Consider the following 54,625-nt stretch of genomic DNA (forward strand, 5'->3'; position numbering starts at 1 on the left):
CTCACCGCCGGGTCCCCAACCCCCGAACTGCTCCCGTGTTGAGGCACCCGATCACGGCGGTGATCCAGGTCCGATCACGGGAGCAATCCGGGTGACCGGTCGCCGCGGTAGTCGTGGACCCGATCACGGCCCTGGTCAGGTGACCGATCACGGGAGCAATCCGGGTCCGGGAGCACCGGAGTGCTCGGGATGCCCGGCCGCGCCGCGCTGGCGCCGACACCACGCCGGTGGCGGCCGCGGTGACGGTCACCGCGCCTGCGCCGGTGACAGTGGCGGGGCGGCGCGAGGTTCGGTCTCTAGTGGAGGGTGAGGTCCTCTCTGAGGTGGACGTCGTTGCGGTCCGACTCCGGGAGGGCGGCGAGGAGGTCGGATACGCGGCCGCGGCCTGGCAGGTGGGCTTCGGGGTCCAGCGCGAGCCAGGGGATGAGGACCGTGGCTCGGGTGGGAGTTCCCGGGTGCGGGAGCAGTAGGTCCGGGTGGTCGCTGCGGACCTCGTCCACCGCGACCACGTCGACGTCGAGGGTGCGCGGACCCCAGCGCTGCTCCCGGACGCGTTCGGCTTGCTGTTCCAGGGCCTTGGCCCGGCGCAGCCAGCCCCACTCGTCGACGTCCCGGGACTCGACGATGAGGACCGCGTTGAGGAAGTCCGGCTGATCGGTGACGCCCCACGGCGCGGTCTCGTACACCGGTGAGGCCGCCACGAGCTCGTCAGCGAATCCCCCGACGGCCAGCCGCAGGTAGCGCAGCCGGTCACCGAGGTTCGAACCGAGGGACAGGACCGCTCGGCTCACGCCGGCACCACGTTGCCGCGGCCGCCGCGGCGCGAGCGGCGGATCGTGACCGCGACGTCGGCGAAGGCCAGCGGGATCGGCGCGTGCGGTTTGTGCAGCGTGACTTCGGCGGCGTAGGCGCGCCCGTCCTTCATCACCTCGTCTGCGATCTCGGCGGCCACCGTTTCGATGAGGTCGCGAGGTTCGCCCCCGACGATCCCGGCGGCCATCTCGGCGAGCTCGCCGTAGTGCAGCGTCTTGGTGAGGTCGTCTGTCGCCGCGGCGTCGCCCAGGTCGAGCCAGACGGTGATGTCGACCAGGAAGTCCTGGCCGTCCCGCTTCTCGTGGTCGAACACACCGTGGTTGCCGCGGACCTGCAGGCCGGTCAACGTGATCCGGTCAGCCAACGCACTCACCTCCGCTGCGCCAGGTGGCGGCCACCGCCACCGCGTCCAGCGAGCGCCGCACGTCGTGCACCCGCACACCCCACGCTCCCCTGTCGGCGGACAGCGCCGAGACCACGGCCGTGGCCGTCTCGCGACCTTCCGGTGGGCGCGGTGTGCCGTCGTCGTCGGCCAGCAGCGCGCCCAGGAACCGCTTGCGGGAGGCGCCCACCAGAACCGGGAAGCCCACGTCGACGAGGCCGTCGAGGTTCTGCAGCAGCTGCCAGTCGTGCCTGCCGGTCTTGGCGAAGCCCAAACCCGGGTCCAGCACGATCGCCTCCTCGGCGACACCCGCGCGCACCGCCACGTCGACCTGCCGCAGCAGCTCCTCGCGCACGTCGGCGACCACGTCGCCGTACTCGGCGAGGGAGTTCATGTCCTTGCTGTGACCACGCCAGTGCATCAGCACCCACGGCAGCCCGGTGTCGGCGGCGACGTGCGCCATCCCCGGATCGGCGAGCCCCCCGGAGACGTCGTTGATCACCGCGGCACCCGCTCCCGCGGTCGCCTCGGCGACCTTGGCGCGCGTGGTGTCCACGCTGACCGGGACGCCCGCCGCGACCAGCTCGCGCACGACCGGCAGCACCCGGTCGATCTCGGTGGCCGCGTCCACCCGCTCCGAACCGGGCCGGGTCGACTCACCGCCCACGTCGATGATGTCCGCACCCAGCCGGTGCATCTCGACGCCGTGCGCCACCGCCGCCGCGCGGTCCAGGTAGCGCCCGCCGTCGGAGAACGAGTCCGGCGTGACGTTGAGGATTCCCATCACCGCGCAGCGCGCCGGGTTCGGCAGCTTCGGGTGCATCAGCGCCCCCTGATCAGCGACAACGCCTCGGAGCGGGAGGAAGCCGAACTGCGGAAGATGCCGCGCACCGCCGACGTCGTGGTCGTCGAACCGGCCTTGCGCACCCCGCGCATGCCCATGCACAGGTGCTCGGCGTCGATCACCACGATCACGCCGCGCGGCTCCAGCCTGCGCACCAGGGCGTCGGCGACCTGCGAGGTCAGCCGCTCCTGCACCTGCGGGCGCTTGGCGTAGAGGTCGACCAGGCGGGCCAGCTTGGACAGCCCGGTCACCCGTCCCTGCGAGTTGGGGATGTAGCCGATGTGCGCGGTGCCGTGGAACGGCAGCAGGTGGTGCTCGCACTGCGAGTAGACCGGGATGTCGCGCACCAGGACGAGCTCTTCGTGGGCCTCGTCGAAGGTCTTGTCCAAGACCTCGTCCGGATCGGTGTAGAGCCCCGCGAACAGTTCCTGGTACGCGCGGGCGACGCGCTGCGGCGTCTCCCTCAACCCCTCGCGCTCGGGGTCCTCACCGGCCGCGATGAGCAGTTCCCGGATCGCGGCCTCGGCACGCGCCTGGTCGAACTGTGGAAGGTGGGAAGAGCCGTCGGGGCGGGAGTCCCCCGCCCCGAACGGCTCGTCGACCGCACTGGTCACTGTTGCTTTCCTCCACTGGCTTGGCAGCGCCCTGGCGGGCGCTGCGCCCGCCAGTATCAGCGGCCGTTGTTGCCGCTGCCGTTCTCCCTGCCCGAGTCCTGGCCCTCGGGCCGCTCGGACTGCGATTCACCCTGCTCGGACGACTGCTGACCGCGCTCCCAAGAAGGCGTCCAGTTGTAGTTCGAACCGGACGGGTTGGTCGCCGGGGTCCATCCCGGTGGTGCACCGTAGTTCGGCGGCCCCGCGGAGGGAACCTGCTGGCCCGACTGCGGCTGCTGGATCTGCACCGTGCCCTGGTTGGCGCCCGCGCTGGCCGGGGCCTGCTCCTGGGCCGGAGCAGGGGTCCCGTTCTGGACGTCCTCGTTCTGCGATGGCGCCGGGGTCGGCTCCTCGACGACCGGGGGCCACGGCTCGCCGCGCTCCTTGGCCAGCTCACCCGGGGTCTTGACCGGCGGCTTCTCCGACGGGGTGCGCCCGCCGAAGTCGTTGAACGCGGTGATGCGCGGCCGCTTCTCGACATGCGAGAAGACCCGCTCCAGGTCCTTGCGGTTCAGGGTCTCCTTCTCGATGAGCTCCAGCACGAGGTCGTCGAGCACGTCGCGGTAGGTGTTGAGCACCTCCCACGCCTCGGTGTGCGCGGCCTCGATCAGCCGACGCACCTCCTCGTCGATCTCGTGGGCGACCTCCAACGAGTAGTTCGGCTGCTGGCCGGCGGTGCGACCCAGGAAGGGGTCGCCCTCCTCCTTGCCGTACTTGACCGCGCCCAACCGGGCGGTCATGCCGTACTCGGTGACCATCGAGCGAGCGATCTTGGTCGCCTGCTCGATGTCGCTGGACGCGCCGGTGGTCGGCTCGTGGAACACGAGCTCCTCCGCGGAGCGGCCACCGAGCGCGAACACCAGGCGACCGATCATCTCCGAGCGGGTCATCATGTCCTTGTCGTCCTCGGGGACGACGAGAGCGTGACCGCCGGTGCGGCCGCGCGGCAGGATCGTGAGCTTGTAGACCGGCTCCAGGTCGGGCATCGCCCACGCCGCCAGGGCGTGGCCGCCCTCGTGGTAGGCGGTGATCTTCTTGTCCCGCTCCGAGATGATCTTGCTCTTGCGGCGCGGGCCCCCGACGACGCGGTCCACCGCCTCTTCCATCGCGGCGGCGTTGATCAGCTGGCCGTTCTCGCGGGCGGTGAGCAGCGCGGCCTCGTTGACCACGTTCTCCAGGTCGGCACCGGAGAAGCCGACCGTGCGCTTGGCGAGTCCTTCCATGTCGACGTCCTGGGCCAGCGGCTTGCCCTTGGAGTGCACTCCCAGGATCGCCTTGCGACCCCGCAGGTCCGGCGCCGAGACCGGGATCTGCCGGTCGAAGCGACCGGGACGCAGCAGCGCCGGGTCCAGGATGTCCGGGCGGTTGGTGGCGGCGATCAGGATGATGCCGCCGCGCGAGTCGAAGCCGTCCATCTCGACGAGCAGCTGGTTCAGCGTCTGCTCGCGCTCGTCGTGACCGCCGCCGAGACCGGCGCCGCGCTGGCGTCCGACCGCGTCGATCTCGTCGACGAAGATGATGCACGGCGCGTTCTGCTTGGCCTGCTCGAACAGGTCGCGGACGCGGGAGGCACCGACACCGACGAACATCTCGACGAAGTCCGAACCGGAGATCGAGTAGAACGGCACCCCGGCCTCACCAGCGACCGCGCGGGCCAGCAGCGTCTTACCGGTACCGGGCGGGCCGTAGAGCAGCACGCCCTTGGGGATCTTCGCGCCCAAGGCCTGGTAGCGGCCCGGGTTCTGCAGGAAGTCCTTGATCTCGTGCAGTTCTTCGACGGCCTCATCGGCGCCGGCGACATCGCCGAACAGCGTCTTGGGCATGTCCTTGGTGAGCTGCTTGGCCTTGGACTTGCCGAAGTTCAGGACGCGGTTCCCGCCGCCCTGCACGTTGTTCATCATCCACATCAGCAGCAGCACGAGCAGGCCGATGGGGACGAGGTAGAAGAGCATCTGCACCCAGAACGAGTCCTGGGTGACCTTGGTGTTCCAGGTGGGCACCTGGGAGTTGCGGATCTCGCCGACCACCTGCTCGGTGGCGCCGGCGGGGTAGTTCGCGATCAGCTGGTTGCTGCCCTGGAAGTTCTGGCCGTCGTTGAGGGTCAGCCGGACCCGCTGCTCCTTGTCCTCGATGGTCGCTTCTTTGACCTTGCCCTGGGCGATCTGTTCCAGGGCCTGCGAGGTGGAGACTTCGCGGTAGGCACGAGTCTCGTCGAAGAGCACGCTGAACGCGTAGATCAACAGAAACGCTGTCAGGATCCACAGCAGCGGGTTGCGGAGCAGGCGCTTTCGGTCCATTCACTTGCGGCCGACGGGCGGCCTCGACCCTCCCTGACTGTTACTTCGGGTGACGGCGCCCGATGCGGACACCCGCCGTCAACCCCTTCAGACCAGCGTACCGGCCGACGCGCGGGCACAACCATGCCGCGCCCAGCACAGGGCGCCCAGCCTACTAGGATCGTCCCACCCCGAGCGGGCGGGACGATTGAATCCTCCGCATCACGCGCCTGAGGTGTAGACCTTGGGGTCGAGCGTGCCGATATGGGGCAGATCACGGTAGCGCTCTGCGTAGTCGAGACCGTAGCCCACGACGAACTCGTTCGGGATGTCGAAACCGACGTAGCGCACGGGCACGTCCACCCGCACGGCGTCGGGCTTGCGCAGCAGCGTGCAGACCTCCAGCGACGCGGGGTTGCGCGACCGCAGGTTCTTGAGCAGCCACGACAGCGTCAGGCCCGAGTCGATGATGTCCTCGACGATCAGCACGTGCTTGCCCGCGATGTCGCGGTCGAGGTCCTTGAGGATGCGCACCACGCCGGACGAGGACGTCGACGAGCCGTACGAGCTGACCGCCATGAACTCCAGCTGCGCGGGAAGCGGCAGCGCGCGGGCGAAGTCGGTCATGAACATCACCGCGCCCTTGAGCACGCCGACCAGCAGCAGATCACCGCCCTGCTGGTAGTCCTCGTCGACCTGCTTGGCCAGCTCCGCGACCTTGTCCTTGATCTGCTGCTCGGTGATGAGCACAGAAGCGATATCGCCGTCGTACACGGCTCGGCTTCCCCTCTTGTCGGATCAACAATTCCCCAAGCCGGAGATCCGCCCCGACGATCGTGCCGGTGCACCCTCAGCCATTCGGCGGCTTGCGGTCCGCCGCCTCCACCCGCAGCCTGCCATGCGCCCGGCGCAGCACAAAGTCACCCGGCAGGGCAGGACCGCCTTGACCCCGCCACTCGGCGATGAGCGCGTCGGCGGAGCGCAGGTGCGCATCAGTCATTTCAGGCACCCCCTCGGATCGGAGCCAGTCCCGCAGCACCCGCCTCCGGACCGCCGCCGGGAGCAGCCTCAACCTCTCGCAATCCAGGCCGTGATCGGCGCGGACGCGGGAGAGCTCGGCCGCCGCGACGGCTTCCAACGCGTCGGAGTCCTCGCGCAGCTGGCGGGCGGTGCGGGCCAGCGCCTCCGCGACCCCGCCCTGCATCGCGTCTTCCAGCAGCGGGAGCACCTCTGTGCGCAACCGCACACGGGTGAAGCGGGGATCGGCGTTGTGCGGGTCGTGCCAGGGTTCGAGGCCTTGGGCCCGGCAGGCGGCCTCGGTGCTCGTCCGGCGGACGTTCAGGAACGGGCGGGCCCACGGTGGGTCGAGCGGACGCATCCCCGCGATCGAGCGCGGTCCGGAGCCGCGGCCGAGCCCCAGCAGCACAGTTTCCGCCTGGTCGTCGAGGGTGTGGCCGAGCAGCACCAGCGCATCGCTCGGGCGCTCGGCCCGCAGCGCCGCGTAGCGCGCCTTGCGCGCCGCCGCCTCCAGGCCGCCCACACCGTCCACATCGACCTCCACGACCTGCGCGGGAAGGTCGAGTCCGGCCAGCTGCTCCACGACCCGCTCGGCAACCGCGTCGGAGCCCACTTGCAAGCCGTGGTTCACCACGATCGCCTGCGCGCTCGCCCCGGTCCTGCGCGACACGTGCGCCACCGCGGCCGCCAACGCCAGCGAATCCGCTCCCCCGGAGCAGGCCACCACCAGCGGCGCGCCCTTGAACGGAGCCGCCTCCGCGGATTCCAGCAGCCGCCGCACGGCGGTCCGGGTTTCGCTCACAACGGGCTCAGGCGGCATCCTCCGATTCTCCCCACCCGGCCCGGGTCCGCGCGGGAGGCCCGTCAGCCGTGGACCCGGCGGATCCAGGTGTCCGGGGCGGTGATCTCCGCCCTGGTGGGGAGGTTGTCCGGATGCGCCCAGACGGCGTTGAAGTCGGCCATGCCGACCCGGCCGACGACGTGGTCGGTGAACGCCGCGCCCTGGGCGTACTGGCGGATCTTGGCGTCCACGCCGAGCAGGCTGCGCAGGATGCGGTCGAGCAGACCACCACCGTTGCGGCGGTCGGTGAAGCGCTGGCGGATGGTGCCGACGCTGGGCACGACCTGCGGGCCGACGGCATCCATGACGTGGTCGGCGTGGCCCTCCAGCAGCGTGGAGATCGCGATGATCCGGTCCAGCGCGGCGCGCTGCTCCGGGGACTGCAAGAGTTCCAGGACGCCGAGCATCCCGGGGCTGGATTCGGCGCGGCGGGCGGAGCGGGCCTCGCGCACCACGTGAGGCAGCCTGGTCAGCAGCTCGGCGGAACCGCCCTCCATCCGCGAGAGGAGCTGTCCGAGGCTCGCCGCGAAGTGCTCGCGCAGCCACGGCACGGCGTTGAACTGCAACCGGTGCGTCGACTCGTGCAGGCACACCCACATCAGGAAGTCGTCCGCGGGCACGCCCAGCGACTGCTGCGCGGCCACGATGTTGGGCGCCACCAGCAGCAACCGCCCGCGCTGGCCCTCGACGCGGGACTCCCCGTAGGGGTCGAACTGGCCGAGGACCTTGCCACCCAGGTAGGCCAGCACCACCCCGGCCTGCACGCCCGCGCTGCGCGCGCTGAACTCGCCCAGCAGTTCGCCACCGCGCGGCGGCAGCGAGTCCGCGGCCGACAGCGCGGCCCCGGTCAGCTCGGCCAGGCCGAAGGCCGCACCGCGCACCCAGTCCGGCCGGTCCACCACGTCACCTTCGGCGATCGGCAGGTCCAGCCCCAGGCCGGTCGTCTCGCGGACGTGCGTCTCGGCGTCGACGCTGAAGCGCCGCAGTGAGCGAACTGCCCGTCCGGCCTCGGCTCGCGGGACTTCCGGCCCCGGCTTCATCAACCGGACGGCGGTGCCCACGGCGACGTTCCAGTCCAGCGCCCGAGGCGCCTCGGCAAACGACGGCAGGGTGGCGGGTCGGGCGTTCACAACACCGACCGTACTTCCAAAATGGCCGGTGGTCACCTTGCGGAACTGGTCAGGTACCGGAAGGCGAGCGAGCTCTTCCCTGAACAGGCGCGGGCCACCCGTCGGCGACCTAGCGGCAGCCGCAGTCGCGCAGGGTGTCCACGAGCTCGTCGAGAGCCGGGCGGGCGACCGTCGACGGGGTGCCGTTGGACATCATCGCGAAGACCAGGAGTCGACCGTCCTGGGTGACCACGGATCCGGCCAGGCTGTTCGCCCCGTCGAGCGTGCCGGTCTTTGCCCGCACCCATCCTTGGCCGGAAGTGCCCTGGTAGCGGTCGGCGAGGCTGCCGCTGCCGCCCGCGATGGGCATGCCGGGGAGCAGGTCGCGCAGCTTCGCCGAGGACTCCGGCAGCACGCCGTCCGGCCCGGCCGGTGCGGTCGCCCTGTGCATCAACTGCCCGAGCAGCCGCGGGGGAACCCGGTCGTCCAGGGACAGGCCGCTGGCGTCGGCCATCGAGGTTCCGGTGATGTCGAAGCCGTTGCGCTGCAACACCTCGAAGACCGCCTTCGTCCCACCGGCGAACGAGGGCTCCTTGCCGGTGGCGATGGCGACCTCGCGGGTCAGCGCCTCGGCGAGGAGGTTGTCGGAGTGCAGCAGGACGTTCTCGACCAGCTCGCTCACCGGCGCCGACTGGACCTGACCGAGCACCTGCGCGTTGGCCGGGGCGTTGCCCTGCGCTGCGGTCGCGCCTCCCAGCCGCTTCGCCAGCTCCTGAGCGGCCTGCAGCGCGGGCGTGGAGGTGCGCGGGCTGTAGTCCTTCGTCGGATCCGCCCGGCCGCCGTCGAGCATCACCGGCTCCATCGGCGCGTGGAACCCGGCGGCCACGTCCTGCGGCAGCCACCCGGAGGCCGCAGCCGGTCCCCGGTAGCGGCTCGTGTCCACCAGCACCGTGTTCACGTTCCCGCCGGAAGCGGCCTTGACCTGCGAAACCAGGTCGTCTAGCTTCGCCGCGCCCGGGTACACCGACTCCTCGTCGCCGGACAGCGAGGACAGCGTCAGGTCGCCGCCGCCGACGAGCACAACCGTGCCCGGCTGGTTGCCGCGCACGACCTTGGTCGTCAGGCGGGCGTCGTGGTCGAGCGTCAGCAGGGCCGCGCTCATCGCCAGCAGCTTTCCGGTCGAGGCCGGCGTCAGCGGCTGACCGGGGTTCTGCTGCCACAGCACGTCGCCGGTGCGCGCGTCCATGACGACACCACCGAGCGTGCCCAGCGCCGGGTTGGCCGCCGGGGCGGCCAGCGCCGCGCTGATCCCTGACTGCGACGGTGTGGGTGCGTTCTGCCCCAGCGGCTTGATCTCGGGGTCGAGCCGGACCGCCGCGGGCGGGTCGGCGATCTGCGCCTTGCTCAGCGCGTCGACCAGCGACGGGCCGAACACGACACCGGCCCCCAGCAGCACCACCAGGGCGATCGCGATGCCGACCAGCGGACCGCGTCCCTTGCGGGCGGTCTTCGTCCCGACCGGCTGCTCCCGCGACGGGATGTGCTGCGGCACGGCGCGCGAGGCGAACGGGTCGGTGGAGTCCTCGGGCTGGTACGGCGCCTGCGGAGTCGCGATCCCGGCGAAGTGCTCCGGTCCCGCGTGGGACTGCTGTCCCGCGTGGGACTGCTGGACCTGCGGCCGCTGCTGGGCCTGCGGGCCCGGCGCGGGCGGCGCGATGCCGACCGCCGGATCGGTCTGCGGGACGGCGAGACCCGCGAAGTCCGAGGCGGAAGCGGTGCGCGCGGCGTCGACGTCGATCCGGTCGATCCACTGCGTCCGCTCGGCCGGGGACTCCGGCGGTGCCGGTGTCCGCAAGTCCTCGAGGTCGATGCGGCTGGTCTGCTCGGCCGCGGATTCCGGCGGCTCCTGCTTGCCACCTGGCTCGGCCAGCGCCTCGTCGAGCGCGGCCCGCGAGATCTGCTGCGTCTTCTCCGCCGGGCGCTCCTCCGGCTCGACCGCCGACTCGACCTTGGCCTCGGGTGCCTCGGCGGGAACCACGGCGAACACCTGCGTCTGCTCAGCGGGCCATTCGAGCTCCACTCCGGACGGCGCAGGCTCAGGCGCTGCCTCGGGCGTCTCGTCCTCGGCAGCGTCCGGGGAGGTTCCTCCCCCTTCCTCCGCCGAGGCGTCGGCGGAGGGCGCGACCTCGTCGTCAGCAGGTTCGGGCTCGTCCTCGGCCTGGGAGCCGGAGGTTCCGGTCGACGCTTCCGGCTCCGCCTCGTGCTCGGCGGGCTCGACCTCCTGAGCCGACTCCGGCTCGGTCGGCTCTTCGGAGGTCTCGTCCTGCGAGGTCTCGTCCTGCGCGCCTCTGTCCTGCGAAGTCTCGTCCCGCGAGCCCTCGTCCCGCGAGCCCTCGTCCCGCGAGCCCTCGTCCCGCGAGCCCTCGTCCCGCGAGCCCTCGTCCTCGGCGGCCATCTCCGGGGACTGGTCCTCGGCGGCCTCGTCCGACGGCTGGTCCTGAGCGGTCGCGTCCGACGGCTGGTCTCGGGCGGTCGGCTCCTCGGAGGCCGCCGACTCGTCCGCCGACTCGTCCTCGGAGGCGTCAGCCTCGTCCGCCGAGGCCTCCTCTGCGGGAGCCCCTCCAGGGCCTTCCTGATCAGCGGTTCCGCCCTCGGAATCCGCTGCGGTCTCGGCTTCCTCGTCGGTTCCGGCATCGGCGGCCGCGGGCTTGGTGAGCTCCTGCGTCTCGGCTACGGAGCTGTCCACGGCGGCCTTGGCGAGCTTCACGGTGCTGCCGGCGCCGTTGCCCTCGCAGTCGTCACCGAAGAGGCTTCCCGCGACCCGGACGGTGGCGGTGGGCGCGTCGGCGGTTGTGGTCTTGGTCCCAGAATCGGGCGCGCTCGAACCGGTCTTCACCGCATCGGGTTCAGCTGCGTCGGTTCCGGCGGCGTCGCCGACTTCGGTGTCCACCTGGCGCTCCGCCGGGTTGCTCGCGGGCGGGGTGTTCCCCGACGTCTCAGCAGCTCGATCCGGGGACGGCGCAGCGGTGCGCGGCCGGTCATCCTCGCCCGGCGAGGCCGCTTGGACGTCGGTTTCGGACACCTCACCCCGGGTGTTCTGGGGTTCGGGCACGTGCTCCTCCTCGACTGGAGGTCAGACTGCCAGATTGCGAGCTCTCGCACTGCGGTGGGGCCAGGGCGCCGAGCGTGGTCCACACTAGACGTGGTCGCGCGCGCGAGCGTGCGGACTGCATCCGACGCAAGACGAGTGAGGAACCGCGTGGACTTCGACGTCACGATCGAGATCCCCAAGGGGAACCGGAACAAGTACGAGGTGGACCACGAGACGGGCCGTATCCGTCTCGACCGGACGTTGTTCACCGCCACGCAGTACCCGGCCGACTACGGGTTCGTCGACGACACCCTGGGTGAGGACGGCGACCCGTTGGACGCGCTGGTGCTGGTCCAGGAGCCGACCTTCCCGGGTTGCCTGATCAAGTCGCGCGCCATCGGCATGTTCCGCATGCGCGACGAGAAGGGCGGCGACGACAAAGTCATCTGCGTTCCTTCGGACGACCCGCGCCAGGAGCACCTGCGGGACATCCACCACCTCTCCGAGTTCTACAGGCTGGAGATCCAGCACTTCTTCGAGGTGTACAAGGACCTGGAGCCGGGCAAGAGCGTGGAGGGCGCCACGTGGGTCGGCCGTTCGGAGGCGGAGGCCGAGATCAAGAAGTCCTACGAGCGCGCCAAGGAAGCGGGCCACTGACGCCGCTCCCGGGCGACACCGGAAGACCCTCCTCGCGGACGCGTGGGGGGTCTTTTCGTGTCAGAGCAGTTCTCCACAGCCTGTGGACAGTTTTCCCCACCCCTGTGGACACCTGGGGACAACCTGTGGAAAGTCGCTCATCGACGCCGCGTTCTCGCAGGTCGGGGCACACTTCCCAGCGGTGAGCCGTCGATCCGCCGCAACAACACCACGGGGTCGGCCGCCGCGTGTTTTCCACAGCCCCGGACGTGGGGCCGCCGCTCCTGCGGTCGGTAGAACCAGTCCATCTCGACCTTCGCGCGCGCCACAGCGCGCCTGCGCGCCCGGTGCCGCCGCAGCCAACGCGCCACTCCCACGGCCGCGACTCCCGCCACGGCCACCACCAGCCACGTCATCGCACTCCTTCCTCCGAGCAAGGAGTGCCCGTCCGGCGAGATCATGATGACGTCGCAGCCGAAGATCACCCTGATGGCCCAGATCGAACGATCGTCGATCCGTGGTGCGCTGCGGAGGCCCCTTCGAGCTGACGGATCCGCGAGCGGATCACCACCGCCCACCGGGGCTGACCACCGCGATCACCGACGCCTACGCCGACCCCGTCACCGGACCGTGCGGAGTGCGTCATCGTCGCCGCCAACACCGGGCTCGGCGATCCAGTTGTCCTCGACGGGGTCACCCGGACCACTTCGTGCTGTCCGGCGACCGGGTGACGAAACGACATGGCGACAAACCCACCAGCGTGCGCGCGGTCGTGAGCGGTGGAGGTGACCGTCGCCAGGACTCCTGGCCCGCGTCGATCAGCGCGGGCGTCGTGGAGCCGTGAGGAACCCCGTTGCCCGGTGGCTACCTGCGCGAAAAAGGGCGGTGCGCGCCGGGAAGCGCGCACCGCCCCTGGTCACGCCCTCGCCGGGAGGGGTGTGGCGAGGCATGAACCGGTTGCGTCTAGGGCCTTCGCCCGGTTCGGCCGGCGGGTTGAGGTCGTGCCGGCGCGTCAACGGGCGGGCAGGGCGTTCGGGGTGTTTAGTTGCCGAGCTGCGTGGCGGAGCCGAGCGGGCCGTGGGAGACGACGTCGTTGACCTTGTCCAGCGGGGAACCGGTCTTCCCCGTCAGCCCCTGGACGTCGCTGACGACGGGAAGTCCGCCGGCCAGGCCGCTGATCGGGTCGCCGCTCTTACCGGTCGGCAGCGGGGCGCCGCCGAGCTCGGTGTTGCTCTGCGTCACGTTGCTGACCGTGTCGCCGACGACGTTGGCGGGGAGCTGGCCGGGCTTGGTCTGCGGGGCCTGGGTGACCTGGTGCAGGGTGCCGGTCAGGCTGGTGGGCAGGGCGTCGGTAGCACCGCTCTTGCCGACGGGCAGCGCCCCGGCGACCGGCAGGCCGCTGACGACGTCGCTCACCGGGCCGAGGGCGTCGAGACCGGGCAGGCCCGGGAGTCCGCTCTTGCCTGCGGGCAGCGTGGAGCCGACCGGAAGCGGGACCTCGTCGAGCGCGGAGGCCGGGTTGAGGTTGTGGGTGTGACCCGTGCTGGCGTTCTGCGCCGCCTGGACGACCGGCTTGAGCAGGCCCGCGGCTGGGGTGCCGCCGACGACCTGGCTGACCGGGTCGCCGGAGCGGCCGGTGAGTTGCTCTTCGAGCGGAACCACGTCACCGACGGTCTTCTGCACCGAGGCGAGGGTTCCGGCGGCGTGGAACGCGGTGTTCGCCACGCCGTTGTTGGTGGGCAGCGATGCCGGCAGCTGCGGGCTCTCGGCAGCTGTGGCCGTGGCCGCGAAGCCGACGGCGCCGGCGCCACCGACCAGTACGGCGGCCGCCGCGGTAAAGGTGCGCTTCATCGCAATGCTCCTCTCTGCACAGGCCGAGTCCTGTGCGCCCGGCGGAGATTACGGAAGGAACACCTGACACTATTCAGCGATCACGCCAGTAGGAAATATTCACGACCAGTGATCGACATGCGCGGCAATCTTTTCACGATCGAGGGATGGACTACCGATCTTGATTACTGCATGAGCGCGTCGTTGACTCCCGACGGCAACCGCCGGGCCCGTTCGGCGCGCAAAGCCTCGACGGCTTCGGCGAATTCGGCGTACGCCTCGCGCTCGGAACCGAATCGGCGGTAGCGCCCGACTCGCAGTTCCACGGACTCGTACTCGCGCTCCAGCGCGTCGGCGGTCTCCTGCCAGGAGGCTGCGCGGTCGCGGTGCTTGGTGTAGCCCGCGTACGCCGCGGAGACCGCCACCAGCAGGCTCAATCCGATGGCGAGCCAGCGAATTTCCGGAACCGCGGCAGCGGTCGCGGTCGCCGTGGCAGCGATGATCGAAACGCCGATGACGACGGCCTGCAGAGCGCTGTCCTTCCAGCGATCACTGCGCGCCTCGTGCCGGTAGCGCTCGATCAGCTCCGGCAGCTGCGCCCGGTAGCGCCGGTGCGCGTCGAGCAGGTCGCCGGTCCCCAGCTCGTCCAACAGCATTTCGCGGTGCGCGCCTTCGAGCGCGCGCAGGTCGGTGTCCACCGCGCGAACCTTAAAGTGCTGCCGGTAGACGTAGACCGCCGCCACGCCCGCGGACGCGGCGAGGACCACGAACGTCACCGCGGCGGGCACCACCGAGGTCGATAACGCCAGCAGCGTGACCCCCACTGCCGCGAGCAGCAGGTTTCCCGGGACAGCCCACGCGAGCAGCAGCCGCTGCACGATGCGCTCCCGGTAGAGCTCCTCGGAGCGCTGGGCGATTCGACGCTCCCAGTCCCCCTGCTGGCGATCGTCGGCGGCGAGCACCCCACCGCCGACGATCCCGGCCGTATCCACTCGCTCCATCACATGTCCTTCCAGCGCGTTAGTGCGATCGAAGTAGCTCCCGGAGTTCCACGACAATCGGCCAGGAGGGTGACTCTCGACTGGTCCTTTAGGTCCATCATCGACTGCGCCGAGTGATCACCGCTGGCCTCGAACGCCGCGAACCTCGCATTACCCGGCAGTGATAACAGTGAGTGGCGCGATGCCGGAGAGTGCTGGGCGGTTCCGGGTCAGGACACTGTGGCAGCGCCGCCGGACCACCGTTCAACCGGGTGGCAGAACGGTGGTCCGGCGGCGCGCCGATGCGCTGGAGCTACGTCAACAGGGTTAACGCGCTGGCCGCTCGCGCTCTTGTTCCGCGGGCAAATCGGTCAGCAACCGCGGCTCTCCGTAGAACGAGACCGGGTCGACCGCTTGCCCTTTGACCTCGATCTGGAAGTGCAGGTGCGGTCCGGTGGATTGGCCGCGGTTGCCCATCGCGGCGATGAGATCACCGGATTGAACCGTTTGGCCCACCGGCACGTAGGCCGAATCGATGTGGCCGTAGGTGGAAACCGTGTCGTTGAGATGCGCGATCCTGATCCACAGCCCGTACCCGCTGGCAGGCCCGGAATCGATGACCGTTCCCGCGGAGGCAGCCCTGATGGGCGTGCCTACGTCGTTGGCGATGTCGACGCCCTTGTGCATCTCGCCCCACCGCATCCCGAAGCCGCTGCTGACCACGCCGTGCGTCGGGGCCAGCCAGGGGGCAGGCCGGGGAGCTGGTGGTCCGTATTCGATCGGGGGTATGGCCGCGGTGTGCGCGACCTCGCGCACGGCCGGAATATTCCGCTCGGGGTGGGCATCCTGCACAGCGACCGTCGCTGCGGTCATCCCACCGGCGCAGAGTCCGGCGGTGAGCAGGAAACCGAGAACAGTTTTGATGACGGGTCTTTTTCGCAATGCCATTGTGTTTTCACTCCTGGCACCGTCGGCGCTCTGCGCCGTCGGCTCGGTGAATCCTGGTGGCATACGCCGAACATATTTGTCCGACGTCGGGCAGCCCGAAGAAGATTGGAGCTGAACGCGCCATTCAGCGCATTTCGAATAGTCGATCTCCGACTCTCGACTTGTGTTCATCGGCAATGACTGGACCGGTTCGGGCATCCACCACAAGAATCGATTCGAGCACCCAGGGTCCACTGTGGTCGCGATTTTCGGTGAACGGTGCGACGCACGCCCCGCTCGGTCCGGGTAGGAGCAACGGAGGGTGCACGGCGATGAAGGATTTTCTGGTTCGGGACCCAGAACGCCTTACCACCCGACAGAGAGTCACCCGATCAGGTCAAAACCGATGGGCTTTCCGGCGCGTCGACGCGTTCCTAGGCTGACGAGCAGGTCGAGCGCAGGAGGGGTCGAGCATGGACGAGGACCGGATCGAGACGCTGGCGGTGCACGGCGGCGAACGCCGTCCCGGTCCCGAAGGATCGGTGGTGTACCCGATATACCAGGGCACGGTGTACTCGGTGCCGACCGGAACCGAGTACCACGACCTGCGCTACATCCGGTTGAACTCGACCCCGTCGCAGGCCTACCTGCACGACAAGCTCGCCGCCCTGGAGGGCGCCGAAGCCGGCCTGGCCACCGCGTCCGGGATGGCCGCGATCTCCACCGCGCTGCACAGCGTCCTGCGCAGTGGTGACCACCTGCTGGTCGGCGACTGCCTCTACGGCGGCACGCACGACTTCCTCACCCACCACGCCGCCGACTTCGGCTGGAGCTACACCTTCATCGACCCGCACCGCCCCGACACCTGGGATGCCGCGCGGACCCCGCGGACCAAGGCGGTGCTGGTCGAGAGCATCACGAACCCGCTGGTCAGGGTCGGCAGGTTGCCCGAGGTCGCGGAGTTCGCACGGGCGAACGGGTTGGTGAGCCTGATCGACAACACCTTCGCCACACCGGTGAACTTCCGCCCCCTGAGCGTCGGTTTCGACCTGGTGCTGCACAGCGCGACGAAGTACCTCAACGGGCACTCCGACATCGTGGCCGGCGCGATCGTCGGGGGCGCCGAGCACGTCGAGCGGACCCGCACCACCGCCAACCACTTCGGCGGCAGCCTCGACCCGCACGCCGGTTTCCTGCTGGCCAGGGGCTTGAAGACGCTCGCACTGCGAGTGCGCGCGCAGAACGAGAACGCGCTGCGGCTCGCCGAGTTCCTCGCAGCGCGGCCCGAGATCGAGCAGGTCAACCACCCCGGTCTGAACTCCCACCCCGATCACGCCCGCGCTTCGGAGCTGTTCGACGGCTTCGGCGGGATGCTCAGCATCCGCCCGGCGGGCGGTGTGGCGGCGGCGCAGGAGCTCATCGACGCGCTGCGCCTGCCGCTCGACGCCCCCAGCCTCGGCGGCGTGGAAACGCTGATCACGAGACCGGCCGTCACCTCCCACGCGGGCATGAGCCCGCAGGACCGCCTCGCCCTGGGAATCACCGACGACCTGGTCCGCATCAGCGTCGGCGTGGAAGCCCCCGAAGACCTCATCGACGACTTCGAACGAGCACTCGCGGCGTCGTAGGAGAGCGCTTGATCAGCCCCGTTGGCAAGTTGTCGCAGATGGCGGCTTCGCCCGATGGCGCTGGGTAAGTTCGTCCGCGTGACTCCTGCGCTCGGCGGGGCCTCTGGCCCGTACTACACCGTGGGTGAGGTCGACGATCACGACGAGATCGTCCCGATCATCCCCGGGGACCAACCGTTCGTCCCGCCGACCGCAGTCGAAAGAGAGCTCTGCTCAGCCATCGTCGACGAAGATCCCTGGGCCTACCTGCGCGTGGTGGCCGCGACCGGCGTGTACCACCCGGTGGCGCTGGTGCACGCGCACAGCGACCCGGCGAAGCGGCAGATGGTGACCTCGACGCTGGGCGACGGTCGCGTCGCGACCTTCGTCTACACCCGGGACGTGCTGCCGCGCCCGCACCCCTACCTGGTGTACGAATTCGTCTCGCTGCGCGCGCTGTCGGAGATCATCCCGAACGAGGTCGAGGTGCTGGCGGTCAACGCGAACACGCCGTGCGAGATGTACCTGGAGGTCACCGACGAGGAGCGGGAGCGCTGGCAGACCGCCCACGTGCGCTTCGGCGCACCGGGTTCCAACGGCAACCGGCTGGTGACCCGGTTGAGCGGGGGCGCGGAGCCGACCGAGCTGCTGCACGGGCTGGCCTGCGGTGCGCACCTGTGCTTCCTCACCGGCGAGGCGTGGAACAACCTGGACTGGCACGGGTTCGGTTACAGCGGCGAGGTGGAGCGGCTGTCGGAGGGCTGGGGCGTGGAGGTCCGCCAGGACTGGATCAACCTGCAGAACCGGCTGCTCAACTGCGATGTCAGCACCTCGGACTGGGATTTCGTGCTGGGCGCGCGGAACTTCCTGGTCAGCACCGAGGGCCCGCAGGTGGATCCGCAGCGGTGGCGGGAGTGCGTGGACGCCACGATCCGCAACAACATCGCGGCGAACGTCCCGGGCGCGTCGGCCGAGCGCGGCGGGAGCCCGGAGGTGGACTCCTACGCGGACTTCCTGTGCGGGCTGGTCGGCAAGATCATCCGGTACGAGGCGCGGTTCCGCGCCGACGAGCTGCTGCCGCCGACCGGATACGTGCGCGTGGTCGCCGCCTGGGACTTGGGCCGGGCGTCGAAGATGGCCCGCTGGGGGCGCGGTGCCCGGTACGCCACGCAGGCGGAGATGTACGAGGCGTTGGACCTGGTCGGGCAAGAGGTGCGGTCCCGCTACTCGTCGTGGGCGGAGTTCTCGGTCGGTTACATCCTGGGCCGCTGCCTGGACTTCGACGACGAGGCGTTCGGCGCCACTTACACCGACGTGCTGGAGGCGCACCGCGCGCTGCTGGCCGAGCACGGCAGCCCGTGGCTCACGGTCCCGTTCCGGACGGGGAGGTGAGCTCCGAATCACTCCGCCTCCTCAGGCCTTCGCCTGTTCGCTCTGAGCTGGAGCGTTCGTGATCTTGGCGAGAAGTCGCCAGTGGCAATGCATCCCGAGCGCGCTCGTGTTGTCACCTGATCGAGTAATGTTTGTTTACCATCAGCGGGTCCCGCGATGACCCGGCTGCATTGGACCGACGTTGAGCGAGCAACCGAGTACGAGAACCGGCCACGGGCTCTGGCTTTCCCGCGCCGCGCTGGGGTTCGTCGCCCTCGCCGCGCTCATGGGCTGGGGTGCGAGCTTCGTCGGCCTGCACGCCTACGGCCAAGACCAGATGGTCGGCTTCAGCTACTGGACCGCCTGGCTGATCCCGGCGACCTTCGACGGCGCCGCCTTCGGCGCCACGCTGATCACCTACCGCGCCTCGATCTACGGCCGCAGCGCCGTGCGCGGCCGGTTTCTGATGTGGACCTTCACGGCGATCTCGTCGTGGATCAACTGGATCCACCAGCTCACCCCGGAAGCGCGCATCGTCGCAGCCGGCCTGCCGGTCGCCGCCGTCGCCGTCTTCGACGTCGTGCTCGCCGAGCTGCGCGCGGACTTCGAGGAGCGCCACGGCAAGCGCCGCCTGCGGCTGCGCCCGGGACTGCTCGCGCTGCGCTGGCTTGTCGACCGCGACGGCACCTCCGGCGCCTTCCGCCGCCAGATCACCGACATCCCGGTCTCGGAGATCGCCGGTCTCGGCAAGCAGGAGGAGGTCATCCGGCCTGCGGCGATCGCCTCGACTTCCCCGGAACGCGAGGCGGTCCCAACCGAGCGCACGCCCGCTCCTCCACGACCGACGCAGGAACTCCGGCCGCAGCCCGGAAGTCGCCCGGGAACCGAACCCGCCGTGCGCGAACCCGTCGTGGGCGTCCGCGATGACGTCGAGGCGCGGACCGAGGAGCGCGAAACCACCGCAGCGGCAGCGGGGACGACCGAGCGCGGCGAAGCGGTCGAGGGGAACCGCTCGAACGACGCGTTCTCCACCGAGGAGCACGACGAGGGCCCGCACCCCGCGGAGCAGACGCTCACGCTGCCACCTGTTCCCGCGGAACCGCTCAGCGACGAGGACAAGCGGACCTTCGCCCGCCGCGACTACCGGCTCTCGCTGGAGATCGGCGAGCCGATCACCGGCGCCCAGCTCGGCAACCGCTACGGCTTCTCCGAACGCTGGGGACGCCGTCAGATCGCCGCGGTCCGGGTCGAGATCGAGCAGGACGAGGACGCCCGAGACCTCGTCGCGACCCACTGAGCGTGGCGCTCACGCCCCGGCGGTGAGCGCCGCCACCAGTGCCTTGCGGTGCTGCCGGGTCTGCTTGGGCATGTTCCAACCCAGAACGCCGACGGCCCGGCCGTCGCGGTGGTGCAGCTCGACGAAACGCCGTTCCGCACGGTCTCCCTCCACCACGGTCACCTCGTCGTCGGGCGAGAGCACCCCGTAGACGTGGATCTTCGCGTCGAACTGGTCGGTCCAGAAGTACGGGACCGGCCGGTACGCGCGGTCCTCGCCGAGGATGTTGTCGGCGACGGCCATCGCCTGCTCGCTGGCGTTGGTCCGGTTCTCCAACCGGAGGACCCCGAACTCCGGGTGCTCCCACCGGGCCACGTCACCAACGGCGTAGATGCCATCAGCAGCCCGGCACCGGGAATCGCAGACCACTCCTCGGTCGAGGCGCAGCCCGCTGCCTTCCAGCCAGCCGGTCACCGGATCAGCGCCGATGGCCACGACCACGACGTCCGCGGGCAGCACCTCGCCGCGGGCCAGCCGGACCCCGCTGACCTGACCGCCATCACCGACCACGCCCTCGACGGCGGCGCCCAGCCGCAGCCGAACGCCCTGATCGGTGTGCAGTTCTCCCAGCGCGGCAGCGGCTTCCGGACCGAGCTGGGAGGCCATCGGCGCGGCGAGTGGGCCGGTGAGCGTCACGTCCAGCCCCATCCCGCTCGCGGTCGCGGCGATCTCGCTGCCGAGCACGCCCTCTCCGACCACGACCAGCCGCTTCGATGCCAGCAGGTCGGCGCGCAACGCGACGCTGTCGTCCAGCGTGCGCAGCACGTGCACCCCGGCGAGCCCGTCCTGACCTGGCAGCCTGCGCGGGCGGACTCCGGTGGCCACCACGACCGAATCGGCTCGCAGCTCGCGCCCGGACTCGGTGCGCACGGTGCGCGTGGCGACGTCCAGCGCCACGGCGGGATCGCCCAGCACGAACTCCGCGCCGAGCTCGTCCAGCGCCTCGGGGCTGCGCAGGCTGGTCCGCTCGGCCTCCCACTGCCCTGCCAGCACCTGCTTGGACAGCGGCGGCCGGTCGTAGGGCGGGTGGGGTTCGGCGCCCAGCACCGTCACCGATCCGTCGAAACCCTTGCGCCGCAAGGCGTCCGCTGTGGTCAAACCGGCTGCCGCGGCACCCACGACCAGAACTCCGCTCACGTTCCCGTCCTCTTCCGGCTCAGTCGGTGACGGGCGCCAGCCAGAGGCCGGTGAGCGCGTCGATCAGGTTCTGGGCGGTTTCTTCCCAGGTCAGTCGGGCTTCACCCTCGGCGAGGGCGCGTTCCTGCTCGGCCATCATGTGCACCAGCACGTGCCGGGTCATGTCGTTGCGCACGATCTTGGCGCGCAGCGGGAGGTCGGGCTGGCAGTTGTTGAGGCCGTCCATGACGCGCATGAGCGTCGGCCCCGACAGCGTCTCGGCAACGACGAGTTCGCGCAGGGCCGGATCGCTCATCAGCTGTGCGGTGAAGCGCGCGAGCGTCGAGCCGCGCAGGGAGGCGTGGTGCTCGACCGACGGCAGCACCAGGCAGGTCAGCCAGTCACGCACGTCGCGGGAGTCGCCGATCTCGCCGAGCAGCCGCTCGCGGTTGGCCTCGACGGGTTCGGCGTGCCTGCGCACGATGGCGCGCAACAAGTCGGCCTTGGTCCCGAAGTGGTAGCCCACGGCTGCGTTGTTACCCTGACCTGCGGCTTCGCTGATCTGCCTGTTGGACACGGCGAAGACGCCCTGCTCGGCGAAGAGCCGTTCAGCGACGTCGAGGATGCGCTCCTTGGTGGCACTTGCCCGTGAGGTCGCGGCACTCATGCGCGCCAGCCTAAGTCACGTGACTTATCCTTAGCTACCCAGCAGACTCGCATAGCGCTCCAGGTCGACGTTGCCGCCACTGATGATCACACCGATCCGCTTGCCCTGGAAGTCCGGCGCTGCCGCTCGGGCAGCGGCGAACCCGAGGCACCCGGTGGGTTCGACGACGATCTTCAGGTAGGTCGCGAACAGCCTCATCGCCTCGACGAGCTGGGCATCGCTCGCGGTGCGGATGTCGTCGACGTCCCGCCGGATGATCTCGAAGGTGTGCGTGCCGAGGTGCTGCGTCTGCGCTCCGTCGGCGATGGTCCGGGGCGTGTCGATGTGCACGATCTCCCCGCACCGCAACGACCGGAGCCCGTCGTCGCCAGCCTCCGGCTCGACCCCGTTCAGCAGGCAACCGGGAGACGAAGCCCTGGTGGCCACGGCTGTCCCGGACAGCAGCCCACCCCCGCCCAGCGGCACGAACAAGGCGTCGAGCTCGCCGACGTCCTCGAAGAGCTCCTTGGCCGCGGTCCCCTGCCCGGCGATCACGTCCGGGTGGTCGTAGGGCGGGATGAGCGTCAGCCCCTCCTCCCGGGCCAAGGCGTGCCCGATCTCCTCGCGGTCCTCGGAGTAGCGGTCGTACCGCACGATCTTTCCGCCATAACCGCTGGTGGCGGACACCTTCGACGCCGGGGCGTCATGCGGCATCACGATCGTCGCGGGCACCCCCAGCAGCTGAGCGGCCAACGAGATCGCCTGAGCGTGGTTCCCGGACGAGTAGGTCACCACTCCGGCCCGCCGCTGCTCCTCCGACAGCTTCGACACGGCGTTGAAGGCCCCGCGGAACTTGAAAGCCCCCATCCGCTGGAAGTTCTCGGCCTTGAACACGACCTCGATCCCGAGCTGCTCGTCGATCAACCGAGACCGCAGCACGGGAGTCCGGTGGGCGACCCCCTCCAACCGCTCCGCTGCGGCGAAGACGTCCTCGAACCCCACAACCATCCCGACCTCCACGGATGCCGCCCCGAGCCCTCCCGGACACCGGGCAGTTGGGTCCGAGCTGACCAGGCATTCAGACCGGAACCGCCCCCGCATGGAACGCAACGCGCGCCGCGCGGTTCTCAGCACGCAGGCCCCTTCCAGCCCGGGTGCAACACGATAGCCGTTCAACCACCAGGTGCCGATCCGCTCGGCAGCACCGCACCCGCGATGCGCTTCCGCTGGAGGAATCTCGGGGCGTGCGAACCACCTTCGGCGTGGTCATCGCGTCGTGCGGACGATGAACTTCGCGGACGCCGGTTCTCACCGGTGACTTGGCTTCGACGGCACCAGGCACGAGCACGCCGTCACGGTGCGGCTGAAGATCGCGATGAAGGAGCCGCAGGCGAGGAAGACCGCAGGAACCCGGGGGCGACCTGCGGTCTTCGCCGTTTCAGGATCACGGATCCGGCCGTAGACCGCGGCCACGTCGCCGAGCTCCCCGGTCCGGGTGGACGAGCTCCCATGGAGGCCTTCCCGCGATTCCCACCCGGGCGGCAGGAGGTCCACCCGCCGGACCTCTCGGTGGTGCGAAACGAAACCGGCCACCTTCCGAAATTCGGAAAGTGGCCGGTTGCGGTGGAGCCGCCTGGGGGAATCGAACCCCCGACCTACGCATTACGAGTGCGTCGCTCTGGCCGACTGAGCTAAGGCGGCAGTGCGCGGACAAGTGTAGCTGGCCTGATCCGGAGCCCATCGAGACCCCCGGACTTGCCACTGCCATCGATGTCCTACCTGCATCGAACAAGCTCCGACATCGATGTCCACCACCCTGTTCAGTGGCTCCGAGAGCAGATGAGCGGCCGCGACCAGCGAGCGAGATCCCACTCATCAGCCGGATGTGACCGAGGCGTCACCGGACGGCGCTGTGATCGTTGGTACATCCACCGAGGCAGTGACGCCTACCACGGAGGATGTCGGATGCGCGTTTTCCGTCGGCTGTCCGCCTGCGCGGCAGTCACCCTGGCGATCACCGGGATGTCGATGCCCGCAGCGATGGCGCAGAGCACGTACCCCACAACACCGACGCCTCAGCCGCAGGATCCGAACCAGCCTCCCGGGCGAGTTCTGGAGGACATCCCGCGGCCGGTCATCGGCGAGGCCGGGACGATGCTCGGGATCGTGCGCCTGCTTCCCGCGACCGCACCCGGCGACGCGTTCTTCAACGACCCCGAGTTCGAGGGCCAGCTCCCCAAGCAGGCCGTGCTCGAAGCCGGCATGGGCCGTGCCGTTGCGCAGGTGAACTCCGAGGCCTACCTCGCCCACGAGCACTCCGTCGCCGAAGCATCGCCGTTCGGCATCGGCATCACGGGCCACGTTCCGCAGGTCCCCGGCGGTCTCTCGCAGAACGCGCTGTCCGACCACGAATCGCCCACCACCAGCGCCCTCGCACCGTCCCCCGCCGACCAGCTGGTCAGGCTCAGCGGGCTGAACGGCACCGTGCACGCGCGGTGGGACCAGGAGACCGGGCCGTGCGGGGTGGCTCCGCTTTCTGAGGCGCGCTACTCGATGGCCTCCGGCTCGGCGCTCAACCAGGTCCCCGGGCTGGGCGGTTCCGTGCTGGAGGTCCCGTCGATCGCCGAGGCGCGCTCCAGCGTGCGGCTCACCGACGTTCCCGGGCAGACCGGCAAGGCCGTGACCTCGACGTCGGAGCTGCAGATCTCGCAGGTGAAGCTGTTCAGCGGTTCACCGCAGGAGATCTCGGTCGACGTCGTGGGGCGGCCGGTGGTGGTCGCCACCGCGACCGGCGATCCCGCCACCGCCCGCGTCGACCACACCGCCCCGGTGCTGCGCATCAGCCAAGGCAGCCATGAGATCGCCGTGCTCGACGCGGGGAACCCGACCGAGGACGTGCCGATCCCCGCGATTCCCGGCCTGGACCAGCGAGGTCTGGACCTCGGCGTGCTGCGGTTGAGCCTCGGCGAGCTCGAGCGGGAAGCGATGGGCAACGAGATCCGCGGTACCACCAGGCTCTTCGACCTGGAGCTGCTCGACGGCACCGAGCTGGGACTGCCCACCGCACTGGCCCAGGTCTCCTTCGGCGAGCAGGTCGCGCGGGCCGCGGCTCCCGCGGGCGGGGTCAACTGCGATCCCCCGGTCGCCGGCGCCGCGGGCGGATCACAGGCCACGCCGGCCGCACACCACCAAGCGCGCACCGAACCGCTCGCGCTCACCAGCGGCAGCTACTTCCCGATCTTCTGGACCGGCGCGGGACTGCTGCTCCTCGGCTCCATCCTCGTCGCGGCGATGCCCCGCACGAACGTGAAGCCTGATCAGCTGATCAACCGGTGAACAGCGTGGCGAGCATGGCCTCGACCGCGATCAGCGGTTTGACGTTCTGGGACAGGGCCGTGCGGCATTCCAGGACCGCCTCCAGGCGGCGCAAGGTGGACTCCGACGTCCACTCCGCAGCCGCCTTGGCTGAAGCGCGGGCGAAGTCCGGGTGGTTGAGGACCGCCTGCGAACCGGTGCGGGTCACCAGGACGTCCCGGTAGAAACCGGCCAAGTCCACCAGGGCCAGGTCCAAGGCGTCTCGCTGGGAGCGGGTGGCGCGGGACTTCTGGCGCTTCTCCAGCTCCTTCAACGCCGCGTTGGCGCCCCGGGTGGCCGACGCCGTGCCCTTGCCGGTCCCGCCCGCGCCCATCGCGGTCTTGAGCTCCTCGCGCTCGGACTCGTTGCGGTCCTCGTTCGCCGTGACCGCCTCGGTCTCGGCCAGCTTGACCAGCCCGGACGCGGCGGTGAACACGTCGGCGAAGCGCTGCAGGCCGAGCGGGATGCGCAGCACCGACTCGCGGCGCTCGCGGGCCAGCTCGTCAGTGGCCAGCCGCCGGGCGCGGCCGATGTGCCCGCCGCAGACCTCCGCCGCCCACTCCGCCAGCTGCGGTTCGATGTCGTCGCGCTCGCGCAGCACCTCCGCGATCGCGCCGGGCAGGGGCGTGCGCAACTGCAGCACGCGACACCGCGAACGGATCGTCACCGAGACGTCCTCGGGGTGGTCCGACGGCGCGCACAGCAGGAACACCGTGCGCGGCGGCGGTTCCTCGACCGCCTTGAGCAGCGCGTTCGCCGCGCCCTCGGTGAGCCGGTCGGAGTCCTCGATCAGCACCACGCGCCATTGCCCGGTGCTCGGGCGCCGCGCGGCGGCCTGCACCAGGGCGCGCATCTCCGCCACCGAGATCGACAAACCCTCGGGCACCACCAGCTTCACGTCAGCGTGCGTGCCGTGCAGGACAGTGCGGCAGGCGGTGCACTTCCCGCAGCCGGGAGTCGCGTGATCCTCGCACTCCAGGGCGGCGGCGAAGGCACGAGCCGCGATCGAACGACCGGAACCCGGCGGCCCGGTGAACAACCACGCATGCGTCATCGCGCCTGGCGGTACCTGCTCACCCCGGACCTGCCGACGCGCCGCGTCGGCCGCCGCGTGCAGGGTGCCGACGGCGTCGGGCTGGCCGACGACCTCCGCCCACACCCCGGTCGCGGGTACCTCCGGAGCGCCGGTGCGCATCGCGTCAACTCCCTCGTGCCGAGCTATCGGGTCACGACTCTACGATGCCGCACCGACCCCGCGGTCAGGACTTCGAGGTGGTCGATGTCGACGACGTCGACTTCTTCGCCGCCGTCTTGGTGCCCGTCGACTTCGACGCCGCGGTCTTGGTGCCGGTGGACTTCGACGAGGTGGTCTTCTTCGCCGCCGTGCTCTTGGACGCGGTCGACTTGGACGCCGTCGACTTCTTCGCCGGTGCCTTCTTCTTCGCCGGCGCCTTGGCCCGCCGCTCCGCCAGCAGCTCCACGGCGCGGTCCATCGACAGCTCCTCCACCGCGTCGCCCTTGCGCAGCGACGCGTTGGTCTCGCCGTCGGTGACGTACGGGCCGAAGCGACCGTCCTTGATCACCAGGGCTTTGCCGGTGTCCGGAGCCTCACCCAGCTCGCGCAGCGGTGCGGCGGCGGCACGGCGGCCCCGCTGCTTGGGCTGCGCGTAGATCTTGAGCGCCTCGTCGAGGGTGATCGAGAAGATCTGGTCCTCGGTCTCCAGCGACCGCGAGTCCGTGCCCTTCTTCAGGTACGGGCCGTAGCGGCCGTTCTGCGCCGTGATCTCGTTGCCCGACTCGGGGTCGGTGCCCACCACGCGCGGCAGCGACAGCAGCTTCAGCGCGTCGTCGAGCGTCACGGTGTCCAGCGACATCGACTTGAGCAAGCTTCCCGTGCGCGGCTTGGACTTGTCGCCCTCCGGCAGCACCTCGGTCACGTACGGACCGAAACGCCCTTCCTTGGCGACGACCTCGTGACCGCTCTCCGGGTCGGTGCCCAAGCTGCGGCCCTCCATCGGAGTGGCGAAGAGCTTCTCGGCGATCTGCACCGTCAGCTCGTCCGGCGGCAGGTCGTCGGGCAGGTTCGCCCGCTGCGCCGTCTCGTCCTCCAGCGTCCGCTCCAGGTAGGGACCGTAGCGGCCGACGCGGACGTAGATGGTGCGCCCGTCCTCGTCGTCGAACATCGGGATCGAGTTGATCGCGCGCGGGTCGATCTCCTCCACCGACGAACCGACCAGCTTCTTGAGCCCTCCGGCGCGGCCGATCGAGTCCTCCGGACCCACTTCGCCGCCGAAGTAGAAGCCGGCCAGCCAGCGGGTGCGCTCCTCGCGCCCCTCCGCGATGCCGTCCAGCTCGTCCTCCAGCGCGGCGGTGAAGTCGTAGTCCACCAGCCTGCCGAAGTGCTGCTCCATCAGCCCCACCACGGCGAACGCGATCCACGAGGGAACCAGGGCCGAGCCCTTCTTCCACACGTAGCCGCGCTCCTGCACGGTGCTGATGATCGACGCGTACGTCGACGGGCGGCCGATGCCCAGCTCTTCGAGCGTCTTGACCAGGCTCGCTTCGGTGAAGCGCGGCGGCGGGTTGGTGGTGTGCCCGTCGGGCTCCAGCTCCGGCGCCGTGATCGGCTGGTCCTGGGCCAGCTGCGGCAGCCGCGACTCGGCGTCGTCGGCGACACCGCCCGCCTCGGAGTCCACGGCCTCGACGTAGGCCTTGAGGAAGCCGGGGAAGGTGATGGTGCGACCGGAGGCGGCGAAGGTGCACTCCTCACCGCTGGAGGCGGTGCCGCTGATGCGCACCGACAGCGTCGTGCCCTTCGCGTCGGCCATCTGGGAGGCGATCGTGCGCTGCCAGATCAGCTCGTAGAGCTTGAAGCCGTCGACGTCGTTGGACAGCTCGTTGGCGACCTCACCGGGCGTGCGGAAGCTCTCACCCGCGGGGCGGATCGCCTCGTGCGCCTCCTGCGCGTTCTTGACCTTGCGGTTGTACTGCCTGGGCTGCGGCGAGAGGTACTGCTCGCCGTAGAGGTCGCGCGCCTGGTTGCGCGACGCCGCGATCGCCGTCTCCGACAGCGTCGTGGAGTCGGTGCGCATGTAGGTGATGTAACCGTTCTCGTACAGCCGCTGCGCCGTGCGCATCGTGCGGTCCGCCGAGTAGCGCAGCTTGCGGCTGGCTTCCTGCTGGAGCGTGGAGGTCATGAACGGGGCGTACGGCTTACGGGTGTAGGGCTTCTCCTCGACGCTGGAGACGCGCAGCTGGGAGTCGGTCAGCGCCCCGGCGAGCTGCCGGGCCTCGGCCTCGGTGAGGACCTTGGTGTCGGAGTTCTTCAGCCGCCCGTCCGGACCGAAGTCGCGGCCGGTGGCGAGCTTGGATCCGTCCACCGAGACCAGGCGGGCCCCGAAGCGGCGCGGCGAGGCGTCCGGGCCCGCGTCCATGGTCGCGGCGATGTCCCAGTACTCGGCGGAGACGAAGCGGATGCGCTCCCGCTCGCGCTCGACGACCACGCGGGTCGCCACGGACTGCACGCGGCCCGCCGAGAGCTTCGGCATGACCTTCTTCCACAGCACCGGGCTGACCTCGTAGCCGTAGAGGCGGTCCAGGATGCGGCGGGTCTCCTGGGCGTCGACGAGGTCGTGGTCGAGGTCGCGCGGGTTGGCGGCGGCGGCCTGGATGGCGGACTCGGTGATCTCGTGGAAGACCATCCGCCGGACCGGGACCTTCGGCTTGAGGGTTTCCAGCAGGTGCCAGGCGATGGCCTCGCCCTCGCGGTCACCATCCGTCGCGAGGTAGAGCTCGTCGACCTGCTTGAGGGCGTCCTTGAGCTCGGTGACCGTCGACTTCTTGTCGGCGCTCACCAGGTACAGCGGCTCGAAGTCGTTCTCGACGTCGACGCCCAATCGCGCCCACGCCTGGCCCTTGTACTTCTCGGGCACGTCCTTGGCGTTGCGCGGCAGATCGCGGATGTGCCCACGCGAGGACTCCACGATGAAGTCAGAGCCGAGGTAGGAGGCGATCTTCTTGGCCTTCGCCGGCGACTCGACGATCACCAAGCGCCGGGTAGCGGAGCCGTTCCCGTTGGGAGACCCCGAAGCCCGACCGGCCCCGCCGCCGGCCTTCTTCGTTCGTGTCGACCCAGCCAACGCTTACCTGCTCTCTTGTTCCGGAAGCATCCCTTGCACCCGGCGCCCATCCGTTCGTGTCCCTGGATTGTGCGCGCCGCACGGTTGGCCGTGCCGCACCGGGAAGGCACAGGGTTGCATATAACACGTCGATATTCGTCGACGTCTTGTTGTACGAACGTATCGGGTTACCCAGGTGTTCCGTTTCGTGACCTGGCGTGATGTGCGTCAACCCGCTCAGGAGACGAGCGGAATCATTCCCTCGATCGCACCATCGGGCAGCGGCCCTACCAGCTCGGCGAGCCTGGCCAGGCGCTTGCGGCCGCTCACCCGCAGGGCCGGTCCGCCCGCCCTGACGCCGACCGCCTTGGTCAGGAGCCCGCAGCCGCGGAGCGCCTCGGCGAGCGGCTCGTGCGTGTCTGGGGCGTGCGGGTCGAGCCCGAGGCGGTAGCCGTTGTGGTCCGCCGAGCCCGCCGCGAGCGCCCAGATCCGCAGCGCCCAGCCGTCCGGCACGAATCCCGGCGGTACCGACTTCACGGCGCCGCGCAGCCAATGCGCGGCCAAGCCGGTGAGGTCGGAGCGGAACGCGGTGCGGACCAGCGGCCGCCCTTCGTCAGAGCGGCCGAGCTCAGCCTGCACTCCCCGCTCGGAGCAGGCGGCGAGCAGGCAGCGGGCGCGCCACTCGGCGTCGACGACCACCGACAGCCGCGCCGCGGTCCCGCGGCCGAACCCCACGGCCTGACCGGGTCCGCACAGCATGCCCGCGAGGTCGGCGACGTCCGCCCGCCGAGCCTCTGCCGAGTAGAAGGACAGCTGGTCCACGATCGGGATGCTAGAACAGCAGTTCGAGATTATCCACCAACGTAACCCGATCGATTGAACCCGGCGCCAACCCGGGCACGAATACCGCAGTAATCAGGAATCGACCACAGCAGTGTTCCTGGCCCCAACCACAGACGTCACCCCAGGCTCCCGGAATACCGCCGCAATCAGGGACCCGAATACGCCCCGGAATTCATTGGGACCTGATTCACCGCCGCGATCGGGAGCCGATTGCGGCGGTGTTCAGGGTGTCGTGTCGGGGAGGGTTACTGGGGTTGGCCTGGCTGGGCCGGGGCTGGAGCGGGCTGGCCTGGGGCCGGTTGGGCTGGGGCCGGGTTGAAGAACGGTTGGCAGCCTGGGGCCTGCTTGGCCGCGCCGGCGAGCTGCTGGTTCTTCTCCAAGGCGCCGAACTTGCTGTTGAGGTCCACTTGGGAGCTCTTCTGGAGCTCCGCCTGCAGGGCGGTCATGCCCTCGGTGAACTTCTGCTTGTCGTTCGGGTCGACCTGGTCGGCCTTGGCGCGGGCGCCCACCAGGACGTCGCGGATCTGGACGAAGCCGTCGCGGATGCCCTGGTTGACCTGGTCACCGCCCTCGATCGGGGACGGCGGCAGCTCCTGCAGCCCGCGAACCGTGTCATCAGCGGTCTTGCTCGCAGTGTCGAGCCGGGCGACCACCGAGTTCTTCATCGCCTGGGTGTTGCTCTTGTCCACGGCGGGCAAGTTCTTCTGGGACGCGGAGAAGTCGTTGACCAGCCCGCACAACCGGCCTGCCCACTCGACGCCTTCCGGGCCTGCCGCCTTCGGCGGAGCGGGGGCGGGCTCGGGCGTCGGTGCTGGTGCCGCACCGCAGGCGCTCAGGGCCAGCGCGATGGCCGCGAGCGCCGCGAGGGGCGTCGCACGGAACCTCATTGCGAACTCCTCACATGGATCGGAGTAGCTCTCGCTGTGCGCTCGGACTCTCTCGTACCACCACACCTCCTGGTGAACCCGGGGTCATCCGTTGCAGCGATGGTCCTGCTCATAGCGATGGGCGCCACCCGAACCGGGTGGCGCCCATCGTCGAGGCCGATCTAGGCGGGAGCGCCGTTGATCGTCTTGTCGTCCGCTGGCTCGTCCGCGATCGCGGTCGAACGCCGCTTGGAGATCACCACAGCAGCGACGACCACCGCTAGCGCCACCACCGCGATGCCGATCCGCACCGCCGGGTTGGCCGCCTCACCGACGGTGAAGTAGACAACGGCCGGCGCGATCAGCACCGACACCAAGTTCATCACCTTCAGCAGCGGGTTGATCGCCGGACCGGCGGTGTCCTTGAACGGGTCACCGACGGTGTCACCGATGACCGTGGCCGCGTGCGCCTCGGACCCCTTGCCGCCGTGGTAGCCGTCCTCCACCAGCTTCTTGGAGTTGTCCCAGGCACCACCCGAGTTGGCCAGGAAGATGGCCATCAGGGTGCCGGTGGCGATGGCACCGGCCAGGTAACCGGCCAGCGGACCGACTCCCAGGCCGAACCCGACCGCGATCGGGGCCAGCACCGCCAGCAGCCCCGGGGTGGCCAGCTCGCGCAGCGAGTCGCGGGTGCAGATGTCGACCACCCGGCCGTACTCCGGGCGCTCCGAGCCATCCATGATCCCCGGCTTGGCCTTGAACTGGCGCCGCACCTCGTAGACCACGGCCCCGGCCGCGCGGGACACGGCGTTGATCGCCAGGCCGGAGAAGAAGAACACGACAGCCGCACCGATGATCACTCCCACCAGGACGTTCGGCGCGTAGACGAAGAACTCCGAGGCGGACAGCTCGCCCGCCACGTCGGACAGCGCGGCGCCGATCGCATCGGTGTAGGAACCGAACAGCGCCGTCGCCGCCAGCACCGCCGTGGCGATGGCGATGCCCTTGGTGATCGCCTTGGTCGTGTTGCCCACCGCGTCCAGCTCGGTGAGGATCTGCGATCCCTCGCCCTCGACGTCACCGGACATCTCCGCGATGCCCTGCGCGTTGTCGCTGACCGGACCGAAGGTGTCCATCGCGACGATGACGCCGACGGTGGTCAGCAGACCACAACCGGCCAGCGCGATCGCGAACAGCGCCACCGGCAGCGAACCGGACAGCAGGAACGCGCCGAACACGGCCGCCGCGATGACCGCGGCGGTGTAGACGGCGGACTCGAAACCGACCGACAGACCGGTCAGGATCACCGTGGCCGCACCGGTCAGCGAGGACTTGCCGACGTCCTGGACCGGGCGGTGCTCGGTGGCGGTGAAGTAGCCGGTCAGCTTCAGGATGACCACGGCGAGCAGGATGCCGATGACCACAGCCATCAGCGCGACCAGCGCGGGGCTGCCCGGGGTGGCGCGCACCTCCTCCGACACGCCGGTGAGCTCGGCGAAGGTGCTGGGCAGGTACAGCATCGCGGCGATCGCGCACAGCACCGCCGAAATCCCCGCCGAGATGTAGAACGAGCGGTTGATCGCGGTCAGCGCGCTCTCACCCGTGCGGGCCTTGGTGATGTAGACGCCGACGACCGCGGTGAGCACACCGATCGCAGGCACGATCAGCGGGAACAGCAGCCCGTGCCCGCCGAACGCAGCGGTGCCCAGGATCAGCGAGGCGACCAGCGTCACCGCGTAGGACTCGAACAGGTCCGCCGCCATGCCGGCGCAGTCACCCACGTTGTCACCGACGTTGTCGGCGATGGTGGCGGCGTTGCGCGGGTCGTCCTCGGGGATGTTCTGCTCGACCTTGCCGACCAGGTCGGCGCCGACGTCGGCGGCCTTGGTGAAGATGCCGCCGCCGACTCGCATGAACATCGCCAGCAGCGCGGCGCCGAAGCCGAAGCCCTCGAGCACGCGCGGAGCGCCGCCCGCGTAGACCAGCACCACCAGCGCGGCGCCGAACAGGCCGAGGCCGACGGTCATCATGCCGACCACGCCACCGGTGCGGAACGCCACGCGCATCGCCTTCTCGCGGCCCTCACCGGGCTCGCGGGCGGCGGCGGCCACGCGCACGTTCGCGCGGGTGGACAGCCACATGCCGAGGTAACCGATGGCGGCTGAGAACGCGGCTCCGAACAGGAAGAACACAGATCGGCCGATGCGCTCGCCGATGGTCTCGGCGGGCAGCGCGAACAGCACCAGGAACACCAGGACCGCGAAGATCGCCAAGGTGCGGAACTGCCGGTTCAGGTACGCCGACGCGCCTTCCTGCACGGCCTTGGCGATGTCCTGCATCTTCGCGGTGCCCTGCCCGGCGGCGAGGACCTCCTTGATCAGGACGTAGCCGAAGGCCAGCGCGGCCAGGGCGATGACCATCACGGCACCGACCACTGCGTAGTCGATGCCTGCGAGCTCGATTCCGGTGGCTTGCTGGGCGAGGTCCATCCGGGTCTGCGAGCTCGGTGGTGCAGCGCCCTGGGCCCAGCCATGCTGGACCGGGGTGAGCAGGGACATCCGTCCTCCTGGGTTGTGCTCGGTTCTCACACCGGCGGCCCCGCACGCTCTTACCGGGCCCCGATGCGCGGTAGACGACCCCGCCCCGCACAGCCTGTGATCGTTCGCTGGCCGTCCGTGGCGACGCCGTGGATCGGGAGTCTATTCAGACCCCGAGTGGCTTACTTCACGGTGTGATGCGCAACTCGTCCCGACGTGCGGATCTGTTATCGAATGATCGATCAAGTGAGGTACTTGATCCCCTGTTCGGACATATTTCGATTTGGACCGATCGGGTGACATGAGGTAGGGCGTGTCGCGCCTGGGTCCGCAACGACTCGTCCGCTCCGGGAACACGCCCGAAGTCGGCCCGGAGGGGGTTGTGCCGACTCGCGGAGGGGAACACCTGTGCGGGCGCCGATCAGAGCTGTGCAAGGCTGAACGACGTGCGCGAGGAGGACAAGGGACAGCGGCTGCTCAGCCGCGTCCTCGCTGGGATCCCGGCCGACGAGTCGCCCGTGACGCACGTCGAGCAGCGCCCGGCCCGGCCCGCCCAGACCGCCGACTGGCCGAAGTGGGCACCGCCCCAGCTCGTCGAGGCGTTCCGGGCGCGCGGCGCGGACGAACCGTGGATCCACCAGGTCGAGGGCGCCGAAGCGGTGCACGAAGGCGAGAACGTCGTCGTCGCCACCGGCACCGCGTCCGGGAAGTCGCTGGTCTACCAGCTGCCGGTGATCTCACAGCTGCTCGCCGACCCCAAGTCCACCGCGCTGTACCTCTCGCCCACCAAGGCACTGGCCGCCGACCAGCTGCGCAGCATCTCCGAACTGGAGCTGCCCGAGCTCCGCGCGGTGAGCTACGACGGCGACACCCCGCAGGCCGAGCGGGACTGGGTGCGCCAGCACGGGCGGTGGATCTTCACCAACCCCGACATGCTGCACTTCGGCGTGCTGCCGTCGCACGGGCGATGGGCGCACTTCTTCCGCAGGCTCACGCACGTCGTGATCGACGAGTGCCACACCTACCGGGGCGTGTTCGGCTCGCACGTCGCGCTGCTGCTGCGCAGGCTGCGGCGGATCGCCAACCGCTACGGCTCGGACCCCGTGTTCGTGCTGGCCTCGGCCACCGTGTCGGACCCCGCCGAGCTCGCCGAGAGGTTGACCGGCGCGTCCTGCCGGGCGATCACCGAGGACGGTTCGCCGCGCGGGGCGCGCACCGTCGCGCTCTGGGAACCGCCGCTGCTGGACGACCTCGTCGGCGAGAACGGCGCCCCGGTCCGCCGCAACGCCGGCTCCGAGGCCGCGCGCATCCTGACCGAGCTGGTCATCGAGGACGCCCGCACCCTGGCCTTCATCCGCTCCCGGCGCGGTGTCGAACTCGCCGCGCTCGCCGCGCGACGCGCTTTGTCCGAAGTGGACTCATCGTTGCCGGAGCGGGTCTCCGCCTACCGCGGCGGGTACCTGCCCGAGGACCGCCGCGAACTGGAACGTTCCCTGCTGACCGGGGAACTGCGAGCCGTGGCCACCACCAACGCGCTGGAGCTCGGGGTCGACATCTCCGGACTCGACGCCGTGGTGGTCGCCGGGTACCCGGGCACCCTCGCCTCGTTCTGGCAGCAGGCCGGACGCGCCGGCCGCGACGGGGACGGAGCGCTGGTGGTCTTCGTGGCGCGCGACGACCCGCTGGACACCTACCTCGTGCACCACCCGCCCGCCGTGCTGTCCCGGCCGGTCGAGGCGACAGTGCTCGACCCCGCCAACCCGTACGTGTTGGAACCGCACCTGGCCTGCGCCGCAGCCGAGCTGCCGCTGACCGAGGAATCTTTCGAGATCTTCGGTGACGAACCCGCGCGACGGGCGGTCGAGGCGCTGACCGCCGACGGCGTGCTGCGACGACGCCCCCACGGCTGGTTCTGGACCGCGCGGGACCGCCCGCACCGCAACGTCGAGCTGCGCGGCTCCGGCGGTCCGCCGATCGCCGTCGTCGAAGGCGAATCCGGGCGCATGCTCGGGACGGTGGATCCCGATTCCGCCTGCTCGACGGTGCATCCGGGAGCGGTGTACCTGCATCGCGGCGAGTCCTTCGTCGTCGACGAGCTCGACCTCGACGCGGCGATCACGCTGGTCCACGAGGAGAGCCCGGACTGGACGACGTCGCCGCGCAACGACGTGGACATCTCCGTGCTGCGCACGGTCGAGAGCCACGACACCGGCGCCGGGGTCACGGTGCACCTGGGTGAGGTGGAGGTGACCTCGCAAGTCATCGGTTACCTGCGGAAGCGACCGACCGGCGAGGTGCTGGACCAGGTTCCGCTGGACCTGCCCGCGCAGACGCTGCGCACGCGCGCCGTTTGGTACACGGTCGGTCAGGAGCTGTTGATGGGCAGCGCGCCGGGGGGCGCCGGGCTGGAACCGGCGCGCATCCCCGGCGCGCTGCATGCCGCCGAGCACGCGGCGATCGGCCTGCTACCGCTGTTCGCGACCTGCGATCGATGGGACATCGGCGGGGTCTCAACCGCGCTGCACGCCGACACCGGGGAGGCAACGGTGTTCGTGCACGACGGTCATCCGGGTGGAGCCGGATTCGCCGACCGCGGTTTCGCCGCATTGGTCCCATGGCTGGCCGCGACGCGGGAAGCGATCGCTTCCTGCGACTGCCCGGCCGGATGCCCGTCCTGCGTTCAGTCGCCGAAGTGCGGGAATGGCAACGAGCCGCTGGACAAGGCAGGGGCGGTGGCTGTTCTCGATGCGGTTTCGGCCGTGCTTCGGGGGTAGCACCGGCGGTCCGGGTGGGCCGCCCGACCGGGCACGATGAGCACTTGGGCTGGCTGGTGCGTGCTCGCGGGAATGTCGTGACCGGTCGGGCCGGGGAGCCCTGGGCGCGGAAACCGGACGTTCGGTGCGTCACGGCCGCAGGATCACCTGCTCGCTGCGAGAACCTCCGCCACGTTCTCCGGTTGGTCGTCGATCTCCAGTGCGGTCCGGAGCGCGTCCTGGACGAACTCCGGGCTGGGCAGCTGCCAGGCGCACACCTCGGGCTTGACCCTCCAGTGCACCGCACCGCCGGGGTAGACCGACGGCGGCAGCGGAACCCAACTCCCCTCGCCGTGCAAGCGGATTCCGCTCTGCTCGGCCAGCTCGCCGTTGAGCCGACCCCCAGGGGACATCAGGAAGAACCAGCTGCCGGTCGGCGTCGCCACGATCGGCACCGGGAAACCACCGGCCCGCAGCACCTTCGCCGCCCGCCATCCGATCGCGATGTCGACCTCGATGGCGTCGGCCTGGAAACCGGTGGCGAGCAGCAGGTTGAAGGGCTGCTCGTCCCACCAGGCCATGACCTCGTGCAGGTCCACCCCCAGGCCGTCCTGCCAGTCGGCCCGCACGGGCGTCGGGCCGTGCAGCTGCCGGCCTCGGCGACCGAGCCACTCACCATCTCGGGGGAAGGTTCCGGGCAACACCGACCAACCACGCGACGCGAAGTCGATCGCCTGCACTCGCAGGTCGATCCGGCTGCTGGTCAGCCCGGCCGGGTGGGCCGGGACGCCGCGGAAGGCGCTCTGCCACCTCTCCGCAGACCATTGCATGTGTCTCCGCCTCCTCGTTCAGCGGTGAGCGGCCTCTTGCGCCCTATGAGGTCGACCGGCCGGGCTTTCGGGGTTCCCGGCCGATCCCCCGACCTCCTTGTCGGGTGGACCTCGGTTCGTGGCGAACCTGGGCTCGCCGCTCACACATTCAAAGAAACGTCATCCAACCCCGGGGCGTACAGCCCCGGTGCGACGACCGGTCGTTCGGCGACGACGAACGTGAAAGATCCAACACGCGCGCTGAAAGATCGGTTGCAGCTGCGGTGGCGCTTCGCCTAGGCTCCGCTGCCTGCCGGACCGCTCGCCGACCGCTCGTCGTACTGCCCGCGTAATACGCGCGGCTCAACCGGGACCGGTCCGGCGCGAGCCCGTGCCCTCCCGCGTAATACGCGCGGCTCAACCGGGACCGGTCCGACGCGAGCCCGTGCCCTCCCGCGTAATACGCGCGGCTCAACCGGGACCGGTCCGACGCGAGCCCGTGCCCTCCCGCGTAATACGCGCGGCTCAACCGGGACCGGTCCGGCGCGAGCTCGTGCCCTCGGAGGTTGCAGTCCGGCCAGCGGTCCGGGCAGCTCCCCCGCCACCTCGACGCGGACCTCTCGACCGGTCGGGGTGCAGGTGAGCAGGCGCGTCCGCATACCGCCGGTCACCCGTCCGGCCTGCGCGCAGGCTAGTTCGGGTCCACCGGTCACGTGAGCCGCAGCGGCCAGCGCCGCGAGGTCGGCGGCGCCTTCGGCCCGCTGCCGGGCGGCGGTGGCGGCGCCGAGCTGCACGAGCCACCCGAGCAGCACCAGCACGACCAGCGAGAGGACTGCGGCGAGCACGGTCGCCGAACCGCGGTCGCTCATCCGGCCTCCCCTGGTTCGAGGATCGCGACGGCGTCGGCGCGCAGCCAGTGCGCGCTGACGAGCACCTCGACCTGGTCGCCGCGGATCACGTGGGCGTAGTGCGCGCCGACGGGCGCGATGGCGCGCACCGCCAGCTCCGCCCGGGGCGCGTCTCCCCGGGCGAGCAGGCGGGCGGCCTCGACGGCGGCGTCCTGGCAGCGGAGCTGACCCAGCACCGCCATCCCACCGAGCAGCAGCGACCCGAACACGACGATCAGCGAGCAGATGCCCAGAGCCGCCTCGACGGTCACCGAGCCCCGGTCGTTCACGTCCCCGCTCCCTGCAACCCTCGCTGGATGAGGCCGGTCAACGCCTCTTCGACCGAGCCGCTGGTCACCACGGCGTAGAGGGTGGTCGCGAAGGCCACGGCGGCGAGCGTGCCGACCGCGTACTCCGCCGTGGACATGCCGTCGTCACCGGTCAACGCGGCCCGCAGCCGCCGGATGAGGTTCCGCATCGTCTTCTCCTGTCTACAGTGGTTTCATCGGGATCCGGTCGAACATGCCGAGCACGACCGGAAGCACTCCCAGGCACAGGAACGCGGGCAGGAAGCACAGCCCGAGCGGCGCCGAGATCCACACGGCACCGCGCTGAGCGCGCACCTCCGCCAGCTCGGAGCTGCGCGCCCGCGCGCGGTCGGCGAGCTCAGCCGCCACGTCGGCGAGCGCGCTGCCGGTCCGCGCGGTTCTCCGCGCCGCGCGGGCGAGTTCAGCCGTGTCCGGGTCGCGCAACGCCGGTTCCCACCCGGCAGCGACGTCCGAGCCGAGAGCGAGGTGGTCGGCTACCTCGTTCAGCGTCCGCCGGGCGGTGCCACCGACCTCGACCGCCACGGCGCGCACGATCACCGGCACCGGCAGCCCGGCCCGCATGCCCGCCGCGAGCAGATCCCATCCGGCGGCGAGCACCAGCGGGTCCGCCCGTTGCTCGCGCTGGGGACGCGGTGCCGCCGGTGGGCCTCGACGCCCGCTCAGCCGGTGGCGGGTCGGGGCAACGGGGACCAACAGCACGGCCACGGCAGCGGTGATCAGCGCGAACACCTGGCTCATGCCCGCATCACCGACCTCGTCAGCCGCGAGCTCCACAGCACCCCGGCGATCAGCAGGGCGACACCGACGAGCAGGAGCAGCTGACCGGCCGGTCCGCTGCCGAACACCGCGAGCGGCGAGGCACCGGCTGCTTGCCCGAAGCCCAGCCCCAGCACCGGCAACCCGGTGAGCACTCCCGCCGTGGCACGTGGGCCGGCCATCTTCGCCGCCACCTCGCGGCGGAAGGCGGTGCGCCGCTCGACGTCGCGGCGCAGGGAGTCCAGCAGTTCCGCCAACGCGACACCGTGCCGTTCGGCCAGATCCCAGGCCCGGGCCAGCCGTCGCACCGTTGCGCGTGATCGTCCGGCGAGCGCGGACACGTCGCCGCCGAGCCGAGCGGTCGCCGCCAGCTCCCGGAAGAGCGCGGCGACACCGGGACCAGCTTCGGCCGCCGCTCCCTCCGCCGCGTTCGCCGGGTGCGCGCCCGCGCGCAGCTGCGCGACCAGCAGCCGCATCGTCTCAGCGAACTCCTCGTCGATCACGAGTTCCCGCCGCTCATCGCGACTTTCGCGGACGTACCTGCTGGCGAGCAGGGTCAGCGCGATCGCCGCGCACGAGCCCGCCGGACCCGCGACGACGTATCCGGCGACGCCGGTCGCCAACGGCAGCAGGCGTTTCGGCCTCGGCATCCTCAGAGATGCGCGCCTGGGTCCGGGGAGCCGGTGGCGAGTGGTGAGCGCGGGCCAGCACAGCAGTCCGGTCGCGGCGAGCAGGGCGCTCGTGATCAGCACGGCAGCGCACCTCCCCTGGACTCCAGCAACGCAGCCAGCTCCTCGCGGCCCACGCCCCACCCGGTTTCGCGTTCCCAGGCCGGTCGCACGGTCACCTGATCACCTGACCGGTGCAGCACCCCGATCGCGGCGAGTCGTCTGCGGCGCACCTGCAGGACGACCTGCACGGCGGCGGCGAGCTGGCTGTGCAGGGCATCGCGGGACAGCCCGCCGAGCGCGGCCAGCGCCTCCATCCGAGCGGGCACCTCGCGCGGCGAGTTGGCGTGCAGCGTGCCGCCGCCTCCGTCGTGCCCCGTGTTGAGCGCGGCGAGAAGCTCGCGCACCTCCGCACCGCGAACTTCGCCGACGACGAGGCGGTCCGGCCGCATCCGGAGTGCCTGCCGCACCAGCTCGCGGACGCCGATCTCACCCGCGCCTTCCACGTTCGGCGGCCTGGTCAGCAGTCGCACCACGTGCGGGTGCAGGGGACGCAGCTCCGCCGCCTCCTCGACGCACACGATCCGCTCGCGGTCCCCGACCTCGCCGAGCATGGCCGCGAGCAGCGTCGTCTTGCCGCTGCCGGTTCCGCCAGTGATCAGGAACGCGAGCCTCCGCGCCACGATCTCGCGCAGCACGGCGGCGCTGCACTCGTCGAAGGCCCCCGCTCGCCGCAAGGCTGCGAGGTCGTGCGCGGCCGGGCGCAGCACCCGCAGCGAGATGCAGGTCCCGTCTCCGGCGACCGGTGGCAGCACCGCATGCAGCCGGACAGCGCGGGTGCCGCGCTGCGGCATCCAGGCGTCGACCCACGGCTGAGCGTCGTCGAGCCGGCGCCCGGTGGACATCGCCAGGCGCTGCGCGAGACGGCGCACGGAGTCCTCGTCGGCGAAGCGCACCGGCGCGGGCCGCAGCCCGTCGCCCCGATCGATCCACACCTTCTCCGGCGCGGTGACCAGCACATCGCAGGTCGCCGGGTCGTCCAGCAGCGGGTCCAGGACTCCCGCACCGGAGAACTCCTGCTGGACGACGCGCAGCGCACAGAGCACGTCGGCATCGGCGACCAGCCCGCCGGATTCGGCGCGGACCGCATCGGCGACGGCCGTCGGGCTCAGCGGCGAGCCGTCGCCGACCAGTCGGTTTCGCACCCGCGCCAGCAGCTCTCGATCCACGGACATCACGGACCTCCCTTCTCCGGCCGAAAACGGCAGGAACGGCATGGCCGATCGGGGCGAGATCGGCCTGGGTTCAACGGGGTTCAGCGCGGTACCGGCGACTCCGCCGAGGCGAGCTCGGCCAGCACCGCCCCGGCCGCCGAGGCCAGCGGGCTGCGGCGGTGCAGCGCGGAGACGAGGTCACCGCGGTCGACGGCGGCGGGCAAGCGCGGCTGTGGTCGCATCGTGGCGAGCACCGGCGCGCCAGCGGCCCGCGCGACGTCGCGCGGGCGCAGCCCGCCCGGGGAGGGTCCGCGCACCACCAACCGCACTCGGCGTCCCGCGCGTTCGGTCACCGAGGCGACGACCCGCGCCGCCGCCGCGCACGCACGCACTTCCGCGGGCACCACGACGACCACGAGCTCTGCGTCACCGAGCACCGACTCGTCGGAGTCACCCGGCGCTGGGCAGCGCGGCAGGTCGCAGACCACGGTCGCGCCGGAACGGCGACCGGCTCCGAGGACCGCGCGCACGCCTTCCTGCGTCAGTCCGCTCGGCGTCCGGTCACGGTCGCAGGCAAGCACGGCCAGTTCTCCGCGCCCGACCCGCTTCGTCGGCAGCGCTTCGCGCAGCGCTCCGGCACCAAGCCGACCGGTGCCGACCGACAAGCCCGACCAGCGCACGCCCTCATCGCGCTCCATGCCCGCAACGAGGTCCAGGCCGCCGCCGAACGGATCGCAGTCGACCAGCAACGACCGGCCGCCGGAGCGGGCGGCGACCACCGAGGCGGCGGTGGCCAGGGCCGAAGCGCCGGCACCACCGCATCCGCCGAGCACGGCCAGGACCCGACCCTCGCCGACCGGTGCGTCCGCGGCGTCGGCCAGCAGCTCGATCAGCTCGTGCTCGTCCGAGGGCAGGGTCAGCACCCGCTCGGCACCGATGTCGAACGCGGTCCGCCACAGCCGTTCACCTGTCGTCCGGCAGATCAGCGCGACACCACGCCTGCGCGGGAGTCCGTGAGTGGCGCACGCGGCGGCGGTCGTCTCGTCGAGCACCACCAGCGGCGCCGCGCGCCACGCCGCGGGTAGCAGCCGTGGCGCGCGCTCGATCGTTCCGGCGGAGGCCGCGGCCAGCCGTGAGACGTCCTCCGCCAGCTCGGCGTCGCGCACCACCAGCAGCGGGCGCGCGGTCGTGGGGGTCGGTGATTGTGCTGCCGCGGGCATGACGGGCTCCTTGGATCAGGACTTTTCGGAGGAAAAACCACTTCCGCATAGGCCGGAAGAAGGAGCGTTGTGCCGCGAATGGCCGCTCGTTGTCCAAGGTGACCGGAGGCCCTGTCGACTGCCAAGCGATTTCTGAAATCTGTGGATCAACTCGTTCGCTGTGAATGACTCGTCTGACCCGAAGGAGTTGCACCAGGACCGCAGAAGGAATGAAGGGAACTCACATCTAGCTCACCGATGACTGTTGCGCGAGCACGAACTCCGCGCAGGTGGGAGCGTCCGAAGACGAGACGACCCCCGCCAGGGGGGAGGGGCGGGGGTCGTCGTAGTTCAGCTCCGGGGGGTCGAGCTGAACTGGTCCGGTCTTGCCGGACTCCCCACACTGTATCCCGCAGATCCCTAGTAATGCCTCCCGTCCATTTGAGGGAACGTCTTTGCTCTCAGTGCCCGACAAACTGGCCAGACCCATTCATTCGTGGCGAAAAATCCAACCCGAACGGGGAGCAACCTTTCGATAACCACACGGTGTGTGAAAAATCGCTCTTCCAAAGCACTCCGCCGGACAACATCGCAGGATTGTGCGCGCATGACCGGAACCAGCCTGGAAATGCCACGTCGACGCGACTCGTATGCTGTCAGCGTGACTGAGCCCGCGAACCCCGCCGCCGCTTCCGGACGCCGGGTGGCCGCGTTCTTCGACCTGGACAAGACCATCATCGCCAAGTCGAGCACGCTCGCCTTCAGCCGCCCGTTCTTCCAAGAAGGGCTGATCAACCGCCGAGCGGTGCTCAAGAGCGCCTACGCGCAGTTCGTCTTCATGCTCGCCGGCGCCGACGCCGACCAGATGGACCGGATGCGCGCGCACATCACGTCGCTGTGCACCGGCTGGGACATCGACCAGGTCAATGCGATCGTCGAGGAAACCCTCCACGACATCGTCGACCCGCTCGTCTACAAGGAAGCCACCCAGCTCATCACCGACCACCAGGACCAGGGCCACGAGATCGTCGTGCTGTCGGCCTCCGGGCAGGAAGTCGTCGCCCCCATCGCCAAGCTCCTCGGCGCCGACCACTGGTCCGGCACGCGCATGGTCGTCTCCGAGGGCCGCTACACCGGCGAGGTCGACTTCTACTGCTCCGCCGAGAACAAGGCGGTCGCCGCCCGCGAACTCGCCGACAAGTACGACTACGACCTCGGCGAGTGCTATGCCTACTCCGACTCGGTCACCGACATGCCGCTGCTCGAAACCGTCGGACACCCGACCGTCGTCAACCCCGACCGCGGTTTGCGCAAGGAAGCCGTCCAGCGCGGCTGGCCCTCGCTGGCCTTCGAGCACCCCATCTCGCTGCGCGCCCGCATCCCGACCCCATCCCGCGCCGCCGTCACCGCCGCCGGCGTCGGGCTCAGCGCCGTGGCCGCCGCCGGCGCGACCTGGTGGGGCGTGCGCGCCTGGCGTCGCAGGCGGTGACCGGAACCGCTGGTAGATCGCTGCCCGCTTCGCCCTGGCAGACCCTTGCAGTGACGGGCGTCACGGTCTACAAAGGGAAGTGCGGACCCTGTTTGGCCAGGGACGTTGTGGAGGAGAAACAGCGTCCACCCCTCTCAGGCTCCGCGCGCGAGACTTGAGAACCCACGCGTCGCCGCAGATAAGGCTGTCGTGCACAGGGTTGCGTCGCGGGACGCCGGACGCCTAGCCCGAAAGTTACGACGAACAGCACGCTTGGTAACCCAAGACCTCGCGCGGAGAGGGCGGCGCCCGCACGGGCGCCGCTCTTTCGCGCTCCAGCCCGCCGACCGAGGTCGAACGAGCGCCGAAATGGGCTTCCGCTCGCCGCATCGCGGCGAGGCCGAACGCAGCGCCGTGCGCAATCCCGGGACCGGCGGCATCTGCCCCCCACCGCAGAAATCAACGATCGGAGCAGTCCGAGTCGTTGACCTCCCCATTCACCGTGAGTAATTTCCTCAATTGTCCGCGTTCGTGGTGAACAGTTTCCGCCTGGTGCAGGGAGGCCGATGTGGCCCTGAAGACCCGAACCCGACGCGCCGTCGTCGCGTTGAGCGCGCTGGCCGTGGGAGCTGCCGCTCTGACCACCACCGGAAGCGCCTTGGAACCTCGGGTTCAGACCGCCGACGGACTGCTCCGCGAGATGACGCTGGAGGAGAAGGTCGGGCAGCTGTTCGTCACCTATGCCTACGGCCGCACCGCGGACACGCCCGACCCTGCCAATCGGGAGGAGTTCGGCGTCGACACCCCGGCGCAGGTGGTGCAGGAGTACCACCTCGGCGGGATCATCCACTTCACCTGGTCCAACAGCCTCTACGACCCGAAGCAGGTCGCTGAGCTGTCCAACGGGCTGCAGACCGCAGCGACGAGTTCGGGCGCGCGGGTGCCGCTGCTGATCTCCACCGACCAGGAGCAGGGCCAGGTCACCCGGATCACCGAGCCCGCCACGCAGCTGCCCGGCAACATGGCGCTCGGCGCCGGCCGCAGCCCGCAGGACGCCGAGCGCGCGGCGGCCATCACCGGCCAGGAACTGCGCGCCATGGGCCTGAACATGAACTTCGCCCCCAGCGGTGACGTCAACGTCAACCCGGCGAACCCGGTCATCGGCGTCCGCTCGTTCTCCTCCGACCCGGCGCTGGCCGCGCAGTTCACCGCGGCCCAGGTGCGCGGCTACGAAGACGCCCAAGCCGCCGGTGAAGGCGTTTCGGCCTCGGTGAAGCACTTCCCGGGCCACGGTGACACCAACACCGACAGCCACACCGCGCTGCCGGTCATCGAGCACGACCGGCAGCAGTGGGAGCAGCTGGACGCGCCGCCGTTCAAGGAAGCGATCGCGGCCAGCACCGACTCGGTGATGAGCGCGCACATCGTGGTCCCCAAGCTCGACGACTCGGGCCAGCCGGCCACGCTGGCTCCGAAGGTGCTCACCGGCATGCTGCGCCAGGAGCTCGGCTACCAGGGCGTGGTGTTCACCGACTCGCTGCAGATGGAAGGCGTCCGCCAGCAGCACCCCGATTCCGAGATCCCGGTGCTGGCGCTGCAGGCGGGCGCCGACGTGATGCTGATGCCGCAGGACCTGCAGGTCGCCATCGACGGCGTGATCGCGGCCGTCCGCGACGGGCGGCTCACCGAGCAGCGCATCGACGAGAGCGTCTCGCGGGTGCTCAAGCTCAAGGAGGGCCGGGGTGTGCTGGCCAACCCGTTCGTCGACGTGTCCAAGGTGGGTTCGATCGTCGGCAACCAGCAGCACCTCGCCGACGCCCAGCGGATCACCGACCGCACCACGACGCTGCTGCGCAACGATGCCGCGCTGCCGCTGAAGTCGCCCGGCAAGGTGTTCGTGACCGGCGCGAGCGAGCAGGGCGCGAAGGCGCTGTCCGACTCGGTGCGGGCGCGCGGGCCGCAGAGCTCCGCGCTGACCACCGGCACGAAGCCGACGCAGGAGCAGATCGGCCAGGCCGTCGAGCAGGCCAAGGCCCACGACGTCGCGGTGGTGCTGACCAGCGCCGCCTGGAATCCCGACAACGCCGGGCAGCTGGACCTCGTGCGCGCGCTGCAGGCGACCGGCAAGCCGGTCGTGGCCGTGGCCGTGCGCGACCCGTACGACGCCGCCTACGTCGACGTGCCCGCCTGGATCGCCAGCTACTCCGACAAGCCGGTCGCCATGGAATCGGTCGCCAAGGTCCTCTTCGGCGAGACCACGCCCGCGGGCAAGCTCCCGGTCCCGGTGCCCGAGCCTGGTAGGCCTGGAACCGACCGGTATCCCTTCGGCTTCGGTTTGGCCTGGTGAACAGCATGAGCGGAATCGGCAGGCGGCGCTTCCTCACCGCCTCGGCCCTAGCGGTCCCGGCCGTCGGCGTGGCGTCCAGTTCGGCCTGCGCGGCCAAGCCCGCGCAGACCGCGCCCGGAGTGGTGCGCACCGGCGCGGACGTGCTGGCGAGCAGGGGCTTCTCGGACCTCGCCGGGCACCGCCTCGGCATCGTCACCAACCCGACGGGCGTGCTGTCCTCGCTGGATCACCTGGTGGACGTGATGCACGCGGGCGGCGAGGTCGACATCGCGGCGGTGTTCGGGCCCGAGCACGGGTTCCGCGGCACGTCGCAGGCCGGCGGGTCCGAGGGCGACTACCGCGATCCGCGCACCGGGTTGCCCGTCTACGACGCCTACGGCGCCGATGCGACCAAGCTCGCCGAGCTGTTCCGCAAGGCCGGTGTCGAGCAGGTCGTCTTCGACATCGCCGACGTCGGCGCCCGCTTCTACACCTACATCTGGACGATGCACACGGCGATGCAGGCCGCGCAGCAGCTCGGCCTGGGCTTCACCGTGCTGGACCGGCCGAACCCGGTCGGTCCGCTGGTCGCCGGGCCGCAGCTGGACCCGCGGTTCGCCTCCGGCGTCGGTGAGCTGCCGATCGTGCTGCAGCACGGCATGACCGTCGGCGAGCTGGCGCGGATGTTCGACCGCGCGCACCTGCCCTCGCCGCTGCCGCAGCTCAACGTGATCCGGGTCGAGGGCTGGCAGGGGCGCACCGCCGACACCGGCCTGCCGTGGGTTCCGCCGAGCCCCAACATGCCCACCCCGGACACCGCGGCGGTGTACCCGGGAACCGGGTTGTTCGAGGGCACTACGTGGTCGGAGGGGCGCGGCACGACGCGTCCGTTCGAGATCATCGGGGCGCCCGGCGTCGACTGGAAGTGGGCCGAGGAGCTCAACAAGCTGGGCATCGAGGGCGTCCGGTTCCGCGAGACCTACTTCGTCCCGACGTTCTCCAAGCACGCCGAGCAGCCCTGCGGTGGCGTGCAGCTGCACCGCACGGGTGATCTCGATCCGATCCACCTCACCGTTGCGATGTTGGTCACAGCCCGACGGCTCTACCCCCAGCTCTTCTCCTGGCGAGAGGATGGGATGGTCGACAAGTTGTCCGGCTCGGACCGGCTGCGCGGCATGGTGGACGCGGGCGCCGACGTTGGCGAGATCACCGATTCCTGGCGGCAGGACGTCGTCGACTTCCGTCGGCATCGCGATCCCTACCTGCTGTACCGCTGAGGGGGCTTGGATGGGCAAGACCGCGCTGGCGGCCGTGGCGCTGCTGTCGCTGACCGCGCTGGGCGGCTCGGCCGTGGCCGCGCAGGGACGGGCCGCAGGACACTTCGACCGTCCCCAGGACGGCTTCGCGCCCGCCGAAACGCTGCTGCAGGACGGCACACCCTCGGGCATCGGACTCGACCCGAAGCCGATCGACGACGCGTGGCGGCAGCTCGCGGCGTGGACGGAGAAGACGCCTGACCTGGAACACCCGATGTACGCCGGTGCCGTGGGCCTGCTCGCGCACGACGGCGTGGTCGTCAGCCGCACGGCCGCGGGCGAGCGGCTGCGCTACGCCGACGGCAAGGGCACCGAACTCCCCGCGCAGGACCAGGAACCGATGCGCGCCGACACGATCTTCGACGTCGCCTCGATCAGCAAGCTGTTCACCTCGATCACCGCGCTGCAGCTCGTGGACGACGGGAAGATCTCGCTGGACGATCCGGTCGCCGAGCACTTGCCGGAGTTCGCGGTCAACGGCAAGCAGGGCATCACCGTCGAGCAGCTGCTCACCCACACCTCCGGGCTGCAGGCCGAGGTGCAGCTGCGGAACCTGCCGCCGGAGCAGCGCATCCCGTCGGTCATGGCGCTGACCCCCGAGCACCCGCCGGGCACGAACTACGAGTACTCCGACCCGAACATGATCGTCCTCGGCGTGCTGGTCGAACGGGTCACGGGGCACCCGCTGGACCAGGTCGTCCAGGAGTGGATCACCAAGCCGCTGGGCATGCGCGACACCGGCTACAACCCGCCCGAGTCCCAGCTGCACCGCATCGCGGCCACCGAGTTCCAGGCCGACCCGCCGCGCGGCATGGTGCGCGGCCAGGTGCACGACGAGAACGCCTGGTCACTGGGCGGCGTGGCCGGTCAAGCCGGTGTCTTCTCGACCGCCGACGACCTGGCGAAGCTCGGGCAGACGCTGCTCAACGGCGGGACCTACGGCGGCACCCGGATCCTCTCCGAGCGCACCGTCGAGAAGATGCTGACCGACTTCAACACCGAGTTCCCCGAGAACTCGCACGGTCTCGGCTTCGAGCTCGACCAGCGCTGGTACATGGCCGGGCTCAGCGCCCCGCGCACCGCCGGGCACACCGGCTACACCGGGACGTCGCTGGTCATCGACCCGGCATCGCGGTCGGTGGTGGTGCTGCTCACCAACCGCGTGCACCCGTCGCGCGAGTGGGGCTCCAACAACCGCGCCCGCCAAACCCTCGCGCAGGGCATGGCCCGTGCGCTGGCGGTCTTCCCCCGCCACGGCCGCGCATCGTTCCACGCTCCCGGGACGGCGACGCTGACCAGCGCGCCGCTGGGCCCTGCGGACGGGCCTCTGGAGGTGTCGTTCGACGCCTTCATCGACACCCAGCAGGACGCCGACGGCACCGACGCGCTCACCGTCGAGTCCAGCTCGGACGGGGTGAACTGGCGGCCGGTGCCGCTGACCGCGTCCGGTCCTGGCGCCCCGGAGGGCCCGCAGCCGGCGCTGGCGGGTTCGGGGCACCGCGCCTGGTGGAAGGTCAAGGGCGAGGTACCCCCCGAGCCGGGCAAGGAGGTCCAGCTGCGCTGGCGCTACAACGTCGACGCGCAGTACGAGGGTCGCGGGGTCAACCTCGACGGCCTCAAGGCCACCGACGGCGATCGCACCCTGCTCGACTCCGAGCGCGACTCCACCGAGCTGCACCTCGACGGTTGGACCTCCGCCCACCGCTGAAGCGTTCCGGTACTTCCACCGGCGGCCCCTAGGAAGCCGGCAGCACCAGCGTCCCGGTCTTGTCGGTCGTCACGCACAACGAGCAGACGATCTTGCCCGCCTCCGGGCTGGCCAGCACGTCCGGCCGCTCGAACTCCTGCGAGCAGTAGTCGCAGGTGTAGCGGGTCGCGACCGGAGTTCCGCTGGCGTCGAACCGGGGCTCGGCGATCCCGTCGTCGGTTCGCCGCAGGTAGAACCGACCACGAGTCGCGATCGCCATCACCGGGGTCAGCACCCCCGCGATCGCCACGGCAGCGATCGGGGAGTACGGCTGGACGGCCTCGCCGAAGGTCCCGAAGTAGATCGCGATCGAGACGACCGCAGAGGCCAGGAAGGCCGTCACACCCACCGGGTTGATCGCGTGGAGCATCCCGCGCCGGAATTCCGGCTCCTTCGGCGACAGCTTCAGCACGTACTTGTTGATCATGATGTCGGCAGCCACCGTGCACACCCAGGCGATCGCGCAGTTGGCGTAGAAGCTCAGCACGGAGTTCAGGAAGGCGAACATGTTCGCCTCCATCAGGATCAGCGCGACCGTCAGGTTCGCCAGCACGAACACGATCCGGCCCGGGTAGCGCTTGGTGACCCGGGTGAAGGAGTTCGTCCAGGTCAGGGAACCGGAGTAGGCGTTCGTGACGTTGATCTTGACCTGGCTGAGCACCACCAGCGCCACGGCCAGCGGGACCGCCAGCCAGACCGGCATGAACAGCTCGTAGATGCCCATGAACTGCTGCACCGGCTCGGTTGCCGCGGCCCCGGCGGCACCCATGATGAAGAACGCCAGGAACGCGCCCGTGGCTTGCTTGACGGCCCCGAACACGACCCATCCCGGCCCCGCGACCAGCGTCGACAACCACCAGGAGCGCTTGTTGGCCTCGGTGCGCGGCGGCATGAACCGCAGGTAGTCGACCTGCTCGCCGATCTGTGCCATGAGCGACAGAGCGACGCCCGCGCCGAGCATGACCGACGCGGCGTTGAGGTCGCCGCCCTCCTCGCCGGTGAAGGCCAGCCAACCGCTCACCGAGCCCGGGTCGACGATCACCAGGTAGCCGATCGGACCGACCATCAGCAGCAACCACAACGGGGTCGTCCACACCTGCAGCTTGCTGAGCGCCTTCATGCCGTAGATGACGAGCGGGACCACGATCAGCGTCGTGATCAGGTAGCCCAACCACAGCGGTACGCCGAGCCCGGCGTGCAGGCCCTGGGCCATGATCGCGCCCTCGGTGGCGAAGAAGATGAACGTGAAGCTGCCGAAGATCACACTGGTCAGAACCGACCCGTAGTAGCCGAACCCGGAGCCGCGGGTGATCAGGTCGAGGTCGATGTTGTAGCGGGCACCGTAGTAGGCCAGCGGCACGCCGGTCACGAAGATGATCAGCGCGGCGACCAGGATCGCCACCAGGGCGTTGATCGTGCCGTAGCTCAGGCCGATGCCTGCGCCGATCGAGAAGTCGGCGAGGTAGGCGATGCCGCCCAGCGCGGTCGTGGCCACCACGCCGGGTTTCCAGCGCCGGTAGCTGCGGGGGGCGAAGCGGAGCGTGTAATCCTCCAGCGTCTCCCGCGCCGCTTGGTCCTGCGACGAGTCCTTGCGCGGTGAATCGACGACCATCAAGCCCCTCCTCTGCCGAACGCGTGCGGCCGGAAGTGTCCGCGCCGGATGTTTCCGCCACTGGCGAAGCGCGTTTCTGCCAGATGACGAGAACGCTCGGCGGCGGCCGCCGAAGAGGTGTAGATGTCGATCTCAGAGGACCGGGCAGTTGGTCCTCGCCGAACAACGCGCCGAGGGTGCAACCTGGACACGGGTGAGCACCGTCTACTCGACGAACGCTCGAGATATGCATTGACCTGCACGAGAAACGGTTAGTAAGTTTCCCACATGGCCATTACAGAGACCTCCGCTGAATCGAGCGAGGGCAGCCCCCTCGTCAAGATTCGCTCGCTGTTGCCCGGACTCGCGCGGGCAGAGCAGCGCGTGGCCAACATCGTGCTCGCCGATCCCGCCTCGATCTCGCGCCGCAGCATCACCGAGGTCGCCGAGGCGGCCGGCACCAGTGAAACGACCGTCACCCGGTTCTGCAAGGCGATCGGCGTCGGCGGATACCCGGACCTGCGGATCGCCCTGGCCGCCGACACCGCGCGCACCTCGACCCGCGATCGGGAGCTGGGCGGCGACATCGGCCCGGACGACGGCATCGGCGACATCATCTCCAAGGTCGGCTACGCCGACGCCAAGGCCGTCGAGGAAACCGCGGGCCAGCTCGACGCCGCATCGCTGAAAGCGCTGGTCGACGCGGTCGCCACCGCGCGCCGCATCGACGTCTACGGGGTAGGGGCGAGCGCCTTCGTGGCCCTCGACCTCCAGCAGAAGTTGCACCGCATCGGACTGGTCAGCTTCGCCTGGTCGGACACGCACAACGCGCTGACCTCAGCCGCCGTGCTCGAACCCGGTGACGTCGCGATCGGCATCTCGCACACCGGCGCGACCACCGAGCCCGTCGAGGCGCTGCGCGAGGCCAAGCGGCACGGCGCCACGACCGGAGCGATCACCAACTTCGCGCGCTCCCCGATCACCGAGGTCACCGACCACGTGCTGACCACGGCAGTGCGCGAGACGACCTACCGGTCCGGCGCGATGGCCAGCCGGATCGGACAGCTGACCGTGATCGACTGCTTGTTCATCGGTGTCGCTCAGCGGCACCTGGAGCAGACCAGAACGGCGCTGGAAGCGACGCGCGAGGCCGTCTCCGGACACCGCCTCGGCAGTCGCCTCGATCGGCGCCGGCACAAGGAGTCGTGATGCACCGCGCCACGGCCGGCCTCGAACAACCGAGCAGGAGGCATGGATGAGCCGGGATCACGCTATTCGGGTCGCATCACCGACCGAGCAGACCAACCCCAACACCCGCGACATCGACCTGCTCCCCACGCTGGACGTCCTGCAGCTGTTCAACAGCGAGGACCGCACGGTGCCGGAGGCCGTCGGCCGCGTGCTGCCGGAGCTGGCGGAGGCGGTCGACCTCGCGGTGGCGGCGCTGCGGTCCGGTGGCCGGGTGCACTACGTGGGCGCGGGCACGTCGGGACGGCTGGCCGTGCTCGACGCCGCCGAGCTGATCCCGACCTTTAACGCCCCGCCGGACTGGTTCATCGCGCACCAGGCGGGAGGCCCGGAGGCGTACCAGCAGGCGGTGGAGAACGCCGAGGACGACGAGAACGCGGGCGCCCGCGAGATCCGCGCGCAGGGCTCCGACAAGGACTTCGTCTTCGGCCTGGCCGCCTCCGGCCGCACCCCTTACGTGATCTCGGCGCTGACCGCCGCGAAGGAGATCGGAGCCAGCACCGCGCTGCTGACCTCGAACCCGGACCCGGGCGAGGTCCCGGCCGACGTGGTCATCGCCGCCGACACCGGCCCGGAGCCGATCAGCGGCTCGACCCGGATGAAGGCCGGTACCGCGCAGAAGCTGGTGCTCACCTCGTTCTCGACCGCCGTGATGATCAAGCTGGGCCGGGTCTACTCGAACTTCATGGTCAGCATGCTCGCGACCAACGCCAAGCTGCGCGGACGCACGATCAACATCCTGCAGGAGTCGACCGGCGAGTCCGAGCAGGCGTGCGCCGACGCGCTCACCGCAGCGGGCGACGACCTCAAGACGGCCCTGGTCCACCTGCTCTCCGGCGCCGACGTCGAACGCTCGGCAGCGGCCCTCGCCGTGGCCGACGGCCACGTCCGAGACGCCCTCCGGAGCCTGGAGGCGTAAGACGCCCGCAGGCGGTGCGAGCCGCGAGGCTCCGGACCCTCGCCAAACGCGCCGCCCGTCAGGCCATCGACTTGGCGACGACTCCGAACGCCTCGGTCATCAGGTCCCAGAAGCGGCCCTGGTCCAACGTCGTCGGGACCAAGGCGTTCCTGGCCTCCGGCGGGGCCTGGAAGTCGGTGACGGTCATCCCCGAGGTGTACCGGCCCTGCGTCTCGACGTCGACCCGCGCGGGAACGGCGTCCATCAGGGTCGGGTCGATCAGGTAGGCGACCGCGCAGGCGTCGTGGATCGCCGGGCCGAGCTCCCGGTAGTCGGGGAACCGGCCGTAGAAGTCCAGGCACGGCGTGAGCAGCTCGGATTCGAGCCGTCCGAGGCCGGCGAAGCGGGTGCGGACCTCGGCGTTCGCGCGGGCCTGGTGGGTCAGGTCGAGCCCGATCATGACCGTCGTCCAGCCCGCTTCGAAGACCACGGCGGCGGCTTCGGGGTCGGCCATGACGTTGAACTCGGCCGCCGGAGTCCGGTTGCCGCGCGTGTAAGCGCCGCCCATGATCACGAACTCGGCCGCCCACTCGACGATCCGCGGCTCCTTGCGCACGGCGAGCGCGATGTTGGTCAGCGGACCCGTAGCGATCAGGCTGATCTCGCCCGGGGCGGCGGCCAGCGTCTCGATGATCAGGTCCACCGCGTGGCGCGGGTCCAGCTCGGTCGCGGTCTCCGGCAGCACGACCTCGCCGAGACCCATCACGCCGTGCACGTTCCCGGCGTTGATGCCCTCGCGCACCAGCGGCCGCCCGGCGCCGCGCGCGACCGGCGCGGTCATGCCGTAGAAGTCGCGCAGCCGAAGCGAGTTCTCGGTGGTGAACTCCAGCGGCACGTTCCCGCCGACGGCGGTGATGCCCACGACGTTCAACCGCGGATCGCCGTGCGCGAGCGCGAGCGCGAGGGCGTCATCGATGCCGGGGTCGCAGTCGATCAGGACCTCCTTCACCATCAGCCCTCCTGAACGGCGTCGGCGATGGAGGCGGCCTCGCGGGCACCCGCTTCGAGCGCGGAGCAGCAGTAGGTGGTCCAGAACGCGACCGCGTCGGGGTCACCGGTGGCGAAGCCCAGCGCGCGCTCGGCGTAGTCCTCCTGCCGGCGGAAGTAGGCGACTTCGGGGACGACGAGACCCTTGGGGTCCAGGCCGCTGCCGATGACGGCGAGCCGCGCGGCGGCGCGGGCGATGACGCCGTCGACGTGACCGAACGGGGCCAGCGCGAGCAGCTCTCCGTGCACCACCGCTGCCAGCACCGGCCCTGCGCCGTGCGCCTTGGGCTCGGTGATGATCTCGCTGAGCAGGTCGAGCCGTTCGGCGATCACCGGGTCGGCGTGCGGCCGACCGAGCTGGTCGGGGTCGTCGACGAGGTCGCTCGCGGCGAGCACGTGCATCCGGGCCAGGGCCTGCCGGGGCGCGCGCTGCCAGGTGGGCAGCAGGGTGCCCATGGCTTCGGCGATGCGCAGCGATCCGGCCAGCAGCGGGTCGCTGACCTCTCCGGACTCGGGGATCTCGGTGGCACCGCCCGCGACTGCGGCGGACGCGCGGGCCGCGCGCACGGAGGCCTCGGCGGCGGTGGCGGGCCAGCCGCGCCGGTTGGCCGGGTGCCGGTGCACCTCGTCGATGGCGGCACGTGCGGCGGCCACCGCGTCTGCGACCCCGTCGAGTTCCAGCAGCGGTGCCAGCGATGGCTTGTCGTTCACGACTCCAGACGCTACCGGCCGGTACCGGAAACCCCAGCGAGCGGCCCGTGTGCGAGTTGTGCCACAGTTGCAGCCACGTTGCATGTCTTCAGCTCCGCGTTATCGCAGGGCAACGCGCCGCATTCATTTCGGAACTGAAGGGTGACGTTGAATACCCGGCCCGTTGCGTCCGAATGGTCTGAACCAATCAAGCGAAACCTCTGTTGCAGTGAACCAGATCGCACTACGGTTCCCCTATCACTGCATTCACATCTCCAGGGAGGTTCTGGGCAATGAGTCAGCCCGACGGGCAGAGCAACACGCTCGACAACCTGCTGACGGAAAGCAGGACGTTCCCGCCGTCCGAGGATTTCGCGGCGCAGGCCAACGCCACGTCGGCGCTCTACGGCCAGGCCGATGCGGACCGCGAGGCGTTCTGGGCCGAGCAGGCATCGCGGTTGCAGTGGGACAGCGAGTGGAACCAGG

45 protein-coding genes and 1 tRNA gene are annotated in these 54,625 nt (G+C 70.3%); 13 read left to right on the forward strand and 33 right to left on the reverse strand.

Annotated elements, in window-relative coordinates:
* Nucleotides 1–296: 296 nt before the first annotated feature.
* The 9 genes from folK to dacB form a co-directional block, all read right to left on the reverse strand.
* On the reverse strand, nt 297–791 hold the full coding sequence (gene folK / locus E1161_RS22125) for a 2-amino-4-hydroxy-6-hydroxymethyldihydropteridine diphosphokinase (RefSeq protein ID WP_132626359.1): 495 nt from the start codon (nt 789–791) through the stop codon (nt 297–299).
* The gene (gene folB / locus E1161_RS22130; protein ID WP_132626361.1) at nt 788–1,177 is read right to left on the reverse strand and encodes a dihydroneopterin aldolase; all 390 of its coding nucleotides are present in this window, start codon (nt 1,175–1,177) and stop codon (nt 788–790) included. The genes folK and folB overlap by 4 nt, the downstream gene beginning before the upstream one ends.
* Nucleotides 1,170–2,018 (reverse strand): dihydropteroate synthase, encoded by an 849-nt coding sequence (folP, locus tag E1161_RS22135; RefSeq protein ID WP_132626363.1) that lies wholly within the window; start codon nt 2,016–2,018, stop codon nt 1,170–1,172. The genes folB and folP overlap by 8 nt, the downstream gene beginning before the upstream one ends.
* Nucleotides 2,018–2,653, reverse strand: coding sequence for a GTP cyclohydrolase I FolE (gene folE, locus E1161_RS22140; RefSeq protein ID WP_132626365.1), 636 nt, complete (start codon nt 2,651–2,653; stop codon nt 2,018–2,020). Before folE ends, folP begins: the two co-directional genes overlap by 1 nt.
* A 56-nt stretch (nt 2,654–2,709) precedes the next feature.
* Complete coding sequence (gene ftsH / locus E1161_RS22145) at nt 2,710–4,989, reverse strand: ATP-dependent zinc metalloprotease FtsH (protein ID WP_165939905.1); 2,280 nt, start codon at nt 4,987–4,989, stop codon at nt 2,710–2,712.
* A gap of 201 nt (nt 4,990–5,190) precedes the next feature.
* Nucleotides 5,191–5,742, reverse strand: coding sequence for a hypoxanthine phosphoribosyltransferase (hpt, locus tag E1161_RS22150; protein ID WP_132626367.1), 552 nt, complete (start codon nt 5,740–5,742; stop codon nt 5,191–5,193).
* 76 nt (nt 5,743–5,818) lie between these two features.
* The gene (gene tilS / locus E1161_RS22155) at nt 5,819–6,805 is read right to left on the reverse strand and encodes a tRNA lysidine(34) synthetase TilS (RefSeq protein ID WP_132626369.1); all 987 of its coding nucleotides are present in this window, start codon (nt 6,803–6,805) and stop codon (nt 5,819–5,821) included.
* A 44-nt stretch (nt 6,806–6,849) separates the two neighbouring features.
* Entirely contained in the window at nt 6,850–7,956 is a 1,107-nt protein-coding gene (locus E1161_RS22160) for a zinc-dependent metalloprotease (RefSeq protein WP_132626371.1), read from the reverse strand.
* Between the two features lie 109 nt (nt 7,957–8,065).
* The gene (dacB, locus tag E1161_RS22165) at nt 8,066–11,047 is read right to left on the reverse strand and encodes a D-alanyl-D-alanine carboxypeptidase/D-alanyl-D-alanine endopeptidase (RefSeq protein WP_132626373.1); all 2,982 of its coding nucleotides are present in this window, start codon (nt 11,045–11,047) and stop codon (nt 8,066–8,068) included.
* A gap of 147 nt (nt 11,048–11,194) precedes the next feature.
* On the opposite strand from dacB, the gene E1161_RS22170 reads away from it, so the two are divergent.
* The gene (locus E1161_RS22170) at nt 11,195–11,683 is read left to right on the forward strand and encodes an inorganic diphosphatase (RefSeq protein ID WP_132626375.1); all 489 of its coding nucleotides are present in this window, start codon (nt 11,195–11,197) and stop codon (nt 11,681–11,683) included.
* 137 nt (nt 11,684–11,820) lie between these two features.
* Here the strand turns inward: E1161_RS22170 and E1161_RS22175 are convergent, their stop codons facing one another.
* From E1161_RS22175 to E1161_RS22190, 4 genes are all read right to left on the reverse strand, one after another.
* The gene (locus tag E1161_RS22175) at nt 11,821–12,078 is read right to left on the reverse strand and encodes a hypothetical protein (protein ID WP_132626377.1); all 258 of its coding nucleotides are present in this window, start codon (nt 12,076–12,078) and stop codon (nt 11,821–11,823) included.
* Between the two features lie 625 nt (nt 12,079–12,703).
* Complete coding sequence (locus E1161_RS22180; protein ID WP_132626379.1) at nt 12,704–13,513, reverse strand: hypothetical protein; 810 nt, start codon at nt 13,511–13,513, stop codon at nt 12,704–12,706.
* A gap of 164 nt (nt 13,514–13,677) precedes the next feature.
* Complete coding sequence (locus tag E1161_RS22185; protein WP_132626381.1) at nt 13,678–14,493, reverse strand: SLATT domain-containing protein; 816 nt, start codon at nt 14,491–14,493, stop codon at nt 13,678–13,680.
* Nucleotides 14,494–14,799: 306 nt separating this feature from the next.
* On the reverse strand, nt 14,800–15,618 hold the full coding sequence (locus E1161_RS22190; protein ID WP_207920346.1) for a M23 family metallopeptidase: 819 nt from the start codon (nt 15,616–15,618) through the stop codon (nt 14,800–14,802).
* Between the two features lie 254 nt (nt 15,619–15,872).
* Between E1161_RS22190 and E1161_RS22195 the strand changes: the two genes are divergently transcribed.
* The 3 genes from E1161_RS22195 to E1161_RS22205 all read left to right on the forward strand — a co-directional run bounded on the left by E1161_RS22195 (nt 15,873) and on the right by E1161_RS22205 (nt 19,674).
* A complete protein-coding gene (locus tag E1161_RS22195; protein ID WP_132626383.1) occupies nt 15,873–17,027 on the forward strand; it encodes a trans-sulfuration enzyme family protein in 1,155 nt (384 codons plus the stop codon).
* 78 nt (nt 17,028–17,105) lie between these two features.
* Complete coding sequence (locus tag E1161_RS22200) at nt 17,106–18,398, forward strand: DUF1266 domain-containing protein (protein ID WP_207920347.1); 1,293 nt, start codon at nt 17,106–17,108, stop codon at nt 18,396–18,398.
* A gap of 181 nt (nt 18,399–18,579) precedes the next feature.
* Entirely contained in the window at nt 18,580–19,674 is a 1,095-nt protein-coding gene (locus E1161_RS22205; RefSeq protein WP_132626387.1) for a DUF2637 domain-containing protein, read from the forward strand.
* Nucleotides 19,675–19,683: 9 nt separating this feature from the next.
* On the opposite strand, the gene E1161_RS22210 is transcribed toward E1161_RS22205, so the two are convergent.
* From E1161_RS22210 to E1161_RS22225, 4 genes are all read right to left on the reverse strand, one after another.
* Nucleotides 19,684–20,850: an NAD(P)/FAD-dependent oxidoreductase gene (locus E1161_RS22210; RefSeq protein ID WP_132626389.1), complete on the reverse strand. Its 1,167-nt coding sequence runs from the start codon at nt 20,848–20,850 to the stop codon at nt 19,684–19,686.
* Between the two features lie 19 nt (nt 20,851–20,869).
* Nucleotides 20,870–21,496, reverse strand: coding sequence for a TetR/AcrR family transcriptional regulator (locus E1161_RS22215; protein ID WP_132626391.1), 627 nt, complete (start codon nt 21,494–21,496; stop codon nt 20,870–20,872).
* A 30-nt stretch (nt 21,497–21,526) separates the two neighbouring features.
* Nucleotides 21,527–22,483, reverse strand: coding sequence for a threo-3-hydroxy-L-aspartate ammonia-lyase (locus tag E1161_RS22220; RefSeq protein ID WP_132626393.1), 957 nt, complete (start codon nt 22,481–22,483; stop codon nt 21,527–21,529).
* Between the two features lie 616 nt (nt 22,484–23,099).
* Nucleotides 23,100–23,176, reverse strand: a tRNA-Thr gene (locus tag E1161_RS22225).
* A 264-nt stretch (nt 23,177–23,440) separates the two neighbouring features.
* Between E1161_RS22225 and E1161_RS22230 the strand changes: the two genes are divergently transcribed.
* Nucleotides 23,441–24,811 carry a hypothetical protein gene (locus E1161_RS22230; protein ID WP_132626395.1) on the forward strand — a complete coding sequence of 457 codons (1,371 nt, stop codon included), beginning with the start codon at nt 23,441–23,443 and terminating at the stop codon, nt 24,809–24,811.
* Here the strand turns inward: E1161_RS22230 and E1161_RS22235 are convergent.
* The 5 genes from E1161_RS22235 to E1161_RS22255 all read right to left on the reverse strand — a co-directional run bounded on the left by E1161_RS22235 (nt 24,801) and on the right by E1161_RS22255 (nt 33,214).
* Complete coding sequence (locus tag E1161_RS22235) at nt 24,801–26,024, reverse strand: DNA polymerase III subunit delta' (protein WP_132626397.1); 1,224 nt, start codon at nt 26,022–26,024, stop codon at nt 24,801–24,803. The two genes, E1161_RS22230 and E1161_RS22235, sit on opposite strands and share 11 nt — an antisense overlap.
* 64 nt (nt 26,025–26,088) lie before the next feature.
* Entirely contained in the window at nt 26,089–28,878 is a 2,790-nt protein-coding gene (gene topA, locus E1161_RS22240; protein WP_132626399.1) for a type I DNA topoisomerase, read from the reverse strand.
* A 306-nt stretch (nt 28,879–29,184) separates the two neighbouring features.
* A complete protein-coding gene (locus E1161_RS22245; protein WP_132626401.1) occupies nt 29,185–29,769 on the reverse strand; it encodes a hypothetical protein in 585 nt (194 codons plus the stop codon).
* 266 nt (nt 29,770–30,035) lie between these two features.
* Nucleotides 30,036–30,677 carry a hypothetical protein gene (locus tag E1161_RS22250; protein ID WP_207920348.1) on the reverse strand — a complete coding sequence of 214 codons (642 nt, stop codon included), beginning with the start codon at nt 30,675–30,677 and terminating at the stop codon, nt 30,036–30,038.
* Nucleotides 30,678–30,838: 161 nt separating this feature from the next.
* A complete protein-coding gene (locus E1161_RS22255; RefSeq protein ID WP_132626403.1) occupies nt 30,839–33,214 on the reverse strand; it encodes a sodium-translocating pyrophosphatase in 2,376 nt (791 codons plus the stop codon).
* A gap of 416 nt (nt 33,215–33,630) precedes the next feature.
* Here E1161_RS22255 and E1161_RS22260 point away from each other — a divergent pair, with 416 nt between their 5' ends.
* Nucleotides 33,631–35,967 (forward strand): DEAD/DEAH box helicase, encoded by a 2,337-nt coding sequence (locus E1161_RS22260; RefSeq protein ID WP_207920350.1) that lies wholly within the window; start codon nt 33,631–33,633, stop codon nt 35,965–35,967.
* A gap of 143 nt (nt 35,968–36,110) precedes the next feature.
* On the opposite strand, the gene E1161_RS22265 is transcribed toward E1161_RS22260, so the two are convergent.
* The 8 genes from E1161_RS22265 to ssd form a co-directional block, all read right to left on the reverse strand.
* Nucleotides 36,111–36,776, reverse strand: a complete 666-nt coding sequence (locus tag E1161_RS22265; RefSeq protein ID WP_132626407.1) for a bifunctional DNA primase/polymerase — start codon at nt 36,774–36,776, stop codon at nt 36,111–36,113.
* 275 nt (nt 36,777–37,051) lie between these two features.
* Nucleotides 37,052–37,624, reverse strand: a complete 573-nt coding sequence (locus E1161_RS22270; protein WP_132626409.1) for an Rv3654c family TadE-like protein — start codon at nt 37,622–37,624, stop codon at nt 37,052–37,054.
* The gene (locus tag E1161_RS22275) at nt 37,621–37,932 is read right to left on the reverse strand and encodes a TadE family type IV pilus minor pilin (RefSeq protein WP_132626411.1); all 312 of its coding nucleotides are present in this window, start codon (nt 37,930–37,932) and stop codon (nt 37,621–37,623) included. Before E1161_RS22275 ends, E1161_RS22270 begins: the two co-directional genes overlap by 4 nt.
* Nucleotides 37,929–38,120, reverse strand: a complete 192-nt coding sequence (locus E1161_RS22280; RefSeq protein WP_132626413.1) for a DUF4244 domain-containing protein — start codon at nt 38,118–38,120, stop codon at nt 37,929–37,931. Before E1161_RS22280 ends, E1161_RS22275 begins: the two co-directional genes overlap by 4 nt.
* 13 nt (nt 38,121–38,133) lie before the next feature.
* Nucleotides 38,134–38,709: a type II secretion system F family protein gene (locus E1161_RS22285; RefSeq protein WP_235875222.1), complete on the reverse strand. Its 576-nt coding sequence runs from the start codon at nt 38,707–38,709 to the stop codon at nt 38,134–38,136.
* The gene (locus tag E1161_RS22290) at nt 38,706–39,479 is read right to left on the reverse strand and encodes a type II secretion system F family protein (RefSeq protein ID WP_235875223.1); all 774 of its coding nucleotides are present in this window, start codon (nt 39,477–39,479) and stop codon (nt 38,706–38,708) included. Before E1161_RS22290 ends, E1161_RS22285 begins: the two co-directional genes overlap by 4 nt.
* Nucleotides 39,473–40,630 (reverse strand): TadA family conjugal transfer-associated ATPase, encoded by a 1,158-nt coding sequence (locus E1161_RS22295; protein WP_132626415.1) that lies wholly within the window; start codon nt 40,628–40,630, stop codon nt 39,473–39,475. The genes E1161_RS22290 and E1161_RS22295 overlap by 7 nt, the downstream gene beginning before the upstream one ends.
* An 80-nt stretch (nt 40,631–40,710) precedes the next feature.
* Entirely contained in the window at nt 40,711–41,829 is a 1,119-nt protein-coding gene (ssd, locus tag E1161_RS22300) for a septum site-determining protein Ssd (protein WP_132626417.1), read from the reverse strand.
* A 607-nt stretch (nt 41,830–42,436) separates the two neighbouring features.
* Here ssd and E1161_RS22305 point away from each other — a divergent pair.
* From E1161_RS22305 to E1161_RS22320, 4 genes are all read left to right on the forward strand, one after another.
* Complete coding sequence (locus E1161_RS22305) at nt 42,437–43,297, forward strand: HAD-IB family hydrolase (RefSeq protein WP_132626443.1); 861 nt, start codon at nt 42,437–42,439, stop codon at nt 43,295–43,297.
* 553 nt (nt 43,298–43,850) lie between these two features.
* On the forward strand, nt 43,851–45,623 hold the full coding sequence (locus E1161_RS22310; RefSeq protein ID WP_132626445.1) for a glycoside hydrolase family 3 protein: 1,773 nt from the start codon (nt 43,851–43,853) through the stop codon (nt 45,621–45,623).
* Nucleotides 45,624–45,628: 5 nt separating this feature from the next.
* On the forward strand, nt 45,629–46,879 hold the full coding sequence (locus tag E1161_RS22315; protein WP_132626419.1) for an exo-beta-N-acetylmuramidase NamZ family protein: 1,251 nt from the start codon (nt 45,629–45,631) through the stop codon (nt 46,877–46,879).
* 10 nt (nt 46,880–46,889) lie between these two features.
* Nucleotides 46,890–48,626 (forward strand): serine hydrolase domain-containing protein, encoded by a 1,737-nt coding sequence (locus tag E1161_RS22320; RefSeq protein ID WP_132626421.1) that lies wholly within the window; start codon nt 46,890–46,892, stop codon nt 48,624–48,626.
* Between the two features lie 28 nt (nt 48,627–48,654).
* Here E1161_RS22320 and E1161_RS22325 read toward each other — a convergent pair whose 3' ends face one another.
* Nucleotides 48,655–50,277, reverse strand: a complete 1,623-nt coding sequence (locus tag E1161_RS22325) for a purine-cytosine permease family protein (protein WP_132626423.1) — start codon at nt 50,275–50,277, stop codon at nt 48,655–48,657.
* A 267-nt stretch (nt 50,278–50,544) separates the two neighbouring features.
* Between E1161_RS22325 and E1161_RS22330 the strand changes: the two genes are divergently transcribed.
* Both E1161_RS22330 and E1161_RS22335 read left to right on the forward strand, forming a co-directional pair.
* Entirely contained in the window at nt 50,545–51,465 is a 921-nt protein-coding gene (locus E1161_RS22330; protein ID WP_132626425.1) for a MurR/RpiR family transcriptional regulator, read from the forward strand.
* Nucleotides 51,466–51,511: 46 nt separating this feature from the next.
* Nucleotides 51,512–52,423 carry an N-acetylmuramic acid 6-phosphate etherase gene (locus E1161_RS22335; protein WP_132626427.1) on the forward strand — a complete coding sequence of 304 codons (912 nt, stop codon included), beginning with the start codon at nt 51,512–51,514 and terminating at the stop codon, nt 52,421–52,423.
* A gap of 58 nt (nt 52,424–52,481) precedes the next feature.
* Here the strand turns inward: E1161_RS22335 and E1161_RS22340 are convergent, their stop codons facing one another.
* Nucleotides 52,482–53,414, reverse strand: coding sequence for a nucleoside hydrolase (locus E1161_RS22340; protein ID WP_132626429.1), 933 nt, complete (start codon nt 53,412–53,414; stop codon nt 52,482–52,484).
* A complete protein-coding gene (locus tag E1161_RS22345) occupies nt 53,414–54,160 on the reverse strand; it encodes a Fic family protein (RefSeq protein ID WP_132626431.1) in 747 nt (248 codons plus the stop codon). Before E1161_RS22345 ends, E1161_RS22340 begins: the two co-directional genes overlap by 1 nt.
* Before the next feature lie 272 nt (nt 54,161–54,432).
* On the opposite strand from E1161_RS22345, the gene E1161_RS22350 reads away from it, so the two are divergent.
* Nucleotides 54,433–54,625: acetyl-coenzyme A synthetase N-terminal domain-containing protein (locus E1161_RS22350; protein ID WP_132626433.1), on the forward strand; the 193-nt coding region annotated here is incomplete at its 3' end.

It is taken from the genome of Saccharopolyspora aridisoli, assembly GCF_004348445.1.
Lineage (GTDB): Bacteria > Actinomycetota > Actinomycetes > Mycobacteriales > Pseudonocardiaceae > Saccharopolyspora > Saccharopolyspora aridisoli.

Coding starts and splice junctions, on each gene's coding strand:
- folP (WP_132626363.1), bottom strand. CDS start 2,018: ATGCACCCGAAGCTGCCGAACCCGGCGCGCTGCGCGGTGATGGGAATC.
- ftsH (WP_165939905.1), bottom strand. CDS start 4,989: ATGGACCGAAAGCGCCTGCTCCGCAACCCGCTGCTGTGGATCCTGACA.
- tilS (WP_132626369.1), bottom strand. CDS start 6,805: ATGCCGCCTGAGCCCGTTGTGAGCGAAACCCGGACCGCCGTGCGGCGG.
- E1161_RS22175 (WP_132626377.1), bottom strand. CDS start 12,078: ATGACGTGGCTGGTGGTGGCCGTGGCGGGAGTCGCGGCCGTGGGAGTG.
- E1161_RS22180 (WP_132626379.1), bottom strand. CDS start 13,513: ATGAAGCGCACCTTTACCGCGGCGGCCGCCGTACTGGTCGGTGGCGCC.
- E1161_RS22185 (WP_132626381.1), bottom strand. CDS start 14,493: ATGGAGCGAGTGGATACGGCCGGGATCGTCGGCGGTGGGGTGCTCGCC.
- E1161_RS22190 (WP_207920346.1), bottom strand. CDS start 15,618: ATGCCCGAACCGGTCCAGTCATTGCCGATGAACACAAGTCGAGAGTCG.
- E1161_RS22195 (WP_132626383.1), top strand. CDS start 15,873: ATGGACGAGGACCGGATCGAGACGCTGGCGGTGCACGGCGGCGAACGC.
- E1161_RS22215 (WP_132626391.1), bottom strand. CDS start 21,496: ATGAGTGCCGCGACCTCACGGGCAAGTGCCACCAAGGAGCGCATCCTC.
- E1161_RS22220 (WP_132626393.1), bottom strand. CDS start 22,483: ATGGTTGTGGGGTTCGAGGACGTCTTCGCCGCAGCGGAGCGGTTGGAG.
- E1161_RS22230 (WP_132626395.1), top strand. CDS start 23,441: ATGCGCGTTTTCCGTCGGCTGTCCGCCTGCGCGGCAGTCACCCTGGCG.
- E1161_RS22235 (WP_132626397.1), bottom strand. CDS start 26,024: ATGCGCACCGGCGCTCCGGAGGTACCCGCGACCGGGGTGTGGGCGGAG.
- E1161_RS22250 (WP_207920348.1), bottom strand. CDS start 30,677: ATGAGGTTCCGTGCGACGCCCCTCGCGGCGCTCGCGGCCATCGCGCTG.
- E1161_RS22255 (WP_132626403.1), bottom strand. CDS start 33,214: ATGTCCCTGCTCACCCCGGTCCAGCATGGCTGGGCCCAGGGCGCTGCA.
- E1161_RS22265 (WP_132626407.1), bottom strand. CDS start 36,776: ATGCAATGGTCTGCGGAGAGGTGGCAGAGCGCCTTCCGCGGCGTCCCG.
- E1161_RS22270 (WP_132626409.1), bottom strand. CDS start 37,624: ATGAGCGACCGCGGTTCGGCGACCGTGCTCGCCGCAGTCCTCTCGCTG.
- E1161_RS22280 (WP_132626413.1), bottom strand. CDS start 38,120: ATGCGGAACCTCATCCGGCGGCTGCGGGCCGCGTTGACCGGTGACGAC.
- E1161_RS22285 (WP_235875222.1), bottom strand. CDS start 38,709: ATGAGCCAGGTGTTCGCGCTGATCACCGCTGCCGTGGCCGTGCTGTTG.
- E1161_RS22295 (WP_132626415.1), bottom strand. CDS start 40,630: ATGTCCGTGGATCGAGAGCTGCTGGCGCGGGTGCGAAACCGACTGGTC.
- ssd (WP_132626417.1), bottom strand. CDS start 41,829: ATGCCCGCGGCAGCACAATCACCGACCCCCACGACCGCGCGCCCGCTG.
- E1161_RS22305 (WP_132626443.1), top strand. CDS start 42,437: ATGCCACGTCGACGCGACTCGTATGCTGTCAGCGTGACTGAGCCCGCG.
- E1161_RS22315 (WP_132626419.1), top strand. CDS start 45,629: ATGAGCGGAATCGGCAGGCGGCGCTTCCTCACCGCCTCGGCCCTAGCG.
- E1161_RS22320 (WP_132626421.1), top strand. CDS start 46,890: ATGGGCAAGACCGCGCTGGCGGCCGTGGCGCTGCTGTCGCTGACCGCG.
- E1161_RS22325 (WP_132626423.1), bottom strand. CDS start 50,277: ATGGTCGTCGATTCACCGCGCAAGGACTCGTCGCAGGACCAAGCGGCG.
- E1161_RS22330 (WP_132626425.1), top strand. CDS start 50,545: ATGGCCATTACAGAGACCTCCGCTGAATCGAGCGAGGGCAGCCCCCTC.
- E1161_RS22335 (WP_132626427.1), top strand. CDS start 51,512: ATGAGCCGGGATCACGCTATTCGGGTCGCATCACCGACCGAGCAGACC.
- E1161_RS22340 (WP_132626429.1), bottom strand. CDS start 53,414: ATGGTGAAGGAGGTCCTGATCGACTGCGACCCCGGCATCGATGACGCC.